The sequence below is a fragment of the Streptomyces sp. NPDC030893 genome, assembly GCF_055571535.1.
The window spans coordinates 1-57,671 of the sequence record NZ_JBVIFC010000005.1 but is presented as its reverse complement, the minus strand read 5'-3'; the positions used below and the strand labels follow the sequence as shown (position 1 = coordinate 57,671).

The window sequence follows — 57,671 nt, the reverse complement described above, 5'->3', positions numbered from 1 at the left end:
TTACGCGTGAGTAAGGTCCCGGAGATGACCGGACAGACGATCCTGCGGCGGCAGGTGATCTCCGAGCTGCTGGACACCCTCCGCACCGGCGGCGGTGTCCGGGTCGTGACCGGTGAACCCGGGTGCGGCCGCACGGCGTTCCTGGAGCACACCGCGCGCTCCTTCCGTACCGGGCCGGTGTGGCACGTACGGCCTCCGGACGGCGCGCGGGCCCTGCTGCGGGCCGCCGGCCGCTGTGGCCCCGTGCCCGCGGCCGGGGCCGGAGCGATGGGGGAGGCGCTGTTCGACGCCCTCCGCGCGGCTGCCCGCACGGGGCCGTTCCTGGTGTGCGTGGACGACGCGCACCTGTGGGACTCGGCCTCGCGCGCGGCACTCGGCCGGGCCGCCGCGCGGGCGCACTCCGCGGGGCTCCGGGCGGGGCTGCTCCTCACCGTTCCCGGGCACCGGCCCGTCGACCGGGAGCTGGCGGCGCTGCCCCTGCTGCGGCTCGGCCCGCTCGCGGCCGGGGACGCGGCACGACTGGTCGACGACGTGACGGACGGCGCCGTCCACCCCGCCGTGCGCGAGGAGCTGGTGACGGCGGCGGAGGGCAGCCCCGCGCTGCTGCTGGCGCTGGTCCGCCGGCTGTCGCCCGCCCAGCTCACCGGAGACCGGGCGCTGCCCCGGCCGCCGGCCGACGCGGAGGCCCTGGCCGGTGCCGTCGGCGGCTGCCTCACCGGCGTACCGCCGGACCGGGCCGTGCTGCTGCTGACGGCGGCGGCCGCCCTGCGGGCGACGGGGGAGCCGGACGCCGACGCGGGTCTCGTCCTGCGCGCCGCCGGGGCGTGCGCCGGGGGGCCGCTGCCCGAGGTGCTGGTCAGGGCCGGGGACCGGCTCCGGTTCCACAGCCCGCTGCTGGGGCGGGCCGTGTACGCCGGTGCCTCCGCCGGGCGACGCCGTGCCGCACACCGCGCGCTGGCCGGGGCGCTGCCGGACCCCGACGGCATCCTCGCGCTGCTGCACCGCTCATGGACCGTCACGGGCCGCGCCCCCGCCCTCGCCGACCGGCTGGCGCGAGCGGCGGCGGACCCCGCGCTCGCACCCGCCCTGCGCCGCCGGGCGCTCACCCGCGCGGCCGATCTCACCCCGGACGACACCGAGCGCGCGCGCCGCCGCACCGCCGCCGCGGAACAGGCCCTCCTCGCCGGCCACCCGTCCGAGGCCCTGCGCCTGCTCGACGCGGTCCGCGGCCGTCCGGCGCCGCCGTCGGCACGCGGCGGTGCGGAACTCCTGCGCGGCGCGGTCCTCCTGGCCGACGGACCGGTGGACGACGCCCGTGAGTCCTTCCTGCTCGCCGCCGCGCTGCTGACCGCCACCGACGGGGAGGCCGCCGCCACGGCAACCCTCGGCGCGGCCGACGCGGCCTGGTCGGCGGGCGACCCCGCGACCTGCCTGGAGGTCCTCGCCCCGGAACCGCCATCCGGTTCCGCCCGCGGGGCGGCGTCCGGGGCCGGGCGGGAGGGGAGCGGTGCCGGCTCACCTCACGAGGACGTGCTGGGTGACCACCGGGACGGCATGCGGGCCGTGCTGCTGGGGCGGTTCGACCGGGCCGCCGCACCCCTGGGGCGGGTGGTCGCGCGAGGGCTGTGCGGCGACGAGCCCGAGCGGCTGCTGCGGTCCGCCTCCGCCGCGCTGATGCTCGGGGAGGTGACCGCGGCCCGCCGCGCCGGCGCACGGGCCCTGGCGGCGGCCCGGACCCGTGGCCGTACCGCCCTCGAACCCAGGGCGCTGGAGTACCTCGCCTACGCCGAACTCCGGGCCGGCCGCCACCAGCTCGCCCGTACCCACGCCGAGGAGGGCCTGCGCACGGCCTCGCGGACCGGGCAGCGGAACACGGCCGCCCACCACCACGCCGTGCTGGCGCTCGCCGCGTCGATCGAGGGCGAGAAGGAGGTCGTCGCCGAGCACGCGGCGGCCGCCCTGCGCACCGCCCGCCGGCACGGCCTCGCGCAGGCCGCCACGCTCGCCCAGTGGGCCGCGGCCCGCGCCGACCTCGGCGCCGGCCGCCCCCGCGAGGCCGCGGAGCGGCTCGGCCCGCTGGTGCTCCCCGGTGCGCGGCGCGGCCACTTCGCCCTGTGGATGCTGGCCGTCCCCTGCTTCGTGGAGGCCGCCGCGCTCGCCGGCCGGCCCGAGCACGCCCCGGCGGTCGTCGAGGACTTCGCCCTGTGGACCGCCTGCGGAGCCGACCCGCAGGCCCCCGCGCTGCTCCTGCGGTGCCGCGCGCTGCTGGCCGCCCCCGAGGCGGCCGACACCCTGTACCTGAGCGCCCTGCACCGCCACGAGGACACGCCCGGCGACTTCGAGCGGGCACGCACCGAACTCCTCTACGGCAAATGGCTGCGACGCAGACGCCGGCTGCGCGAGGCACGGGCCCGCCTCGCAGCGGCCCTCGTGGGCTTCGAGCGGTGCGGCGCGCATCCGTGGGCGCAGCAGACCGCCGCCGAACTGCGTGCGGGAGGCGCGGCCCCGGCCCGGACCGGGGCCGGGGAGCTGTCCCGGCTGACCCCGCAGCAACTGCGTATCGCGCGGTGTGTCGCCGAGGGCGCCACCAACCGGGAGGTGGCCCTGAGACTGTCCGTGAGCACCCGCACCGTCGACTACCACCTGCGGAACGTGTTCGCCACGCTGGGCGTCCGTTCCCGGGTCGAGCTTGTCCGACTGGTCGAACACGCGGAAAAGACCGGTGCACGGCTCTAGGGACCGACCGGACGGTATGCCATCCTTCGGGGCAGGACGAGTCCGGTGGCGGCCGGCCCATGGGCTCCCCGGCCGGCCCGGCGCCGGCGGGGGGACCGCCGCACGGGCACCGCCGGGAAGCCGACCCTGGGGGAGATGCGCGATGCAACACGCCGTACGGCCACGTACCCTGCTTCGCCCCGGACCCATGCCCGCTCCGAGCCCGCGGACCCGGCGCGTGCGGTCGCTGATCGACGCCGACGCGCTGCGGGTGCTGCACCGGGCGGCCCGTGTCCTGCTGGAGGACCTGCCGCAGCTCACCGACCGGCTGATCGCCGTGCTCCAGGAGCAGGAGCCCGCCTACCGCACCGCGGTGGAGGGCGACGCCGCCGCGACCTGGCAGGAGGTGCACCGCTCGCTGCGGCACAGCATCTCCTCCCTGCTCGATCCGCGGGGCGCCCGGGACGGGGCACGCCGCTGCTCCTGGAAGATCGGCGCCACCCGCGCCGAACAGGGGCTGCCGCTGGACGCGCTGCTGCACGCCTTCCGGCTGGGCGGCTCACTGGTGTGGCAGGGCCTGGTCGACGAGACGTCCCGGACGGCACCGGAGGACGTACGGCTGCTGGTGCACGTGGCGTCCGACGTGTGGAACTTCGTCGACGAGCACTGCACGCTCGTCGCCGACGCCTACCGGCAGACCGAACGCCAGCTGGCCTGGCGGAGGGAGAACAGGGTGCGCCTGCTGGCCGGGGCCCTGCTGGACGGCACGAGCAGGATCGCCGACCTGCCCGAGGCCGCGCGGGCGCTGGCGCTGCCGGAGCAGGGGCGGTACGTGGTCGTCGCGGCCGCCGGCGGCAGGCTCGCCGGTTGTCCGGGTGCCCAGGCGGCGCTCGCCCCGGGTGTGCGCGTGCACTGGCACACCGGTGTGGACGCCGACTACGGCATCGTTCTGGTCGAGGACGGTGAGGAGCCGATCGTGCGGGAGGAACAGCCACCCGGGGCACGGGTGGGCATCGGCAGCGCGGTGGAGGGACTGGCCGCCGTGGGCGAGGCGCGGCGGCTGGCGGACACGGCGCTGGCCCTGTGCCCGGAGTCGGGCGGCACCGTCCGGCTGGCCGAACACCTCCCGGCCGCGCTGGTGGTGTCGAGCCCCGAACTCGGCGCGGCCCTCGCCGAACGGCTGCTGGGCCCGCTGGCCCACCTCGAACCCGCCGACGCGGAGGTCCTGCTGGACACCCTCGCCACCTGGCTGGCCTGCGACGGCTCGGCCCAGCGGGCGAGCCGGCGCCTGTACTGCCACCGCAACACCGTCCTCAACCGCCTCCGCCGCTACGAACAGCTCACAGGCCGCTCCCTCTCCCGCCCCTCCGACCTCGTAGAGGTAAGCCTCGCCCTGACAGCCCGCACCCTCCTCGCCCTTTAGGGGCGCGGGGCTGATCCCCCGCAGGGGCGCGGGGAACTGCGCGAAGGGGGTCCGGGGGCGAAGCCCCCAGGGACGGGACGGGAAGGGGCGGCGGGGGCGAACTCCCCTACCGCAACGCCGACGCCGCCGATCACGCACCGCGAAACCCCGCCCGGCCGGTCGAACCCGTGCCCCCATCCCCGCCTGCCCCGACCGGCCGGCAGCCCCCCGCCCCCGCCAGGGCCTGGGCACCCGCACAACCCCCGCCCACCCCCGTTGGTACACCGCAGCGAGCCCCCGCCGAACGCTGTACCACCCACCCGCCCCCGTGCTGTCGTGGGCTCCCCTTCCCCCGAACCCGCACCGCCACCGCCGACGACGCCGACGCCGACGTGGCCGCGGTCCCCGAGGAGCCGTGATGCCCGAAGCACCACCGGACGGCCTGCCCGCCCTGCACGTCGAGAACGTCGACGTGACGTACGGGCGTGCGCTGTCCGCTCTCCGTTCCGTGTCCCTGAGCGTGCCGCCCGGCGCCGTCGTCGCGCTGCTCGGCGCCAACGGGGCCGGCAAGACCACCCTGCTGCGGGCGGTGTCCGGCACGCTGCGCCTGCACCGCGGCGCGGTCACGGCCGGCCGTATCCGCTACGGCGGGACGGTGCTCGACGGCAAGGACCCCGTCGCGGCGGTACGCGCCGGAGTCGTCCAGGTCCCCGAGGGACGGCGGGTGTTCGCCGGACTCTCGGTCGACGAGAACCTCCGCTCCGGCGGCCTCGGCCTCGGCCGGCGCGGACGCGCCCAGGTCCAGGAGGCCCGCGACCGCGTCTTCACGCTCTTCCCCCGCCTGGCCGAACGCACCCACCAGGCCGCCGGCCTGCTCTCCGGCGGCGAGCAGCAGATGCTCGCCATCGGCCGCGCCCTGATGGCCGCCCCCCGCCTGCTGCTCCTCGACGAGCCCTCCCTCGGCCTCGCACCGCAGATGGTGTACCGGATCGCCGAGGTGATCCGCGAGATCAACGCCCAGGGCACCGCCGTGCTCCTCGTCGAGCAGAACGCCGGCATGGCGCTCTCCCTCGCCGACCACGCGCACGTCCTGGAGGTGGGCGAGACCCGCCTGTCCGGCCCCGCCGACGAACTCGCCCGCACCGACGCCGTACGCCGCCTCTACCTGGGCGAGTCGGCCGAGGACCAGGGGGCCGCGTGAACGACCGCACCACCGCACCGCCGGTCACGGCACCGCCGGTCACCGCACCGCCCGTGCTCGACGTACGGGACGTCACCGTGCGCTTCGCCGGACTCACCGCCCTCGACGGCGTCTCCTTCACCGTCGCCCCCGGCTCGGTGCACGCGCTCATCGGGCCCAACGGCGCCGGCAAGTCCACCTGCTTCAACGTGCTGTCCGGCCTGTGCCGCCCGGCCGAAGGCACGGTGACCCTCGGCGACACCGAACTCACCCGGCTCGCCCCGCACCGCATCGCCGCGCTCGGCGTGGCCCGCACCTTCCAGAACATCGTCACCACCCACGGCACGGTCGCCGACAACCTCATGCTCGGCCGCCACGTCCTGTCCCGCGCCGGTTTCGCCGCGAGCGCGCTGCGTCTGCCGAGCGCCCGGCGCGAACAGCGCGAGCACCTCGGCCGGGCCCGCGACATCGCCGAACTCACCGGCCTGGGGCAGCACTTCGACAGTCCCGTCGCGCTGCTGTCGTACGGCGACCGCAAGCGCGTCGAACTCGCCCGCGCCCTCTGCCTGGAGCCACGCGTGCTGCTCCTCGACGAACCGGTGGCCGGCATGAACGCCGCCGAACGCGCCCGCACCGCCGAGGTCGTGGGCGAACTGCGCGCCGAACTCGGCCTGTCCATCGTCCTCGTCGAGCACGACATGGGCCTGGTCATGCGTCTCGCCGACGACGTGACCGTGCTCGACTTCGGCCGGCGCATCGCCCACGGCAGCCCCGACGAGGTCCGCCAGGACCCCGAGGTGCTGCGCGCCTACCTCGGCACCGACGCGACCGGGGAGGACGCGGCATGACGGTATTCCTCGACAACATCCTCGGCGGACTGGCACTCGGCGCGGTCTACGCGCTGGTCGCCCTCGGCTTCGTCGTCATCTTCAAGGCCTCCGGCGTCCTCAACTTCGCCCACGGCTCCCTGCTCCTGTTCGGCGGCTACCTCATCGCCGTGCTCCACGACGACCTCGGCTTCGCCGGAGCGCTCGCCCTGGCCGTCCTCACCACGGCCGCCCTCGCCGGCGCGCTCGACCGCTTCCTGCTGCAACGCGGCGGCCAGGACGCCCACTCCGCGCACGTGCAGACCATCGTCACCATCGGTATCGACATCGTCCTGCTCACCGACCTCGCCCGGCGCATCGGCGGCGACCTGCTGTCGCTCGGCGACCCCTGGGGCGACGCGGTGACCGAACTGGGGCCGCTGACCGTCGCGGACAGCCGGCTCGCCGCCATCGTGGTGTCGGCCGTCGTCATCGGCGCGGTGTTCGCACTGTTCCGGTTCACCCCCTGGGGGCTCTCCCTGCGGGCCGCGGCCGAGGACCTGGAGGCCGCCGCGCTCATGGGCGTACGGCTCGGCCGGATCCGGGCGGGCGCCTGGTGCCTGGCGGGCGCGCTCGCCGCACTGGCGGCGGTCTTCCTCGCCGCGTTCCCCGCGCCGGGCCTGGAGCGCACCACCGGCCAGATCGCCCTCAACGCCTTCCCCGCCGCGATCCTCGGCGGACTGGCCTCCCCGGCCGGCGCCCTCGCGGGCAGCCTGATCATCGGCCTGACCGAGGCGCTTGTCGTCGGCTACCAGTCCGAACTGCACGTCCTCGGCGAGGGGTTCGGCGACGTCGCCCCGTACGCGGTGATGCTGCTGGTGCTTCTGGTACGGCCCACCGGGCTGTTCGGCGCGAAGGGAGCGGCCCGTGTCTGACCGACTCCTCGGGGCACTGACCCGCCGGCGCGGCAGGCTGCTGCTCCTCGCCGTCCTGCTGTGCCTGCCGCCGTTCTACCTGGACGCCTTCTGGCTGCGCATCGGCCTGTTCTCCATGGCCGCCGCCATCGGCGCCGTCGGACTGGCCCTGCTCAGCGGCACCGCCGGCCAGCTCTCCCTCGGCCACGCCTTCTTCCTCGCCGTCGGCGCCTACGGCTACGCATGGTTCGCGGGCGAACCCGGACCGGGACTGCCACCGGCCCTCGCCGCGCTCCTCGCGGTGCTGCTCACCGGAGCGGCCGGCGGGCTGTTCAGCCCCGTCGCCGCCCGGGTCAAGGGCATCTACCTCGGCATCGCGACCCTCGCCCTGGTCTTCCTCGGCCACCACGTCCTGCTCACCGCGGACTCCGTCACCGGTGGCTTCAACGGCCGCTCCGTGCCCCCGCTGACCCTCGGCGGCTTCACCTTCGCCGAGACCGACCCCGAACTGACCGTCCTCGGCGTGCCGTTCGGCGCGGAGGAGCGGCTGTGGTTCCTGGGCCTGGCCCTGTTCGCATTCACCTGGTTCACCGCCCGCGGCCTGCTGCGCTCACGCCCCGGCCGCGCGCTGGCCGCCCTGCGCGACAGCGAGACCGCGGCCGCCGTGATGGGCGTCGACGTCGCCCGGCACCGCTCCGCCGCATTCGTCGTGTCGTCGATGTACGCCGGCCTCGCGGGCGTGCTCCTGGCGCTCGCCTTCCGCCGCGTCGTCCCGGACTACTTCTCCCTCGTCCTCTCCGTCGACTACCTCGCCATGATCGTCATCGGCGGTCTGGGCTCCGTCGCCGGAGCCACCGCCGGGGCCGTCTTCGTCACCGCACTGCCCCTGCTGATGACCCGCTACGCCGACCAGCTCCCGCTGGTCGCCGCCCCCGGCTCGGCCGAGGGCGCCGTGGGCCCCACCGAGGCCGCCCGCTACCTCTACGGCGCGGCCATCGTCCTGGTCCTGCTGTACGCACCCGACGGTCTGCACGGCCTGGCGCGCCGGGCCCGTGACCGCGTACGGCGCCGACGGTCCCGTACCCCCGCCAACGCAACCGACGTCCCTTCGCCACCGCAGCCGGCCGCAGCCGCACGACCCAAGGAGCACACCCCGTGAACACCACGCACCACAGGCGCCGCAACCGGCACCGCACCGCCGGCACCGTCCTCGCCGGCGCCCTCGTCCTGCTGCTCGCGGCCACCGGATGCAGTTCCAAGGCGGAGGACGGCAAGGGCGGCGGCGAGGCCGCCGACGGCGTCCGCACCGGACCCGGCATCGACGCCGGCACCATCCGGCTGGGCGCCCTCACCGACCTGACCGGCCCCTACGCCACCCTCGGCAAGAGCATCGTGCAGGCCCAGCAGATGTGGGCCGACGAGGTCAACGCCGACGGCGGCATCTGCGACCGCGAGGTCGAGATCGTCGTCAAGGACCACGGCTACGACGTGCAGAAGGCGGTCACCGCCTACGCCGACATCGCCCCCGACGTGGTGGCGCTGCCCCAGGTCATCGGCTCCCCGGTGGTCGCGGCCCTGCTCGACGACATCCAGCAGGACAAGATGCTGACCTTCCCGCAGGCGTGGGCGGCCTCCCTGCTCGGCAAGGACGCCATCCAGGTGCTCGGCACCACCTACGACGTCGACATGATCGCAGCGGTGGAGTTCCTCACCCGCACCAAGGGCCTGAAGAAGGGCGACACCATCGGCCACGTCTACTTCGAGGGCGACTACGGCGCCAACGCCCTGGAGGGCTCCACCTGGGCGGCCGAACAGGCCGGCCTGAAGGTGGCCGGGCAGAAGATCAAGGCGACCGACACCGACCTGTCCGCCCAGGTCTCGGCCCTGAGCAAGGAGGGCGTCAAGGCCGTTCTGATCAGCGCCGGACCCGCGCAGACGGCCTCGCTGGTCGGTGTCGCCGCCTCCCGCGGCCTGAAGGTGCCCGTCGTCAGCAGCGCCCCCGGCTTCGCGCCCCAGCTGATGAAGACGCCCGCGGCTCCCGCCCTCGCGGCGATGCTCAGCATCGTCAGCGCCGCCCCCGCGGTCAGCTCCGACCTGCCCGGCGTGCAGCGCATGGTGGCCTCGTACCAGAAGAAGTACCCGGACTCGCCGGTCGACTCCGGCGTGCTGTCCGGGTACAACGCCGCCCAGCTCATGGGCGCCGATCTGAAGAAGGCCTGCGAGGCGGGCGGCCTCACCCGTGAGGACGTCGTCAAGGCGCACCGTTCGCAGACGAACGCCGACACCGGCCTCGGCACCCCGCAGAACTTCTCCGACGTCGACCGCCCGGCCAGTGTCAGGACCTATGTGCTCAAGCCCGACGCCAAGGCGGTCGGCGGCGTCGTGAACGCCGAGGACGCGCACGCGGCCCCGGGAGTGGAGGACTACCTGTCCGCCGGGTGACGGACGGCCATACGCCCCGGCGGACCCCAGGGGAGGGGGACGCCGGGGTCAGCCGCCGCCCGCCTCCGGATCCCGGTCGGACGACGGCCACACGTACGGCAGGTCGTCCGGCTCCCCGGGGAAGACCTCCGCGTAGACGCCGGGTTCCTTGCGCAGCAGCGCCGAACGGTGACTGCGGTGCAGGGCCTCCTCCCCGAGCCACGGCGGCAGCTCACCGGCCTCGGCCAGCTCCCGCTGACCGCGCACCGGCGCACCGGGCCGTACGGCGGCGAGGTCGGCCACGAGGGTGGCGGCGCAGCTGTCCTGGTGGCCCCGGTCGCGCCACACCCGGCAGACGTCCAGGCCGTAGCGCACCAGAGCCTCCTCGTACCCGGTCCACATGCGCACCGCGGGATGGCGGCGCCATCCGTAGCCCGGCACGATCAGACCGCGCAGCACCTGGATCGCCTCGACCCGCTGCTTGCCGAGCCGGCGCCGGTCGAGCACCAGCGCCGACTCGTGGAAGCCGGGGTACGGCAGGAAGGTCTGCACGGGTCCGTCCGAGGGGCCGGGAGCACCGCGTCGTCGGAGCGCGGCTCACCGCACCGCAGTTCCCGTTTCCCGGCGGCCCACACACGGGGGCGGCGGGCGGAGGGCTCAGCCCATCGTGCCCAGCCGTGCCTCGCGCCACAGGTCGACGCCGCCGTCGGTGGCGTACGTGTCGATCTCGGCCAGTTCCCCGGCGGAGAAGTCGAGGTTCTCCAGCGCGGCCACGTTCTGCTCCAGCTGCTCGGCGCGGGAGGCGCCCATCACCAGCGAGGTGACCCGGGGGTCGCGCAGCGCCCAGGCCAGCGCCATCTGGGCGAGGGTCTGCCCGCGCCGGGCCGCGATGCCGTTCAGGGCACGCAGCCGGTGCAGCATGTCGTCCGTCAGCCACCCGGAGTCGAACGACTTGCCCGCCGCCGCCCGGGAGTCGTCGGGTACGCCGTTCAGGTAGCGCCCGGTCAGCAGTCCCTGGGCGAGCGCCGTGAACCCGATGACCCCGAAGCCCTCCTCCCGGGCCACGTCCAGCAGACCGTCCGTCTCGATCCAGCGGTTCAGCATGCTGTACGACGGCTGGTGGATCAACAGCGGGGTGCCGAGGTCACGGAGGATGGCCGCGGCCCGGCGGGTGCGCTCGGCGTCGTAGGAGGAGATGCCGACGTAGAGCGCCTTGCCCTGGCGGACCGCCGTGTCCAGCGCGCCCATGGTCTCCTCCAGGGGCGTGGTGGGGTCGAGGCGGTGAGAGTAGAAGATGTCGACGTACTCCAGGCCCATGCGCTTCAGGGACTGGTCCAGCGACGCCAGCAGGTACTTGCGGGAGCCGCCGCCCCGGCCGTAGGGGCCGGGCCACATGTCCCAGCCGGCCTTGGTGGAGACCACCAGCTCGTCCCGGTACGGAGCGAGGTCCCGCTTCATCAGCCGGCCGAAGTTGATCTCGGCGGAGCCGTACGGCGGGCCGTAGTTGTTCGCCAGATCGTGGTGGGTGATGCCGAGGTCGAAGGCGCGCAGGGCGATCTCGCGCTGTGTCTCGAAGGACCGGTCGTCGCCGAAGTTGTGCCAGTAGCCCAGGGACAGCAGGGGGAGGTCGAGCCCCGAGCGGCCGGTGCGCCGGTAGCGCATGGTGCCGTCGTAGCGCTCGGGACGGGCGGTGTGGTTCATCGGGTGGTCTCCGGTGATGCGGGCGGGGGTGTCCCGTGGGATGGTGTTGATCCTTGCCCACAGTGCCCCCGTGCGATCCGGAAGTCCAACCGATCCGTTCCATGGAATTCAGCGGTACCGCTTCTGAATCCCCAGGAGGTCTTCCATGCGCGTCCGTACGCTGACCGGCGGCCTGGCCGCGGTACTCGCGCTGTCCGCCCCCGCACTGACCGGACCGGCCGGGGCCGTCCCCTCCGGCGCCGCCGCCCGGCCGCCGGCGGCCGACCGGGTGCTCACCTACGACGCGAGGGCCGCCGCGGAGTTCCGGGCCGCGGTCGACCGCGGCGCGGCCATCTGGAACGAGAGCGTCGACGGCGTCGAGCTGCGCCCCGCCGCGGCCGGGCAGCGCGCCGACATCCGGGTCGTGGCGGACGACGGCTGGCCGCGCTCCCTCCCCGGCTCCCTGGGCACGGGCACCGTCTACATCGGCCGCCAGGCGATCGAGCAGGGCCACTCCACGGTCCGCGTCACGGCCCACGAAATCGGCCACATGCTGGGCCTGCCCGACCGCAAGCCCGGTCCCTGCTCCAGCCTGATGTCGGGCGCGAGCGCCGGCACCTCGTGCGCGAACGCGTACCCGGACGCGGCGGAGAAGGCGCAGGTCGAGAAGAACTTCGAGGGAGCCGGCGCCGGGGCGCTCATGTGACGATGTGACAACCGGGGCGATCACCGCTACGGTTGTCTCAGGTCAGGGCGAGGGAAACCTCCGCACCGGACCGCGCGTTGGTGGTCCAAGGAAAGACGCCCCGCTTCCTGCGGGGAGATGCAGGTGCAAGGCCTGCCCGGCGCTCCCTCACGAGCCCCGTCCCGGAACTCCGGGACGGGGCTCGTCGCGTGGGGTCGGCGGCTCAGGGCTGGACCGGCATGGTCCAGCAGTTGGAGCGCGTCGCCTTGCCTTCGAGCCGGTCGGCCAGCCACTCCACCGCGTCGCCCTGGTCGGTGAGGAGCGGTGCCAGGTGGTTGGTGAGGAGCTTGTCGCCGAGGTTGGGCAGCGCCACGGCCTTGTACGTGACGTCACCGCCCTTCTTGCACCAGTCCACGGCCAGTTGGCGTGCCTGCGCGTGCGGGACGATGTCGTCCTGGACGCCGGTGGCCAGACGGACCGGCCCGGTGGGCCTCATCGTGCCGAGGCGCTGCTTGTCGAGGACCGCCCGGGCGCCGGGCTCGGCGGCCAGGACGTCGGAGAGGGGCCGTCCGTCGGCGGTCCACTTGGTGCTCCTGGTGAAGCCGTACTCGAGGATCGCGTCCCCGGTGCACGCGGTGGAGAGGTCCTCGAGCGCCTCGCGTCCGGCGGCGTTGACGTGCTCGTCGACGACCGCGCGCAGCTCGGGTTCGGCCTGGGCGAAGCCGCTGATGGACCAGGCCAGCGCGCCGGCCAGGGCGCTGCCGTCGATGCCCTTGGTCACCGCCGCCAGATCGGCGGGCGGCGCGCCGCTGTAGGTGCCGACGAGCGGCACGTCGGGTGCGTAAGTGCTCTGCAGTTCGGCCGCGGAGGCGCTGGCACCGCCGCCCTGGCTGTATCCGTACATGGCCACGCGGGAGGCGGCCGTGACCGAGGCGCCCGGCACGGCGCGGGCGACGCGGGCGGCGTCCAGCATGGCGTGGCCCTCGTCGACGCGGTTGACGTAGGTGTGCAGCCGGTCGGTCGTGCCGAGGCCCGCGTAGTCGGTGACGACGACGGCCGCCCCGGTGGCGAGCAGCCGGTAGACCGCCAGCGTCTCGTACCCGAACGACACCGTCTGCCCGTTGAGGGTCAGCGGGTTCTGGAGCGCCAGCGAGGGGGCGCACTGGTCGCCCTGGCCCATGGTTCCGGAGCCGACGACCACCAGGGGCCGGGGCCCGTCGCCCTTCCAGCCGGCGGACGGCTCGATGTAGGCCCCGGTGACGGCCACCGGCTGCCCGTTCGAGTCGGTGGAGGTGTACATCAGCCGGGTCGCCGTGCCGGGCAGGGAGCGGCCGTCCAGACCGGGCAGGCTCAGCCCGAGGCGCAGTGGCTCGTGGCGGACCAGTACGCCGTTGCCCGCGGGGAGTTCGGCGGGCGGGGTGTAGAAGGCGGGGATGGTGACGCCCCGGGAGACCACGGGCTCGCTCGCGGTGGCGGGCGCCGCCGACACGCAGACACAGGCCGTCGTGGCGACGACAGTGGTCAGCACGCTGCTGATACGGCTCACGGCTCACTCCTCGCTCTGCTCCAGAAGGTGAAACGTGAAACTAACAGCGCTCACTTACCTCCGGTAACCCGTCAGTAAGTTACGGCACGGTAACTTTTGGCGGCGCGCTGCCGCGTGGCTCGTCCCGGCACGCGGGAGCGGGCCCCGCCGGTGGTCCGGCGGGGCCCGCTGGTGAACTGTCGGAGGGTCAGGCCGTGTGCAGTGTCAGCCCGTAGCGGTTGAGGATCTCGTTGACCGGCTGGAACCAGGTCTCGCCCCCGCTGGAGCAGTTGCCCCAGCCGCCGGAGGTGACGCCCTGCGCCTGGTCGCCGCTGATGAACGAGCCGCCCGAGTCGCCGCCCTGGGCGCACACGCTGGTCTTGGTCATCTGATGCACCGCGCCCTGGCTGTAGTTGACCGTCTCGTTCTTGGCCAGCACCCTGCCGCAGTGCCAGTGGGTCGTGGAGCCGGAGCGGCAGATCGAGGCCCCGACCGGCGCCTCCGCCGAGCCGCGCACCAGCTGGTCCGACACCGTGCCCCAGCCGAGCACCACCGGCACCGTCCACCAGCCGCTGCCCACGTTCACCCAGGCGTAGTCGTTGCCCGGGAACGAGGAGCCCTGGAAGTTGCCGATGTACGAACCGTCCCAGCCCCTGACCTGCTGGCCCACCCCGCCGCAGTGCCCGGCGGTGACGAAGCCGCCGTGCACCGAGAAGCCTATGGAGCAGCGGACGTTGCCGGTGTAGTAGGGGTCGCCGCCCACCGTTCCGGCGGCGAAGGTCTCGGCCCGGGCCGGCACGGTCCGCACGGTGACCGGCCCGGCCGCGCGGGCCCTGGCGACGAAGGCGCGGACATCGTTGTCGGCCCGCTCGCCGTCGACGACGTTCACCACGACCGAGTTGGCGGCCGGATCGACGGACCAGCTGCTGACGCCCGGCGGCGCGTCCAGGCGGTCGATACGGGACTTGGCGGCGTCGAGCTGCCGCGCGCTGTGCTCGACCGTGCGCACGGCGGCGCCGGACGCGCGCAGGTCCTCGACGGTGGAGGCGCCGGCGTCCTCGGTGACGGCGACGGTCAGCTTCTCGCTCCCGGCGTCGAACCAGGCGCCACCGTAGGCAGGCCCGGCGGTCTTCCGTGCCTCGGGTGCGAGGTCGGCGGCCCGGCGCTCGGCGGCCAGCCGGTCCTCCGCCTCGGCGCGGCTCAGCCCGAAGTCCCGCTGCATGGCGTCCAGCAGGGCGGTGGAGGCGGGCGCGGAGCCGGCGGTACGGGCGGCGGGGGAGTCGGGGGCGTCCTGTGCCGCGGCGGGCACGGTGCCGGCCGCGGTCCAGCTGCCGATCACGAGCAGTGCGGCCACGCAGGCACGCGTGAGTCCGATGCGTCTCATGGAAGGTTGCCCTTCGTCGTTCCAGCAAGGTGGGGGTGGAACAACCGCAGTGTGAGAGCGCTCTCACTGTGAGGTGAGCCGAGCTTAGCGAGCGGTTCGTGTCAGGTCTATGCCAAAGCGCGGCCCATTTCGGCCGACGTACCGTCAGGGGCGCGTGTCAACCGGTCGGCCCCGCCGCCCCGTTCAGCGCGAGCCCCGCTCCGCCCGCTCGGCCTCCCCGGCGGCGGCGTCCGCCTCCCGCCGGGCCCGGGCCAGGGCGTCCGCGGCGGTCCGCTCCTGCTGCTCCGCCTCCCGCTGCTCCCGCTCCGCCCGTTCCAGCTCCGCGCGGGCGTCCCGGAGCTGCTCCTCCAGCGCGGACACCCGTTCCCCGGCCTCCCGGTGGTGCTCGCGTGCCCGCCGCAGCGAGGCCCCGGCGTCCTCCTGTTCCGTACGCGCCTGACGCAGCCGCTCCCCGGCCGCGCGGGCCGCCTCGCGGGCGCGGGCGAGCCGTTTCGCGCGCTGTTCCGCGAGCTGGTCCTTCCTCCCCGCCGGGGCGGACGGCGCGCGGGACGTCTTCCGCGCGGGGCCCCGCACGGCGGCCGTCTCCGTGGTGAACCCGGAGGGCGGGGTGAGCGCGCTCTCCACCCGGCCGGTGGCCCACAGGCCGGCCGCCTCCGGATCGGCGAGCACGGCGCGCAGGGTCGTCTCGACATCCCGCTGGACCGACTCCGACAACGGATGCCCGGCCTCCCGCGCCAGGTTCGCCGCCTGCCGGGACAACTCGGAGACGATCCGCCGCCGCTGGGCCGACAGCTCCCTCAGCCCGCTCGGATCCAGGGAGGCGTGGGCTTCGCGCAGGGCCCGTCCGAGGTCCAGGAACCGCTCCGCCTCGTCGGGCCGGGAGCGCCGGAGCAGGTTTGCAGCCCAGGCCGCGAGGGTGGGGCGGCGGGCGGCATGGATACGGCGGGCGTCGCCGGCCCGCCCGGCCGACCTGGCGGCCGCGGCCCGCTCCTCGCGCCGGGCGACGAAGTCGGACGGCGGCAGCGCGTAGAGCTCGTCGAGGACCGCCTCCACCGCGTCGTCCCCGCCGTCCCCTACGTCCTTGCGCCGCATGACGCCCACACTCCACCGAGCCGGACGACACCGCACATCGGGACGACGCACGGCTCCGACCGGGCCGCTGGGCCGCCGGGGTCCCGGGGCGCTGAGTCGCCGGGGCGGTACCGGGCCGGGTGAGGGTGCGGGTGGCCGCGGTGGCGTGGGGGCGGTCGTCTTCCCGGGACGTGTGCCGGTGGGCAGGGGAGAAGGAGCTCCGATCCGGTCGGAGAGGCCCCGGTTGCGGGAGGTACCGGCCGGCGCGGCCGGCACCGGACCGCGCGGTCCGCCGGGGGAGGGGCCGGGCCACGACGCCCGCCGGGACCGGCCGCGGAGTCGGTGCGGCGGGGGGCGTGCGGCGTGCCGGGCGCGCCTGCCGGGGACGGGCCGGGCGGACGTCCCCGGCAGGCGCACCGGGCACCGGCACGGCGCCGCCGGTGCCCTCACCCGCCTCACCCGTACTGCCGCAGGACCGCACCCGCCGGCGGCGTTCGGCGCGGCCACGCACCCGTCTGCCGCACCCGTCAGGATTGAATGCCACGGCATCGGGCACCCAGGGCCGGCGGCCGGGGTACACCCCCACGACCGAGCGGAGCGTGCCGGCCGCCGACGACGGCCGGGTTCCACTAAGGAGTTGGTGCGGTGCTGTTCCTGCTTGCCGCCCACGCGGGGGTCGCGGCGGCGATCCCCTGGTGGCAGCGGCGGCTCGGCCGTGCCGTGTGGACCGTGGCGGCCCTGGTGCCGCTGGCTGCGGTGGTGTGGGCCGGTACGCGGGCGGCGGGGATCCTGGACGGCGGCGAGTACCGGGAGTCCCTCTCCTGGGCCCCGTCGCTGGGACTGACGATCGACCTGCGGCTGGACGCCCTGTCCCTGCTGATGCTGTGGATCGTCGCCGGTGTCGGAGCCCTGGTGCTGCTCTACTGCCGGTACTACATCGAGCGGGACGCCGGGCGCACGGCCTCCCTGCTGCTGGCCTTCGCCGGGGCGATGGCGGGACTCGTGCTCGCCGACAACCTCTTCGTCCTCTACGTCTTCTGGGAGCTGACCACGGTCGCCTCCTTCCTGCTCATCGAGGGCCGCGGCGAACCGGAGGAGCGCCGCGCCGCCCGGCAGGCGCTGCTGGTCACCACGGCCGGCGGCCTGGTCATGCTGCTCGGATTCGTCATGCTCGGCGAGGCGGCGGGCACCTACCGCGTCTCGGAGATCCTGGCCGATCCGCCGCGCGGCGGCACGGTCTCCGCGGCGGCGGTGCTCGTCCTGGTCGGAGCGTTCGCCAAGTCCGCGCAGATGCCGCTGCACGGCTGGCTGCCCGCGGCGATGGTGGCCCCCACCCCGATCAGCGCCTACCTGCACGCCGCCGCGATGGTCAAAGCCGGGGTCTACCTGGTGGCCCGGCTGGCACCCGCCCTGGCGGAGGTGGACCCGTGGCGGCCGATGGTGCTCGCGGTGGGCCTGACCACGATGGTGCTCGCCGCCTGGCGTGCCCTGCGCGCGACCGACCTGAAGCTGCTCCTGGCCTACGGCACGATCAGCGAACTGGGGCTGCTCACCGCCCTGCTGGGCGCCGGAACACGCACCGCCGCGCTCGCCGGCGTGGTGATGCTGCTCGCCCATGCGGCGTTCAAGGCGACGCTGTTCCTGTCGGTCGGGATCCTGGACCACCAGACCGGGACGCGGGACATGCGGGAGCTGTCGGGTGTGGGGCGCCGCATGCCGGTGCTGTGCGCGGTCGCCGGGCTCGCCGCAGCCTCGATGGCCGGCCTGCCGCCGCTCCTGGGGTTCGTCGGCAAGGAAGCCGCCCTGGAGGCGTTCTGGGACGGCACCGGCCTCGGGGGACACCGGTTGCTGACCGCCGCCCTCGTGACCGGGTCCGTGCTGACCGTGGCGTATGCCGCGCGCTTCGTGTCGGGCGCCTTCGGCGGACGTCCCAACGCCGTGGTGGCACAAGCGGAGCGCCCCGCGCCCGGGTTCGTCGCGCCGGCGGCCGTCCTGTCGGCAGCCGGGCTGCTGCTCGGCGTGGGCTACGCGGCCACCGCGGCCGTCGCCACCGCCTACGCGGACGTGTACCCGACGGGACCGCACGCCCCGTACGAGCTCTCCCTGTGGCACGGGTTCACTCCCGTGCTCGGCCTGTCGGCGCTGACCCTGGTCCTCGGCGGCCTCCTCCACCTGGCCCGACGCGACACCTGGCCGGTGCCCCGGATGCCGGACGTGCAGCGCGCCTTCGACCGTGCGACCGCGGCCCTGAACCGGCTCGCCACGGTCGTCACCGCGCATACACAGGTCGGCTCGCTGCCCGTCTACCTCACCGTGCTGCTGGCGACCCTGGTACTGGTCCCGGGCGTCGCGCTGGCGGCGGCGGCGCCCTCGCCGGGCTCACCGCAGCCGTGGTGGTCGCCCATCGAGCCGTTCCTCGCGGTGGTGATGCTGACGGCGGCCGGGGCCGTGGTCGCCACCCGGCACCGGCTCACCGGTGTCCTGCTGGCCGGTGCCGTGGGCTACGCGGTGGCGGCGGTGTTCGTGGTGCGGGGCGCGCCGGACCTCGCGCTCACCCAGTTCCTCGTGGAGACGATGACGCTGGTCATGGTGGTGCTCGTGCTGCGCCGGATGCCGCCCCGATTCAGTCCGGGCCGGACCACGTCACGGGCGCGTCACCTGCGGGCCGTGACGGCCGGCGCGGTGGGGGTCTTCGTGACCTGCTTCGCCCTGGTCGCCTCGGCCGCCCGTACGAGCCCGGCGATCTCACAGGAGTACGCGCGGCGGGCGCCGGAGGCGGGGGCCAAGAACATCGTCAACGCGATCATCGTCGACTTCCGCGCCCTGGACACGCTGGGGGAGATCTCGGTGCTGCTGGTCGCGGCGGTCGGTGTCGTGAGCCTGGTGCGGGTGGGCGGCGGGGGAGCGCGGACGCCCGGCGGCGGCGGACAGGACGGCACGTTCCCGACCGCCCACTGGGACGAACCGGTGGGGACGTGGCTGCCGGGCGCCGGCGAGCGGCCCGGCGGAGAGCGGTCGGTGCTGCTGGAGGTGGCCACCCGCCTGCTGTTCCCCTCGATCCTGCTGCTGTCGCTGTTCCTGCTGTTCTCCGGCCACTACCGCCCCGGTGGGGGCTTCTCCGGCGGCCTGGTGGCGGGCCTGGCGTTCGTCCTGCGGTACCTGGTGGGCGGACGGGCGGATCTCGGGGCAGCCGTACGGGTACCCGCGAGCGTGGTCGCCGGCTCCGGAGTGCTGCTCGCGTCCGCCGCCGGCCTCGCGCCACTCGCCTTCGGCGGTGTGCCGCTGGAGAGCGCCGTGGTGACGGTCCGTCCGCCGGTGCTGGGCACGGTCGAGATCGCGACCAGCCTGTTCTTCGACATCGGGGTCTATCTGCTCGTGGTGGGGGTCGTGCTCCAACTGCTGTCGGCGGTGGGCGTCTCGCTCGGCGAGGACGAGAGGGAGGCGAACGCGCGGTGAACACGATCGACGTGACGATGGCACTCGTGGTCGGAGGCCTGTTCACCGCCGGATTCCATCTCATGCTGCAGCGGTCGCTGATGCGGATCGTCCTCGGTTTCATCCTCCTGGGCCACGGCACCAACCTGTTGCTGCTGGTCGCCGGGGGCAGCCCCGGACGGCCCCCGGTACTGCGGGGCGAGGAGGCGGACCCCGCGGGGATGGCCGACCCGCTGCCGCAGGCCATGGCACTCACGGCGATCGTGATCACCTTCGGACTCACCGTCTTCCTCGTCGCCCTGGCCTACCGGTCCTGGCGCCTGTCCGGACACGACGAGGTGCGCGACGACGTGGAGGACCGGCGGATCGGCACCGCCCGGGAACGCGCCGACGACGACCCCGCGCCGGGGCACACGGCGGGCGGCACCACGAGGGAGGAGAACCGATGACGGCGGCCCTGCCGGCCCTTCCCGTCCTGCTGCCGGCCCTCGCCGCCGGCCTCTGCCTGCTCCGCCTGCCCCACGGTGTGGTGCGCCTCCTCAGCACGGGCGTCCTCGCCGCCGTCCTCGTCTGCGAGACCGCGCTCCTCGTCCTGGCCGACACCCGCGGACCGCAGGCACTGCACGTCGGCGGCTGGCCCGCCCCCCTGGGCGTCACCCTCGTGGCCGACCGGCTGTCGTCCCTGCTGCTCATCGTGGCGACCCTGGTCGAGCTGGCCGTGCTGGTCTTCGCCATCGGCCAGGGCACCGCCGAGGAACGCACCCGCTCGGCGGCGGTCTTCCACCCCGCCTACCTGCTGCTCGTCACGGGCGTGAGCCTGGCGTTCCTCTCCGGCGACCTGTTCAACCTCTTCGTCGCCTTCGAGGTGATGCTCGCCGCCTCCTACGTCCTGATCACCCTGGACGCCGACGACGACCGCACCAGCGCGGGGATGACGTACACGATCGTCAGCCTCACGTCGTCCCTGCTCTTCCTCACCCTGATCGGCCTGATCTACGCGGCCACCGGCACGGTCACGCTGGCGCAGCTCGGCCCGCGGCTCGCCGAACTCCCGGACGGGCTGCGCGGGGCGTTCGCCCTGCTGCTCCTGGCGGTCCTCGGCATCAAGACGGCCATCGTGCCGATGCACTTCTGGCTGCCCGACAGCTACCCCACCGCCCCCGCGCCGATCACCGCCGTGTTCGCCGCCCTGCTGACCAAGGCCGGCGTGTACGTGCTCCTGCGCACCCAGACCCTGCTCTTCCCCCGCCACGACGCGTGGACGCTGCTGGCCTGCGCGGCGATCGTCACCATGCTGGTGGGGATCCTCGGCGCCATCGCCCAGGACGACCTCAACCGGCTGCTGTCCTTCACCCTCGTCAGCCACATCGGTTTCATGCTGTTCGGGCTGGCGCTCTTCGACACCCGGGGCCTGACCGGCTCCATCCTCTACGTCGTCCACCACATCGTCGTCCAGGCGTCCCTGTTCCTCGCCGCCGGCCTCGCCGTGCGCCGCACCGGCACCGCGGCCCTGCACCGCATGAAGCGCCGGCCGGCCCCCGGCCTCCTGATCGTCGTGCTGTTCGCGGTCCCGGCCATGAGCCTGTCCGGGATCCCGCCCTTCTCCGGCTTCATCGCCAAACTGGCCCTGCTGCAGGCCGGAGTCGCACAGGGCGGCCCGGCCGGGTACACCCTCGCCGCGGCGGCCACGCTCACCAGCCTGCTGACGCTGTACGCCATGACCCGGGTGTGGACGACGGCCTTCGCCGGACGGCCGCAGGACCGGGGCGGGGCACCACCGCCGGAGGAACCGCGAGCGCCGACGGCCCGTCCGGGCGGGCCCCGCCTGATGCTCGCCGCCGCGGCCGGCATGACGGCGGCCGGTCTCATGATCGCCGTCTGCGCGGGCCCGCTCGCCGGCCTCGGCGAACGGGCGGCCGAGGACCTGCTGCACCCGCAGTCGTACCGGTCCGCCGTCCTGGGGGAGGAGAACCCGTGACCCGTCCGCCGAGCCGTCCCCGGCGCGCCCGCCGGGCACTGCACCATCTGCCGCTGATCGTCTGGCTGTGGGTCCTGTGGGTCCTGCTGTGGGGCTCCACCGGGGCGGTGGCCCTCGTCGGCGGCCTGCTCGTCGCCGTCGCCGTGGTCCTCACCTTCCCGCTGCCGCCCGTGATGCCGGGCGCCGTGCCCCGGCCGCTCGGCATCGGGCGGCTGGTGGGCCGGCTGCTCACGGACATCGTCGGGGCGGGAGTCACCGTCGCGTGGCAGGCCGTCCGCCACGGCAGGAGAACCTCCTCCGCGATCATCGAGGCCCCGCTGCGGGTCGACAGCGACCTGCTGATCACCGCCGTGGCCGAAGTCACCACCATCAACCCGGGAACCGTGGTGACGGAGATCGACCGGCGCCGCAGGCTGCTGTTCGTCCACGTGCTGCCGGCCCGCGACGAGCGGGACATCCGCCACCGCCGTGACGAGTTGCGCGCCGTGGAGCGCCGGGTCACGCGCGCGGCCGGCCACCGCAGGGGTGCCGACACCGACGGACCGGAACCCCGTGACCCGGACGGCACACCGGGACAGTCCCGGAAGGAGGAACGATGACCGTCCTGTACGGCGTGACGCTGACCGTGATGGCGGTGGCCGGGCTGCTGACACTCGTGCGTCTGGTCCGCGGCCCGGGCGCACTCGACCGCATCGTGGCACTCGACGTCCTCGTGACCATGGTCCTCGCCGGAACCGCCGTGGGCATGGTCGCGCGCGACGACACGACGTCCGTCCCCGTGCTCGTCGTCGTCGCCCTCCTCGCCTTCATCGGGTCGGTGACGGCGGCCCACCTGCTGGAGAAACGGAAGGGAATGCGATGACCGTCGTGCGGGACGCCGTCACGGCGGTGCTCCTCCCGGCCGGCGCGGTCTTCTGCCTGCTGGGCGCGGTGGGGCTGCTCCGCTTTCCCGACACGGTGACCCGGCTGCACGCCGCCGCCAAGGCCCAGACACTCGGAGTGCTGCTCGTCCTGCTCGGCACAGCCGCCCAGATGCCTCTGCGGCACGCTCCGGTGCTGCTGCTCGTGGCGCTCTTCCAGCTGCTCACCGTGCCGATCACGAGCCAGATCATCGCCCGCACCGCGTACCGCACCCACGGGCTCGACCGCGGCCGGCTGCTCCGCGACGAACTCGCCGACCGCCTCGCCCGGGACGGCACACCGGTGGACGCGGAGGGCTCCGCCGAACAGGGCGACGACAGCGAGCGCTGACGGTTCGCCGGCGCGCGCCCGCACGGCGGGACTCCGCAAGAGCCCTGCGGCCGGTACGGGGCGAGTGCGCCGCGGTGCGGCACGGAGGGCTTGACGGGGGAGGACGCGCTCGGCGCTACTTCAAGACGCCCGAACTGCGGGTCCCCGAGGGGGCGGTGGTGCGGCCGGGACCGGGCGGGGCCGCCCACCGGCTGGGCCGGGAGCCCGCGCGGGCCGCCCGCCGCTTCGTGCGCGACCGCCCCCGGCCGGCCGACGCGCCCCGACCCGGGTCGGCCGGCTGCGCGACGGCTGAGCTCGTACTCGACGCCACCGCGGACACCACCGGGCCGCCTGCCGTGGTGGAGGCGTCCGTCCGGGCGACGGCGGTGAACTCCGCCCCGCCCCGGGGTCCCGTCCGCCGCGGCCGGCACCGGCGGGCCGCCGCCCGCGGGACGGAAACCGCCGGGCCCCGCCCGCGTCCGGCCGCGGACGGGCCCGGCGTCACCTCACAAGGTGCGCTGCAGCCGGTCCGCCATCTGCTGCACGAAGCGCGCCGGGTCCTTCGGCCGGCCGCCCTCCGCCAACACGGCCAGCGAGTACAGTAGTTCGGCGGTCTCCGTGAGCTCCGAGCGGTCCTCGCGCTCCCCGTACGCCTCGTTCAGGCCCTTGACCAGGGCGTGATCCGGGTTGAGTTCGAGAATGCGCCGGGTGCGCGGCACCTCCTGGCCCATGGCCCGGTACATGTTCTCCAGCGCCGGCGTCAGATCGTTCGCGTCGGCGACGAGACAGGCCGGGGACACCGTCAGCCGCGTCGACAGACGCACCTCCTTGACGTCCTCCTCCAGCCGCTCCCGCATCCAGCCGAGCAGACCCGCGTACGCCTCGGCCTGCTGCTCCCGCTCGCTCCCGCCGCGCTCGTCCTCCCGGGCGGCCAGGTCGATCTCGCCCTTGGCGACCGACCGCAGCCGCTTGCCCTCGAACTCGCCCACCGCGTCGGCCCACACCTCGTCGACCGGATCGGTCAGCAGCAGCACCTCGATGCCGCGCTCCCGGAACGCCTCCATGTGCGGGGAGCCGTCGATGCTCTCCCGGGACTCACCGGTGATGTAGTAGATGTCGTCCTGACCGTCCGCCATCCGCTCCACGTACTGCTTCAGCGTGACCGTCCCGGCGTCCTCGCGCGTGGTCGCGAACGACGCCACCGCCAGCAGCGCCTCACGGTTGTCGGTGTCGGTGACCAGCCCCTCCTTCAGCACCGCGCCGAACTCCCGCCAGAAGGTGGCGTACCGCTCGGCGTCGCCGGTCATCATGCTCCTGACCGACGCCAGCACCTTCTTCGTCAGCCGGCGCCGCATCATCCGGATGTGCCGGTCCTGCTGGAGGATCTCCCGCGACACGTTCAGCGAGAGGTCCTGCGCGTCGACCACACCCCTGACGAAGCGCAGGTACGGCGGCAGCAGCGCCTCGCAGTCGTCCATGATGAAGACGCGCTTCACATACAGCTGCAGCCCGTGCCGGAAGTTCTGGTGGAACAGGTCGTGCGGGGCGTGCGAGGGCAGGAACAGCAGGGCCTGGTACTCGAAGGTGCCCTCGGCCTGGAGCTGGATGGTCTCCAGGGGCTCGCGCCAGTCGTGGCCGATGTGCTTGTACAGCTCGTGGTACTCCTCCTCGGACACCTCCTCGCGCGAGCGCGCCCACAGCGCCTTCATCGAGTTCAGCGTCTCCGGCTCGGCGGCCTCGCCGTCGTCGCCCTTCTCACCGACCAGCCGGACCGGCCAGGTGATGAAGTCCGAGTAGCGCTTGACGATCTCCCTGATCTTCCACACCGAGGTGTAGTCGTGCAGCTGGTTCTCGGGGTCGGCCGGCTTGAGGTGCAGCGTGACCGAGGTGCCCTGCGGCGCGTCGTCGACCCGCTCCAGGGTGTACGTGCCCTCGCCGCGGGACGTCCAGCGGGTGCCCTGCCGCTCCCCGGCCCGGCGGGTGAGCAGGGTGACCTCGTCGGCGACCATGAACCCCGAGTAGAAACCGACGCCGAACTGGCCGATCAGGCCCTCCGCCCCGGCCGTGTCCTGCGCCTCCTTCAGCTCCCGCAGGAACTCGGCCGTGCCCGAGTTGGCGATGGTGCCGATGAGCTGCCCGACCTCCTCGTACGACATGCCGATGCCGTTGTCCCGCACGGTGAGCGTACGGGCGTCCCGGTCGGCCTCCAGCTCGATGTGCGGGTCGGAGACGTCGGCGTCGAGCGTGTCGTCGCGCAGCGCGGCCAGACGCAGCTTGTCGAGCGCGTCGGAGGCGTTGGAGACGAGTTCACGCAGGAAGACGTCCTTGTTCGAGTAGACCGAGTGGATCATCAGCTGGAGCAGCTGACGGGCCTCTACCTGGAACTCAAACGTTTCGGTCGGCATGGTGCGCGATTACCTCACTGGTCCATGAATCGCCGGATACTGGCGCGCCCACTGTAATCAACGCGGTGGTCGTCTTCCGGCGGAATCCACCGGGTCGGCCCCCGTCACCGCCGCGTCCAGGAGCGGGCCGAGCTCCCGGGCCACGGTCGTCAGGGCGCGGGAGCTCCGTTCGGCGCGGGCCAGCAGGATCGCCCCCTCGAGGGAGCTGATCATGAGCGTGGCGAGGGGCCCGGCGCGCCCTGCGGGGACGCCCAGGTCCGTCAGCGCCCGGGCCACCGCCGTCGTCCACTCGGTGAAGGCGGCGGACACGGCCTCACGCGTCGCCTCCGCGGAGGCCGCGAGGTCCACCGTGGCGGCGGCCACGGGGCAGCCGCCGCCGAAACCCCGGGCCTCGTACTCGTCGGTCCACTGCCGGACCATCTCGGCGAACAGCCCGCCGGGCGTCGGCTCGGGCAGCGCGGCGAGGAAGCGGGCCACGCGGGCACCCGCGTACCGGCCCGCCCAGCCCACCGCCTCGTTGACGAGCTGCTCCTTGCCGCCCGGGAAGTAGTGCTGGAGCGATCCGCGCGGCGCACGCGCGTGCGCGGCCACCTCGCGCATCCCCGTGGAGCCGACCCCGTCGCGCCGGATCAGCTGGGCCGCGCTGAAGACCATCCGCTCCCTCGGCCCCCGTTCCGACGCCGCCATCCCCGGCCTCCCGTCCACGCGCCTCCCGGTGCCCTCACCCTATGACCGCCGTCATGACGGCCGCTACTATGACGACGGTCATAGACGACAGGGCCGCCCGCCGGCGCGGCCCGGAAACGGCGGTGCGTCGTGCGCGTGGGTTTCATCGGACTCGGAGTCATGGGCCGGCCCATGGCGCTCAACCTCGCCCGGGCCGCGACGCCCCTCGTCGTGTGGAACCGCACCCCCGGCCGGTGCGCGCCCCTGCGCGAGGCCGGGGCGGAGGTGGCCGGGAGCGCCGCCGAGGTCTTCGAACGGGCCGCCACCGTGATGCTCATGCTGGCCGACGAGGCGGCCGTGGACGCGGTACTGGGCCGCGGCACCCCGGACTTCGCCACCCGCGTCGCCGGGCGCACCGTGGTCCACATGGGCACGACCTCACCGGAGCACTCGGCCGCCCTCGAGGAGGACATCCGCGCCGCGGGCGGCGCGTACGCCGAGGTCCCGGTGTCCGGATCCCGCCTCCCGGCGGAACAGGGCCGGCTGGTCGCCCTGCTCGCGGGCGACGAGCGCGCCGTGGCGGACGTACGGCCCCTGCTCGGCCCGATGTGCGGCGAGACCTTCGACTGCGGTCCGGTGCCGAACGCCCTGCTGATGAAACTCGCGGTGAACCTGTTCCTGATCACCCAGGTCACCGGCCTGACCGAGGCGTTCCACTTCGCCGAGCGGCACGGCCTGGACCGCGCCCGCTTCCTCGACGTGCTGGCCGCGGGTCCGATGGCCAGCGCCGTCTCCGGGATGAAGGCCCCCAAGCTGCTCACCCGCGACTTCACGGTCCAGGCCGCGGCCACCGACGTACTGAAGAACAACCGCCTGATCGCCGAGGCCGCCCGCAGGGCCCGGCTGGCCTCCCCGCTCCTCGACGTCTGCCACACCCTCTTCGGGGAGACGGTGGAGCACGGCCACGGGAGCGAGGACATGGTGGCCGTACTGCGCGCGCTGGAGGCCAGGACGGACGCGCGCCGGCGGGAGTGACCTCGCGGTCCGATTGCCCCTGCCCCATTCGGGGCACCCGGAATGTGCCGAATTCACCGCCGGCGACCTCAGGGACCCGCGGGGACGGCACAGGACTAGGGCAAGGGGACCAGCGGTGACGGTGCGCATCGGAGCAGAGGAAGAGTTTCACGTCCTGGACGTGGAGAGCGGCCGGCTCGTGCCACGGGCCGACACGCTGCTCGGCCGGCTCGGCGGACCCGGCTTCAGCCGCGAGCTGCAGCAGACGGCCGTGGAGAGCAACAGCCGGGTCCACGACACACTGGACGCCCTCTTCACGGATCTGTCCGCCACCCGGCGCAGGCTGGACGCGGTCGCCTCCTCGTCGGGGCTGGCCGTCGTGGCCGCCGGCACCGTCCCGCTGGCCCGCGTCACCTCCCGCGCCGTCACCGCGGACGCCCGCTTCCGGCAGATGGCCGACGACTACCGCCAGGTCGCCGACGAGCAGCTGATCTGCAGCGCCCAGGTGCACGTCGACGTACCCGACCGGGACACCGCGGTACGCGCCATGTGCCTGGTCTCGCCCTGGCTGCCGCCGTTGCTGGCCCTGTCGGCCAGCTCACCGTTCTGGCTCGGGACCGACACCGGATACGCCAGCTGGCGCACCATGCTCTGGCAGCGGTGGCCGACCGCCGGTCCCGCCGGCTGCTACGGCAGCGCCGCCGAGTACGACGCCGCCATGGACGAACTGATCGGCTCGGGCGTCATCAGCGACACCGGGATGCTCTACCACGACGTACGGCCGTCCGCCCACCAGCCCACGCTGGAACTGCGCGTCTGCGACGCCTGCCCGCGCACCGAGACCGTCGCGCTGATCGCCGGACTCTTCCGCGCCCTGGTGCTGGACGCCCGCCACCGGCTGGAGCGCGGGACGGAGCCGGTGTGCGACGGACACCACGAGTGGCTGCGCGCCGCCACCTGGCGTGCCGCGCGCTCCGGGCTCGAGGGCCGGCTGGTCGACCCGGCCACCCGGCGCGGCGCCCCCGCCCCCGTGGTGCTGCGCCGGATGCTGCACCGGCTGCGCCCGGCGCTGGAGGAGTCCGGCGACTTCGCCACCGTACGCACGCTGCTCGAAGAGGCCCTCACCACCGGCAGCGCGGCGCACCGGCTGCGCCGGACGGCCGAGGACGAGGACCTGCTCGCCGGCGTCGACCTGCTGGTCGCCGAGACCCGCGGCGACCCCCTCGCGCCCGGCGCGTCCGGCCGTCGCCGCCGGCGGCGTCCGGCCGCCCGCCGCGACGCGGGCAGGACCCCGGCCCACGTCCACTCCGCCCCGGTCCCGGGCAGCGCGGGCTGATCCGGACCGGCGGCCGGCGCGGGTCACCCCCCGCGCCATCGCAGTCACCCCTGACCGAGGAGAGTGTCACAGCACCATGCCCAGGAGCACGCACGCTTCCCCGCCCCGGGAGGCGCACAAGGACCGGGACCACGACCGGGACCACGTCAAGGGCCATGATCCGGCGGCCCCGACGGACGGGAGGACCCACTGATGTGCGGCCTCAGCGGGGAGATACGGTTCGACGGCGGCAGGCCGGACATCGCGGCGGTGGAACGCATGACCGACCGGCTCGCGGCACGCGGCCCCGACGGCCGCGGCCTGTGGTCCCAGGGACCGGCCGCCCTGGGACACCGCCGGCTGAAGATCATCGACCTGTCGGAGAGCGGCGCCCAGCCCATGGCCGACCCCCGGGCCCACCTGGCCGGCGTCTTCAACGGCTGCGTCTACAACTACCGCGAGCTCCGCGACGAGCTGCACGCCCTCGGCCACCGCTTCTTCTCCCAGTCCGACACCGAGGTGGTCCTCAAGGCCTACCAGCAGTGGGGCACCGCCTGCGTCGAGCACTTCCACGGCATGTTCGCCTTCGTGATCGTCGAACAGGACACCGGCCGCGTGGTCCTGGCCCGCGACCGGCTCGGCGTCAAGCCGCTCTACCTCTCCGCCACGGCCGAACGCCTCAGGTTCGCCTCCTCGCTGCCCGCGCTGCTCGCGGCCGGCGGCGCCGACACCTCCCTGGACCCCGTGGCACTGCACCAGTACCTCAGCTGGCACGCCACCGTCGCCGCGCCCCGCACCCTCCTCAACGGAGTCCGCAAACTCCCCCCGGCCACGGTGCGCGTCGTCCAGCCCGACGGCAGCCACCACGACCACCTCTACTGGAACCCCGGCCACACCCGCCGCGCCGAGTACGCCGGTCTCTCCGCCGACGACTGGACCGACGCCGTCCTGGCCGCCCTGCGCACCGCCGTACGCCGCCGCATGGTCGCCGACGTGCCGGTCGGCGTGCTGCTCTCGGGCGGCCTGGACTCCAGCCTGATCGTGGCGCTGCTGGCCGACGAGGGCCAGGAGGACCTCGCGACCTTCAGCGTCGGCTTCGAGTCCGAGGGCGACGAGGAGGGCGACGAGTTCCGCTACTCGGACCTCGTGGCCCGCCACTTCGACACCCGCCACCATCAGCTGATGGTCCCCTCCGACCGGGTCGCCGGCGCCCTCGACGGGGCGGTCCGCGCCATGAGCGAGCCCATGATGAGCCACGACGTGGTCGCCTTCCACCTGCTGTCGGAGCAGGTGGCCAAGGAGGTCAAGGTCGTGCAGAGCGGCCAGGGCGCCGACGAGGTGTTCGCCGGGTACGACTGGTACCCGCGGATGGCCGGCGTGCCGCGGTCCCGGGCCGCCGAGGCGTACATCGACACCTACTTCGACCGCTCCCACACCGACCTCGCGGCCGTGCTCCACCCGGACCTGCTCCCCGCCCGGGACACCTCCGCCGAGTTCGTCCGCGCGCACATGGCGGCCGAGGGCGCCGAGACGGCACTCGACGCCGACCTCCGCCTCGACACGCGCGTGATGATGGTCGACGACCCGGTCAAGCGGGTCGACAACATGACGATGGACTGGGGCCTGGAGGCCCGGGTGCCCTTCCTCGACCACGAACTGGTCGAGCTGGCCGCCGCCTGCCCGCCCGAGCTGAAGCTCGCGGACGGCGGCAAAGGGGTCCTGAAGGCCGCGGGCCGCCGCGTCCTGCCGCGTCAGGTCGTCGACCGGCCCAAGGGCTACTTCCCGGTCCCCGCGATCAAGCACATGGCCGGCCCCGTCCTCCAGCGGGTCCGCGAGACCCTCACCTCACCCGAGGCGCGGGCCCGCGGAGTCTTCCGCGAGGAGTACGTCACCGGCCTGCTCACCGCACCCAACGCACACCGCACCAGGCGAGGAGCGAACGCCCTGTGGCAGACGGCGCTGCTGGAGACGTGGCTGCAGACGCACGGGATCCGCTGACACCGATGGAGACGCGCACCGACGCCACCACACGGGCGCTGCCCGCGCCCGAACCCGCCCCGCTCGCCGACACCGCGACCCCGTACGACGTGCCGCCCCCGGCCGTCCACGGCTGCTGGTACCCCTCCGCCGACCCCGGTGGCCGGTACGTCGCCTTCATCTGCGACCGGGCCGGGGTGCCGCAGCTGTGGACCGGTCCCGTGGCCGGCGAGGAGGTGCGCCGGCTCGACGCCGACCCCAACCCCGTCACGGAGGTGTCCTGGTCCCCGGACGGACGCTGGATCGCCTACACCGTGGCACCGGACGGCGGTGAGCTCACCAGCGTCCTGTGCGTGCGCCCCGACGGCACCGGACGCCACCTGCTGGCCGGCGGCGAACCGGGCACCTCCGCACGCCTCGGCTGCTGGCAGCACGACGGATCGGCGGTCGCGGTGACCGTCACCGACTCCGCCCCGCCCGGGCGGCCCTTCGCCGCGCACCCCGGGGCGGACGGCGCCTCCCGTCCCGGCCGGGCGGGCCGGGACGTCCGGGCCGTGCTGCTGGAACCCGGCGCCCCGCGGCCCGGGCCCGCGCCGGCGGCCGACGGCGAGCGGACGGCGTCCGCCGGGGAGCCGGAACCGAGGGCCCTGTCCGCGTACCTCGTCGACCCCGAGGGCGTGGCCGCGCCCGTACTGCTGGCGAGCGAACGCGGCGCGGCCAACCAGCGCGTCTGCGACCTCAGCCGCGACGGCCGGCTGGCCCTGGTGTACCGGGGCCCCCGCGGCCGCCGCGAGGCCCTCGTCGTCCGCACCGGCGACCGGGTGGTGACCTGCGCGCTGCCGGTCGCCGACGGCGACCCGTGGGTGGGCGGCTTCTCACCGGACGCCGGCACGGTGTGGCTGCGCAGCGACGGCGGCCGTGAGCACGCCGCCCTCGTCGCCGCGCACCTCGACCCGCGCGGTCACCTGCTCGGCACCACGGTGGCCGCCCAGCGCCCCGACTGCGGCCTGGAACTGCTCGCCCTGGGCCGGGACGGGCGGCGCGCGGTACTGGCGTGGAACGTGCGCGGAGTCAGCGAGCTGGAGGTGACCGGGCTGACCGCCGCCGTGACGCCGGGCCTCCCGGCCGGCGTCCCGGCGTCACGGTCCGCCTCCGCCGACGACGCACGGACCGTGGACCTGCCCCACGAGGTGGTCACCCGCATCGAGCCCACCGCCGACCCCGACACCCCCCTCGTCGCACTGTCCGGCTCCCGGCGCCACCCCGGAGTGTGGTGGCTGCCGCACGGACTGCCCCTGCGCACCCCGTGGTCCTCCCGCGACGAGGACGCCCTCCCGCCGGGCCGTACGCCCGTACGGCCGATGCCCATGAGCCCCAGGGCACGCGACGGACTCACCCTCGGCGGCTGGTACTACCGGGCGCCGGGCCGCTCGCCCGGCGAACCGGCACCGTGCGTCCTGCACCTGCACGGCGGGCCGGAGGAACAGGAACGCCCGGTGCTGGAGCCGCTCTACGTCGAACTGCTCGGCCGGGGACTGGACGTGTTCGCCCCCGACGTCCGCGGCTCGTCCGGTCACGGCCGCTCCTTCGTCGACGCCGACCTCGGCGCGGGACGCTTCGACGCCATCAACGACGTCGCGGACTGCGCGGCGCACGTGATGGTGCGGGGCCTCGCCGATCCCCGGCGGATGGCCGTGATGGGCCGCTCGTACGGCGGCTACCTGGTGATGGCGTCCCTGGTGTGGCACCCGGACCTGTTCCGCACCGGCGTGGCGGTCTGCGGCATGTCCGACTTCGCCACCTTCTTCGCCGGGACCGAGCCCTGGATCGCGCAGTCCGCCGCCCACAAGTACGGGCATCCGGAACACGACCGGGAACTGCTGCGCTCGCTGTCGCCGATGAGCCGCATCGACGCCCTGCGCGCGCCGGTCCTCGCCGTGCACGGCGAGCACGACAGCAACGTGCCGCCGGGCGAGTCCGAGCAGTTCGTCCGGGCCGCGAGGGAACGCGGTCTGGAGGCCGAACTCCTCCTGCTGCGCCACGAGGGCCACGACTTCCGGCGCGCCGACAGCCGCCGCCGGTTCCGCCGGACCGCCGCCGACTGGATGGAACGGCACCTGGCCGACTGAGATGTCGGAGGTACCTGTCACACTTCAGTGGCGTGCGGGGGAGCGATGCGGGTAGTCGCGCGGTGTGATCGGTGAGTAAAGGCGGACCGGATGGAACCAGTTCCTGTCGACGAGGGGGAAACGGTGCCAGGCGCACCCAGGCTGCGGGCTTCCTACGCCCTGGACGAGGACGGCGCCTGGATAGCCCAGGCCCGCCACCTCGCAGCCGCGTTCCTGACCCGGGCGCGGGCGGAGGACGGCCTGCCGGTGTCGACGCGCGCGGTCGAGGTCACCCAGCTCGTGGTGAGCGAGCTCGTCACCAACGCCCGCAAGTACGCGCCGGGCCCCGTCGGACTGGACCTGCGGCTCGCCGACGACGCCGTCGAGGTGGTCGTCCACGACGGCAACCCCGAGGCGCCCGTCGCGCGCACCGCCGATCCCGGCCGGGTGGGCCAGCACGGACTGGAGATCGTGATGGCCGTCGCCCAGGCCCTGGACGTACGCCAGGAAGCGGCCGGCAAGAGCATCACGGCCCGTATCTCCCTGCTCGCCTGAGCCCCTCCTTCCCCCGGCCTCCCGTCGGCCGACCCGCGTGACGGCGGTGGCCGGGCGGCCGGAACAATGGGGTTCCCGACGGGGTTCTCACTGGGGAACGTCGCAGGACACCTGGGAGAAGGGCGGGACGAGATGACGAGGACCGAGGAGAGGGCGCTGCTCGCGGGCGGCTGCTTCTGGGGCATGCAGGAGCTGATCCGCACCTTCCCGGGCGTGCTGACCACACGGGTCGGATACAGCGGCGGCGACGTGCCCGACGCCACCTACCGCAACCACGGCACCCACGCCGAGTCGATCGAGATCACCTACGACCCGGCCGTCACCGACTACCGCACGATCCTGGAGTACTTCTTCCAGATCCACGACCCGAGCACGAAGAACCGGCAGGGCAACGACATCGGCACGAGCTACCGCTCCGCCATCTTCTACGTCGACGACGAGCAGAAGCGCGTGGCCGAGGACACGATCGCCGACGTCAACGCCTCCGGGCTGTGGCCGGGCGAGGTGGTGACCGAGGTAGCGCCGGCCGGTCCCTTCTGGGAGGCCGAGCCGGAGCACCAGGACTACCTGCAGCGCTATCCGGACGGCTACACCTGCCACTTCGTACGCCCCGGCTGGCGGCTGCCGAAGCGCGCCGGGTCCTGACCCGGTACGAGGACGACAGGGGGCGCGCTCGCCGATGCGAGCGCGCCCCCGCGTCATGGGCGGACGCCGGTTCAGCCGAACTGGCCGGGCCGGTAGTCGCCGGCGGGCTGCCGGTTGATGACGTTGATGCGGTTGTAGGCGTTGATGACGGCGATGAGGGAGATCAGGGCGGCGAGCTGGTCCTCGTCGTAGTGCTTGGCCGCGTTCGCCCAGGCCTCGTCGTCCACGCCGCCGGCCGCGTCGGCGATCCGGGTGCCCTGCTCGGTCAGCTCCAGTGCGGCGCGCTCGGCGTCGGTGAAGACCCGGGCCTCGCGCCAGGCCGCGATCAGGTTCAGGCGCAGCGGGGTCTCCCCGGCCGCGGCGGCGTCCTTGGTGTGCATGTCGGTGCAGAAACCGCAGCCGTTGATCTGGCTGGCGCGGATCTTCACCAGTTCCTGGGTGGAGTGCGGCAGCCCGGAGTCCGTCACCGCCTTGCCCGCGGAGTTGATGTGCCGCAGCACCTTGGCGGCCAGGGGGTTGGCGAAGAAGTCGAGACGGGGGTTCATGAGGATCTCCTCGGGTCGCTGCGTGGTTCCACATCACTGACGGGCGGGGGCCCCGCGACGTGACGGCAACGCGGGTGTGACCTACGTCTCTTGACCGGCCGTCACCGTGCGGCCTGCCGTCCGCGGGGCACCGTACGGCCGATAGCCTGGCCGGGTGGACGGGGAGCGGAGCGCAGGTGAGTGAGCGTGGGGAACGCGACTGGGCGGACATGACGCCCGGGGACTTCGACCGGGACGCCCCCCTGTGCCTCAACGTGGGAACGGGCCCGGTCCTGGTACCGGCCGAGCCCGACGAGTACGGCACCGAGCCGCTCTTCGGCGAGCCCGCCCCGGCGCGGCGCCCCGGTCCGCCGCGCGCTCCGCGCCGCACCGCCCCCGCCGAGCAGGGGCAGCTCTTCTGACTCCACCGCGGGCGCCGTCCCGAATTCCCCTGTCTCGACGTCCGGCCCCGGGGTACGCGGACCGGGCGGCCGGATCCGGCGGGGAAAGGGACGGGGTGCGGCGTGGCGGCTACGGAGCGGAGTCACCCCTTCGCACCACGCCCGCTGCGGGGGAGACCCCACCGTGAGACGTTGACGGTACCCGATGCCCTTTTCGAGTGCTTCGTGCCACCGGATCGCCCGCAGTCGGCAACTGAACGCACGGCCACCGTCGTCCGTGGCCGGTCCCGAGCGGAGGAGTGTCACCCCATGAGCGAGGCCAACCCGGTCAAGCGGGCGGCGAAGAAGATCGCCGACAGCCTGCAGGACGCCGTTTCCGCCCCGGCCGACGGCATTCCCGGCCGGCCGGCACCCGAGCCGCCCACCGTGGCCGAGCCGACCGAGCCCCGCGAGCCGCTGCCGCCGAAGCCGGACCAGAGCGGCCCGGACACGGTGTCCCCCACCGGCAGCCCCACCGGGGCCGACCAGGCCAGGGTGGCCCAGTCCGGGAGCTATCTGACGAACGCGCAGGGGACGCGGCTGTACGACACCGACCACTCGCTCAAGGCGGGCCCGCGCGGGCCCGTACTGCTCCAGGACCACCATCTGCGCGAGAAGGTCATGCACTTCGACCACGAGCGCATCCCGGAGCGCGTGGTCCACGCCCGCGGTGCGGGCGCGCACGGGGTCTTCCAGAGCTACGGCACGGCGTCCGCCGTGACCAAGGCCGGATTCCTCGCGCCGGACGTGGAGACCCCGGTGTTCGTGCGGTTCTCCACGGTGGTCGGCTCGCGCGGGTCCGCCGACACCGTGCGCGACACCCGCGGGTTCGCGACCAAGTTCTACACCAGCGAGGGCGTCTTCGACCTGGTCGGCAACAACATCCCGGTCTTCTTCATCCAGGACGCCATCAAGTTCCCCGACGTGGTGCACGCCGCCAAGCCGCACCCCGACAGGGAGATCCCGCAGGCCCAGAGCGCGCACGACACCTTCTGGGACTTCGTCTCGCTGCACACCGAGGCGACCCACCACACGATCTTCTTCATGGGGGACCGCGGCATCCCGCGCTCCTACCGGATGATGGAGGGCTTCGGCGTCCACACCTTCCGCCTGGTGAACGCCGAGGGCGGCACGACGCTGGTGAAGTTCCACTGGAAGCCCAAGCTGGGCGTGCACTCCCTGGTGTGGGACGAGGCGCAGCTCATCAACGGCAACGACCCCGACTTCCACCGCAGGGACCTCGCCGACGCCATCGAGGCGGGCGCCCACCCGCAGTGGGAACTGGGCATCCAGACCTTCCCCGACACCCCGGAGCAGACCTTCGAGGGCATCGACCTGCTGGACCCGACGAACATCGTGCCCGAGGAGCTCGCGCCGGTGCAGCCGATCGGGCTGATGACCCTCAACCGCAACCCGTCCAACTTCTTCGCCGAGACCGAACAGGTGGCCTTCCACGTCGGGCACCTCGTGCCGGGCATCGACATCACCGACGACCCGCTGCTCGCCGGCCGGCTGTTCTCCTACCTGGACACGCAGATCACCCGTCTCGGCGGCCCCAACTTCCCCCAGCTGCCCATCAACCGCCCCCACGCGCCGGTCAACGACATGCTGCGCGACGGCATGCACCAGACCGCCGTGCACCGCGGGGTGGCCCCCTACCGGCCCAACTCCCTCGACGGCGGCTGCCCGTTCTCCGCGGGCGCGGACACGGGCGCGTACGTCGAGACGCCGGTGCGCGTGCCGGAGGGACGGAAGGTGCGCGAGGCGCCGGAGTCGTTCGCGGACCACTTCAGCCAGCCCCGCCGGTTCTGGCTGAGCATGAGCCCGGTGGAGCGCGAACACATCATCGGCGCCTACACCTTCGAGCTGGGCAGGTGCTACGAGGAGGCCATCAGGGAACGGACCCTGCAGGTCCTGGCCAACATCGACCCCGAGCTGTGCGCGGGCGTCGCCGAGGGCCTCGGCCTGCCCGCGCCGGAGCCCACCGTGCCGCTCGCCGACGTCGAGCCGAGCCCGGCGCTCTCCCAGGTCGGGCGGACCTGGCCGGTGGACGGCAGGGTCATCGGCATCCTCACCACCCCGGACGGCGACCTCGACGGGGTGCACGCGGTACGCGACGCCGTGCTCGAAGCCGGCATGGTCCCGCTGGTCGTCGCGCCGACCGGCGGCACGCTCGGCACGGGCGCGAACGCGCTGACGGCCCAGCGCAGTTATGTCACCGCGCGCTCCATCGAGCTCGACGCCGTACTGGTGGCGGGCCCGCCCACCGTGAGCGGTGACGTGCCCGGCGTACGCGACGGCAAGGGCGCGCCGTCGGCGACGCGGCCCTCGGCGGACCCCCGGGTGGACCAGCTGCTGGCGGAGGCGTTCCGGCACGGCAAGGCGATCGGCGCCTGGGCGGGCGGCGAAACGGCCCTCGAATCGGCCGGCGTTCCCGTCGGCGCCCCCGGCGTGGTCGTCGCCGACTCCGGCGCCACCGCCCTGGCCCAGGTCCGCGAGCTGCTGGGCGCGCACCGGGTCTGGGAACGCTTCACCTCCGGGGCCTGACACCCCGGCAGGCACGCGGCCGACCGCCGCCCGCACACCCGCCGGTGACCCCCGGCGGGTGTGCGGCTCCCACGGTGCCGGACGCCCGCCCCAGGGACGGGAAGGGGCGGCCGGGGCGAACAACCGGCCCCCCGGCCCCGCAGGCCCGAACACCCTGCGATCACGTCAGTTAAGGGTAGGCTAACCTTGCCTCGTGATTCCTGGTGAAGAGGCGCCCCCGAGGCCCCGTGGCCACGAACTGTCGGCCACCGATGTGACCGTGGCGTACGACGGTACGGACGTCGTGCACGACGCGGCGCTGACCCTGCGGCCCGGCGAAGTGACCGCCCTGGTCGGCCCGAACGGCAGCGGCAAGTCGACCCTGCTGCGCACGGTCGCCCGCCTCCAGCGGCCCCGCACCGCCGCGCTCACGCTCGACGCCGGCACCGACGCGCTGGCCCTCGGCCCCCGGGAGTTCTCCCGCAGCGTCGCCCTGCTGCTCCAGGGACGCCCCACCCCCAGCGGGCTGAGCGTGCGCGACGTCGTGGAGTTCGGCCGCTACCCGCACCGCGGCCGCTGGGGCGGCACGGACCCCGGCGGACGCGCCGCGGTGGACCGCGCACTCGCCCTCACCGGCGTCACCGAACTCGCCGAACGCGGAGCCGAACACCTCTCCGGCGGACAGCTCCAGCGCGTCTGGCTGGCCGGCTGCCTCGCCCAGGAGACCGGCGTCCTCCTCCTCGACGAACCCACCACCTACCTCGACCTGCGCTACCAGGTCGAACTCCTCGACCTCGTACGCGACCTGGCCGAGGACCACGGCATCGCGGTCGGGGTCGTCCTGCACGACCTCGACCAGGCGGCGGCCGTCGCCGACCGGATCGTGCTCCTCGCCTCCGGCCGCGTCGTCGCCGAGGGCACGCCCGAGGACGTCCTCACCCCGGAGCGCCTGACCGAGGTCTACGGCATCCGGATCGAGGTCGACACCGACCCCCTGACCGGCCGGCTGCGCACCCGCGCCATCGGCCGCCACCACACCCGAAGCGAAAGGCTCCGTACCACCTCATGAGACGCCTCCTGCGCACCGCGCCCCTGGCCGCCGCCGCCCTCCTGCTCGCCGCCTGCGGCACCACCGAACCCGCCGCCGACGACGCCAAGGAGTCCACCGAGGCGATCACCCTCACCGACGCCACCGGCGAGAAGGTCGAACTCGACGGCCCCGCCAAGAAGGTCGTCGGCACCGAGTGGAACGTGGTCGAGCACCTCATATCGCTCGGCGTCGACCCGGTCGGCGTGGCCGACGTCAAGGGCTACAAGACCTGGAACACCGCCGTTCCGCTCAAGAACGAGCCCAAGGACATCGGCACCCGCGGCGAACCCAGCATGGACACCATCGCCTCCCTCGGGCCCGACCTCATCGTCGCCACCAGCGACCTCCAGCCGGCCGCCGTCGAGCAGCTGCGCAAGGTCGCCCCGGTCGTCACGGTCAAGTCCGCCGACGCCGCCGACCCGGTCGGCCGGATGCTGGAGAACCTCGACCTCGTCGCCGAGGCCACCGGCACCACCGAGCGCGCCGCGACCCTCAAGAAGGACTTCGACGCGAAGCTCGCCGAGGGCAGGAAGACCCTGGCCGACGCCGGCCTGGACGGCGCGCAGATCGCCTTCGCCGACGGCTACGTCACCTCCAACCAGGTCTCCGTCCGCCCCTACACCTCCGGATCCCTCATCGGCGGGGTCAACGAGCGGCTCGGACTGAAGAACGCCTGGAAGCAGAAGGGCGACGAGGCCTACGGCCTGGCCGCCACCGACGTCGAGGGCCTGACCGGCCTGGGCGCGGCGCAGTTCGTCTACATCGGCAACGACAACGACCCCAGCAGCGACCCCTTCGGCAAGGAGCTCGCCGGCAACTCCGTATGGAAGTCGCTGCCGTTCGTGAAGTCCGGTGACGTCCACCGCCTGGACGACGGCATCTGGATGTTCGGCGGCACCGGCTCGATGGAGGCGTACACCGACGCCCTCGTCGCCTCGCTGACGAAGTAGCGCGATGGCCGTCACCGCCACCACTCCCACCGCCCGTCCGGCGACGGCGTCGTCCCGGACGGGCGCGGCCGCGGTGACGACCGCGCTCGTGCTCCTGGTCGCCGCCCTCGCCGTCGTCGACATCACCCAGGGCACGGCCGCGGTCGGCCCGGCCGAGGTCCTCAAGGCCCTCACCGGACAGGCCGATCCGGACGACGCGTCCGTCGTCATCGCCTCACGGCTGCCCAGGATGGCCGCCGGGCTCCTCGTCGGCGCCGCCCTCGGCATGGCCGGCGTCGCCCTGCAGGCCGTCAGCCGCAACGTCCTGGCCTCCCCGGACACCCTGGCCGTCAACGCCGGCTCCTACCTCGCCCTCGGCATCGCCGCCGTCAGTGGTGTCTCGCTGCCGCTCCTCGCCTCCTCGGGCATCGCCTTCGCCGGCGGACTCGCGGCGGCGGCCGTCGTCCTCGGACTGTCGGGGCTCGGCGCCGGCACCGTACGCCTCGTGCTCGCCGGTACCGCGCTCGCCCTCGGACTGACCGCCGTCACGGAGGGGCTGCTCCTGCTGTTCCCGCAGGAGACCGAGGGGCTCTACCAGTGGAACCAGGGCAGCATCGCCCAGAACGGCTTCGACGGCGTGCTCCGGATGCTTCCCGTCGCCGTCGTCGCCCTCGCCGGCCTGCTGCTCATCGGCCGCAGGGTCGACGCCCTCGCCCTCGGCGACGACACGGCCCGCGGACTCGGCGTCCCGGTGCGGGCCACCCGGGTCACGACCGTCGTCCTGGCGACACTGCTCTCCGCGGCGGCCGTCACCCTCGCCGGCCCGATCGGTTTCGTCGGCCTGTGCGCCCCGGCCCTCGTCCGCCCGCTCGCCCGGTGGTTCCGGGGAATCACGAGGCTGCGGGCGGGTGTGCCGCTCGCGGGACTGGTCGGCGCCGCGCTGGTCCTCGGGGCGGACGTGCTGCTGCGCGCGTTCATCGACTCCGACACCGCGGTCGCCGTTCCCACCGGCGTGGTCACCAGCCTTGTCGGCGCGGTGTTCCTGGTCGTGATGGCGGCCCGGCTCCGCGACACCGCCGGAGCCGCCGCACCGGACAGACTGCGCATCCGCAGCCGCGCCGTCTTCGTCACCACCCTCACCGTGCTCGTGCTCGCCCTGGCCGGCATCACCGTCGCCGCCGTCCTCGTGGGCGACAGCAAGCTGCTCCTCGGCGACGTGGCCAACTGGCTGCAGGGCAGGGCGGGCCGCACCGTCTCCTTCGTCCTGGAGACCCGTACCCCCCGGGTGCTCGCCGCCCTGCTCGCCGGCGCGGCGCTCGCCCTGGCCGGCACCCTGGTGCAGGCCGTCACCCGCAACCCGCTGGCCGAACCCGCCGTCCTCGGCGTCTCCGGCGGCGGTGCGCTCGGCGCCGTCATCCTCGTGACCAGCGTCCCCGTCGCCGGGACGTGGGGCGTGGCCGGAGCCGCCTTCGCGGGCTCCGCGGTCGCCGCGGCCGTGGTGTTCGGCCTCTCCGCACGCGGGGGTTTCCAGCAGAACCGGCTGGTCCTCGTCGGCGTCGGCGTCGCGGCCGGCACGACGGCCCTGATCAGCCTGCTGATCGTGCTCACCGACCCGTTCAACGCCACCAAGGCCCTCACCTGGCTCTCCGGCTCCACCTACGGCCGGACCCTGCCCGACGTCCTGCCCCTCGCCGCGGTGCTCGTCGCCGGCGTCGTGGTGGCCGGCGTACGGCACAGGGAACTCGACCTGGTCTCCCTCGACGAGGACACCCCCCGGCTCCTCGGACTGGACCTGGCGCGGGGCAGACTGGGCTTCCTCGTGGTCGGCGTGCTGCTCACCGCCACCGCCGTCTCCGCCGCCGGCACCATCGGCTTCGTCGGCCTGGTCGCCCCGCACGCGGCACGCGCCCTCGTCGGACGGCGGCACACCCGCGTCCTCCCGGTCGCGCTGCTCCTGGGCGCCGTGCTGGTCTGCACGGCGGACCTGCTGGGCCGCACCGTCATCGCACCGGCCCAGCTCGGCGCCGGCCTCATGACGGCCGTGATCGGCACCCCGTACTTCCTGTACGTGCTCGTCCGCAACCGCCGCTAGCGGCGGCCGAACACCACGGGCCCCGTGGCGGGGAGACGGACGTCCCCGCCACGGGGCCCGCGGTGTCCTCCGCCGTGATCCGCGGATGCGGCCCTCGGCCCCGGACGCAGACTGGTCCGATGAACGATCCGTCCGCGGGGCGCGGGACAGCACCCTCCGCTCCCGCGGAGTGCCGCAGGACGAGGCGCGGGACGTCGCCCGCCAGGTCACCGAGGCGGTCACGGCCGGCGGCGACACCCGCGTCCCCGAAGGGAGCGGCGCCGCCAACGCCGTGATGCGGGACACCATGGCGGCGGTACGCAGGACTACGCCGAGGCGGACCAGTGGGTGTCCTACGGCATGGCCATCGCCCTCGGCATCGCCTTCCTCTGCGCCCTGCGCCACCCTGGAGGGCGGCCGGCCCCGGCTGCGGCGCAGAAACCCTCCGTGCTACTGTCCGAGGTCAGTTGTAGTCGTGGTGATCGTCGCTGTCGTGGTGATCGAAAAGCCGCAGGCCGGAAACACACCACTTCGATCCGGCTCGTTCTTGCAATTCCCTGCGTTGCTCCACTGCGGCGGACATTCCTTGATACGTGCCACATCAGGGAAGGTTCCACTTGACCCAGGCTCGTGCGAACAATCGAACGGCCCGTGCCCGCTCCGGCGGTCAGGGTTTCGCCAAGGGAGGTCGCCGGACGACAGCCGCAGCCGACCGCGTGGGCGCGCAGCGGCGCTCCAAGGGCTCCGGCGGCCGGCGCGCCCCGGCGACAGGGGAGTTCGCCCTCCCGGTGACGACCACCCCCGCGCTTCCCGCGGTGGACGCCTTCGCCGAACTCGCCCTGCCCGCGGAGATCCAGGCCACCCTCGGCCAGGAGGGCGTGACGGCGCCGTTCCCCATCCAGGCGGCCACGCTGCCGAACTCCCTGGCCGGCCGTGACGTGCTCGGCCGGGGCCGTACGGGCTCGGGAAAGACCCTCGCCTTCGGGCTGGCGCTGCTGGCCCGCACGGCCGGCCACCGCGCCGAGCCCCGCAGGCCGCTCGCCCTGGTCCTCGTCCCCACCCGTGAACTGGCCGGGCAGGTCACCGACGCGCTGACGCCGTACGCCCGCTCGGTGCGGCTCCGGCTGGCGACCGTGGTCGGCGGCCTGTCGATCGGCAAGCAGGCCGCGGCGCTGCGGGCCGGCGCGGAGGTCGTCGTCGCCACGCCCGGGCGGCTCAAGGACCTGATCGACCGCGGGGACTGCGCACTCGACGAGGTCGGCGTCACCGTCCTCGACGAGGCGGACCAGATGGCCGACATGGGCTTCCTGCCGCAGGTCACCAGGCTGCTCGACCAGGTGCGGGCGGACGGCCAGCGGATGCTCTTCTCCGCGACCCTCGACCGCAACGTCGACCAGCTGGTACGGCGATACCTGAGCGACCCGGTGGTCCACTCCGTCGACCCCTCCGCGGGCGCGGTCACCACGATGGAACACCACGTCCTCCACGTCGACGACACGGACAAGCGCCGGACGACGACCGAGATCGCGGCACGGGACGGCCGGGTGATCATGTTCCTGGACACCAAGCACGCCGTGGACCGGCTCACCAAGCACCTGCTCAGCAGTGGCGTGCGCGCGGCCGCCCTGCACGGCGGCAAGTCCCAGCCCCAGCGCACCCGCACCCTCACCCAGTTCAAGGGCGGACAGGTGACGGTGCTGGTGGCGACGAACGTCGCGGCACGCGGCATCCACGTCGACAACCTCGACCTGGTCGTCAACGTCGACCCGCCCACCGACCCCAAGGACTATCTGCACCGCGGCGGACGCACCGCCCGCGCCGGTGAGTCCGGCAGCGTCGTCACCCTGGTGACCCGCGACCAGCGGCGCGAGTTCAGCCGGCTGATGACCCAGGCCGGCATCACCCCGCGCGTCACCGAGGTGCGCTCGGGCGACGCGGAACTGATCCGCCTCACGGGCGCCCGGACCCCCTCCGGCGTTCCGGTCGTCATCGCGGCGCCGGCCGTGGAGCGCCCCCGCCGTGCCGCCTCCTCCTCATCGCGCGGCCGCCGGGGCGGCCGGGGCGCCCAGGACCGTACGCGGCAGGGCGGCGGCGCCCAGGCCGGCAGGACCGAGGGCCGCGGTAGCGGGGAACGGTCCGCACAGGGCCGCGGGACACCAAGCCGTACCGCACCGGACCTCCCGGAACAGGGCCGCGCCTCCCAGGGGCGGCGGGCCGGCGAGGCACCGCGCCGCAGGCCGCGGACGAAGCGGTCCGGCGACCGCGCGGCCTAGTACGGCACCGCCGGCCCACGACGACATGACGAGAGGGCGACATGACGACATGACGGTACGGCCGTGCGACGGCTTCCTGTCGACATGTCGCCCCGCAGTTCCGCTCCGGCTCCAGCCCGCCGCGGGCCGCCCCGCCCTCCGGGGCCGGCCCGCTCCCTTCTCCCCTTGTGAGGCACCATGCGCTGTGTCATCGCCCGCTACCCGTTCGACCTGACCAAGGCCGGTGTCCTGGAATCGATGAAAGGCGTCACCCCCGAGCCGGTCACGGGTGAGTCCGTCACCATCGGGCGCCGCCGCTACCCCGCCAAGCAGGTGGGGCAGGTCATCACCCGGCAGGACCGGCGCGACTTCACCAGCGGCGAGGTCGTCCGGGCCATGACCCGCCTCGGGTTCACCTGCCACCCCCACCCCGATGCCGCGCCGCCCGCGCCCGCCCTCTCCCCGCTCGAGGCCGCGTCGGAACTGCTGGGCAGCCCGGTGAACCCGGTCGACCCGCAGTCCTGAGCCGCCCGCCCTCCGCCGGCGACCCTTCGGCGACCGCCGAAGGGTCGCCGGGCTAGCGTCCTCCCATGAACGCTTCCCCGTACCCCCGCAGGCCCCACGCGTCACCGGACGCCGACGGTGCGACCGGAGGCCCGGCATGACGCCGCTGGAGATGGCCGGCGTCTTCGCGGCGGGCGTCGGTGCCGGCGCCATGAACGCGGTCGTCGGCTCGGGAACCCTGGTGACCTTCCCGGTGCTCCTCGCCACCGGACTGTCACCCCTCACGGCCACCGTCTCCAACGCCCTCGGCCTGATCCCCGGCTCCATCAGCGGGGCCATCGGCTATCGGCGGGAGCTCGCCGGCCAGGCCCGCCGGGTCCGCAGGCTCGGCATCGGTTCGGCGCTGGGCGGGATCGCGGGGGCCACGCTGCTGCTGGCCCTGCCCGCCGAGGCGTTCGAGACCATCGTCCCGACCCTGGTCGGCCTCGCGCTCGTCCTCGTCGCCCTCCAGCCGCTCATCGGCAGGAAGGTGCGCGACCGGCGCCGGCCGTCGCGCGAGGCCGCCCCGCGCGACGGCGGATGGCCGCTGTTCACCGGCCTGACCCTGGCCAGCGTCTACGGCGGCTACTTCGCCGCGGCGCAGGGCATCATCTACATGTCCCTGATGGGCCTGCTCCTCGACGAGCCCCTGCAGCGGCTCAACGCCGTCAAGAACGTGCTCGTCGCCATCGTCAACACCGTCGCCGCGACCTTCTTCCTCTTCGTCGCCGACTTCGACTGGACGGCCGTCGCGCTCATCGCCGCCGGCTCCGCCCTGGGCGGCCAACTCGGGGCGGCCACGGGCCGCAGGTTCAGCCCCGCCGTGCTGCGGACCCTGATCGTCGTCATCGGCACCGTCGCCCTCGTGCAGCTGCTGCTCCGCTGAGCAGGACGTTCACCCGGGACGGGCGAAAGAGCTTGTCGTGCACCTTGCAATCCAAGGCAGGCTCTGGTTCCTTCTGGTTAGGAAACTTTCCTAACCATCCAGTCCCGGACGGAGCCCCCCATGACACCGGCACGTCTCCCGCTACGCCCCGCCGCGGCCGCCGCGGCGCTCGCCAGTGCCCTCCTCCTCACCCTGACCACCGCCCCGGAAACACCCGCCGCCCCGGCCCCCACGGGCGCGGACGCCACCGCTGCCCGGGCGGACGCCGGGGTCACCGCGCAGATCACGCGCACGACCGCCTGGGACACCGGGTACGGCGCCGACGTGACGATCACCAACGACGGCGACACCCCGGCCGACGGCTGGACCGTCGAGTTCGACCTGCCCGCCGGAACGACGGTCAGCAGCCACTGGTCCGCCACCAGGACCCGGCAGGGACAGCACTACCGCTTCACCCACGTGTCGTACAACGCCACCGTCGCCCCCGGCGGCCGGCAGAGCTTCGGCTTCAACACCACCGGCACCGGACTGCCCCTCAACTGCACGGTCAACGGCGTGCCCTGCGAGGGCGGCGGCACCACACCGACCGACCCGCCCACCGACCCGCCCGGGTCCGGCACCCCCGTGGAGGCCAACGGACGACTCGAGGTCTGCGGCACCAAGCTGTGCAACGAGGACGGCCACCCGATCCAGCTGCGCGGCATGAGCACCCACGGCACCCAGTGGTACTCCCAGTGCCTGACCGACGGATCGCTCGACGCCCTGGCCGAGGACTGGAACGCCGACGTCCTGCGCGTCTCCACCTACGTGCAGGAGGGCGGCTACGAGACCGACCCCGCGCACTTCACCGCCCTGGCCGACTCCCTGATCCGGCAGGCGAGCGAGCGCGGCATGTACGTGATCGTCGACTGGCACATGCTCGACCCCGGCGACCCCATGGCCAACCTCGACAACGCGCGGAAGTTCTTCACCGACATCGCCACCCGCAACAAGGGCCGCGACAACATCCTCTACGAGATCGCCAACGAGCCCAGCGGCGTGAGCTGGCAGCGGATCAAGAGCTACGCGGAACGGATCATCCCGGTCATCCGGAACATCGACCCCGACGCCCCGGTCCTCGTCGGCACCCGCGCCTGGTCCTCGCTCGGCGTCTCCGAGGGCGCCGACGAGTCCGAGGTCGTGAACAACCCGGTCGACGCCTCCAACATCATGTACACCTTCCACTTCTACGCCGACTCGCACCGGGACGCGTACCTGGCGGCCCTCTCCCGCGCCGCCGACCGCATCCCGGTGTTCGTCACCGAGTTCGGCACCCAGAACTACGCCGGTGAGGGAGCCGACGACTTCGCGATGTCCCAGCGCTACCTCGACCTGATGGCGAGCAAGAAGATCAGCTGGGTCAACTGGAACTTCTCCGACGACCACCGCACCGGAGCCGTCTTCGACACCGGCACCTGCGACGACAACGGCCCCTGGGCCGGCACGGCGTCGCTGAAGCCCGCCGGCGTCTGGATCCGCGACCGCATCAGGACCCCGGACGCCTTCCCCGCCGGCTGACCGCCGCCAGGCAACCCGCCCCGCCCGGCCCCCGCGCCGGACGGGGCGGCTCCGCTCGCCGTGTCCGCGGCCGGCCCGGGTCCGCCGTCGCTCCCGGCCGCGCCGCCGGATTACCGCACGTGGCAGGGGGACATACGTGTTCCGTAGGGCACCCGAGAGGCGGGAGACGATGGTGACGGCCGAACAGCCGGGCACACCGGAGGGCGGTAGGGAAGCCGGGGGCACGCCCTCCGGGCCGATCGGCGACGATCTGCTCCAGGGGCTGGAGGTGGATGTCCGGCGCCCGGAGCGCCCCGTGCTCCTCGACGCCGACGGCACCCCGATCGAGACCTGGCGCGAGAACCACCCCTACGACCGCAGGATCCGCCGGGCGGAGTACGACCGCACCAAACGCGTCCTGCAGATCGAGCTGCTGAAGATGCAGCGCTGGGTGAAGGACACCGGCCAGCGGATCGTGGTGGTCTGCGAGGGGCGGGACGCGGCCGGCAAGGGCGGCACCATCCAGCGCTTCATGGAGCGCCTGAACCCCCGTGGCGCCCGCGTCGTCGCCCTGGAGAAACCGACCGAGCGGGAGGCGGGCCAGTGGTACTTCCAGCGCTATGTGGCCCATCTTCCGGCCCGGGGCGAGATCGTCTTCTTCGACCGCTCCTGGTACAACCGCGCCGGGGTCGAGCGGGTCATGGGGTTCTGCACGGACGAGGAGTACCACCAGTTCCTCCAGCAGACCCCGCTGTTCGAGCGGCTGCTCACCGACGACGGCATCATGCTGGTGAAGTTCTGGTTCTCCGTGTCCCGGGCCGAGCAGCGCACCCGGTTCGCGATCCGCCAGGTCGATCCGCTGCGGCGGTGGAAACTGTCCCCGATGGACCTCGCCTCACTGGACCTGTGGGACGACTACACCACGGCCAAGGTCACGATGTTCCGGGCCACGGACACCCCGCAGGCGCCGTGGACCGTGGTGAAGAACAACGACAAGCGCCGGGGACGGCTGGAGGCCATGCGCAGTCTCCTCGACCGCTGCGACTACCCGGCGAAGGACCCCGGGGCACTGGGCAAGCCCGACCCGCTGATCGTGGGTGCCGCGGACACCCTGCTGGAGGCCGGTGAGGAACCCGCGGTCCTCTCACCGACCCCCCTCGCGGGCCCCGGCGACGGGCCGGGCAGCCACCCGCGGAGCTGACCCGGTCACCCCAGGGGCACGGTCACCTCGCCCACGCCCCGTGCCTCGGCCCCGCCGGCGACGCGCACGGTGAACGGCCGGTCGGTCCCCGAGGCTGTGACCCTGAGGACGCCGCCGTCCCGCCGCACCCGGAACGTCGCGGCGACAAGCCCCGCCGGGTCCGGCACGGTGACCTCCGTCGCGTAGCCGGGGTCGGCCGGCGGGTGCGCGAGCAGCACCGGTGCGTCCAGCCAGTCGCCGTCCGGCCGGGAGTCGTCGCCCGCCAGGGCCAGTACGGCGCCCTCACGGACGTACAGGGGAAGGCTGTCGTAGTCGTGCCGTTCCGTGCGCCAGCACGGGCCGGTGACCCGGTCGCCGCTCAGCAGATGGGTCCAGGTGCCCTCCGGCAGATACACCTCCACCTCGCCGTCCGCGCTGAACACCGGCGCGACCAGGAGGTCGGGGCCCAGCATGTACTGCCGGTCCAGGGGGCGGCACGCCGGGTCGTGGGGGAACTCCAGCACCATCGGCCGCATCATCGGCACGCCCGTGCGGTGGGTCTCGGCCGCCGCGCCGTACAGGTACGGCATCAGGCGGTGCTTGAGCAGGGTGAACCGGCGGGCGACGTCGACCGCCCCGTCGCCGAACTCCCACGGCACCCGGTACGACGTGGAGCCGTGCAGCCGGCTGTGCGAGGACAGCAGACCGAACGCCAGCCAGCGTTGGAACACCTCCGGACTCGGCGTGCCCTCGAAGCCGCCGATGTCGTGGCTCCAGAAGCCGAAGCCGCTCAGCGACAGGGACAGACCGCCCCGCAGCGACTCGGCCATCGCCTCGAAGGACGCCCAGCAGTCGCCGCCCCAGTGCACCGGGTACTGCTGGCCGCCGGCGGTCGCGGAGCGGGCGAAGAGCACGGCCTCGCCCTGCCCGCGCTCCTTCTCCAGGAGTTCGAACACCGTGCGGTTGTACAGATGCGTGTAGTAGTTGTGCATGCGCTCCGGGTCGGAGCCGTCGTGCCAGACGACGTCCGTCGGGATGCGCTCGCCGAAGTCGGTCTTGAAGCAGTCCACGCCCTGGTCGAGCAGGGGCCTGAGCTTGGACTGGAACCAGGCCCGCGCGTCCGGACCGGTGAAGTCGACCAGGCCCATGCCGGCCTGCCACAGGTCCCACTGCCACACGTCGCCGTTGGCCCGGCGCACCAGGTGCCCGAGGGCGGCGGCCTCGTCGAACAGGGCGGACTTCTGGGCGATGTACGGGTTGATCCAGGCGCTGACGCGCAGCCCCTTCTCCTTGAGCCGGGCCAGCATGCCGTCCGGGTCGGGGAAGACGTCCGGGTCCCACCGGAAGTCGCACCACTGGTACTCGCGCATCCAGAAGCAGTCGAAGTGGAAGACGGACAGCGGGATGCCCCGCTCGGCCATGCCGTCGACGAACGACGTCACCGTCTCCTCGTCGTACGAGGTGGTGAACGAGGTGCTGAGCCACAGACCGAAGGACCAGGCGGGGGGCAGGGCCGGGCGTCCGGTGAGGGCCGTGTAGCGGCCGAGGACCTCCTTGGGGGTCGGTCCGGCGACGACGTAGTACTCCAGTGACTGGTCCTCGACGCTGAACTGGACCTGGCCGACGGACTCGGAGCCGATCTCGAAGGAGACCGCGCCGGGGTGGTTCACGAAGACGCCGTAACCGCGCGAGGAGAGGTAGAACGGGACGTTCTTGTAGGACTGTTCGCTGCTCGTGCCGCCGTCGGCCTGCCAGACGTCGACGGTCTGGCCGTTCTTGACGAACGGGGTGAAGCGCTCGCCCAGGCCGTAGACCTGCTCGCCGACGCCGAGCGACAGCCGGCTCAGCACATGGTGCGCGCCCCCGCCGGTCGTGGCGTAGGCCGTGCTCTTGGCGCCGGAACGGGTCAGTTCCCGTCCGTCCGCGTCGAGGAAGGTCAGCCCGAAGGGCCCGGCCGCGTCGAGCCGGAGGGTCAGGGGGCCGCTGGTCAGCTCCGTCACCGTGCCGTCCCGGCGCACCGTCCCGGCCCCGTCCTCCTCGCCGGTGAGCACGAAGTCGGGGCCCGGCCGGTGTTTGCCCGCGTGATGGGTGACCCGGACGCCGATGACGCCCTCGGCGGGGGAGAAGCACTCGACCGTGATCAGCGGTGCGTTGAGGGTGTCGCCCCTGTGGTTCACCTTCTTCACGGAGGCGTACGCGGTGAAGCGCTTCGATTCGGAGCGCACGTCACGCACTTCTGTGGCATACGAGATCTGGACGCCGTCGCGGATGCGCCAGAAGCCGTCAGTGAATTTCATGGTCTTCCTCGGAGAGTGAGGGCGGCGGAGGGGCGAGTGTCAGCCTCTGACCAGCAACTATGACAGGCACTGTGGAACCTGTCACGCCTTGGTGCGAGCAGACCGCACGGGTGGGGGGCCGGTGCGGCCGGCTTCCGCCCGGCGGATCGGAGATCGGACCGCACCCATCGCACCCGGTGAAGCGTCGAATCCCGCCTCAACGGGAGTCGATTTCGTCGAAGCGCTTCACCAGCCCTCTGGACGTCCCTGCCGGACATCGTGCGGTGCGGTGCCCCCGCGGGTGCCGGCCGGCGCGAGACTGCCGGCGCGCGCGCCGGGGTCCGCAGGCGGGGCGGTGAGCGGCTTGCGCAGCAGGAGCAGCGCGGCGTCGTCGTGCAGCCGGCCGCCGACGTGCTCCAGGAGTTCCTCGTGCAGCGCGGCGAGCGTGCGGGACGGCTCGTCGCACAGGTGCCGGGCGAGGCCCTCGGCCAGCGGGTAGAAGTCACGGCCGGCGTCGCGGGCCTCGGTGACTCCGTCGGTGTAGAGGAGCAGCTGGTCCCCTTCGGTGAACGGCACCACCTGGAGGCAGGGGGAGTCCCCGGACAGGGAGCGCAGCCCCAGCGGCGGCGCGGGGTGCAGCGGGTCCACCGGCACCACCTCGGCGCCGCGGATCAGCAGCGGGGCCGCGTGTCCGCAGTTGACCATCTCCAGCCGCCCGGGCTCGGGGTACCCGGCGACCACGGCGGTGACGAAGTCGTCGCTGCCGAGGTTGCGGGCCAGGCTCCGTTCGATCCGGGCGACGACGTTCCGGAGGTCCGGTTCGTCGTAGGCCGCCTCGCGGAACACGCCGAGCACGAGAGCGGCGGTCCCGACGGCCGGCAGCCCCTTGCCGCGCACATCGCCGACGATCGTCCGGACCCCGTACGGAGTGTCGACGAGGGCGTACAGGTCGCCGCCGATCCGGGCCTCCGCCGCCGCGGCGCTGTAGCGGACGGCCGTCTGGAACGGGCCGACGGTCGCGGGAACCGGCGCGAGCAGCGCGTGCTGGGCGGTCTCGGCGACCGAGCGGACGGCTGCGAGCACCCGTTCGCGCCGTTCGCGCAGGGCACTGGCGAGCGTGCCGGCCAGGGTGACGGTCACCAGCGCGGCGAGTACGACGACCAGCTGTGCCGCCGCCACGCCGTGCCGGGCACCGATCCCCGCCCCGAGCAGCGAGGCCAGGACCCCGACCCCCAGCACCCCGACCGGCCGGCTGGTCGCTGCCGCCAGCGCCGGCCCGGCGGCCAGCAGCGGCAGCCAGATCTTGCCCGTCCCGCCGAACAGGTCGACGCACACGACGAGGAGGACGATGAGTAACGGCAGGACCGTGGTGCCGGCGGCCCAGTGCACGACCGTCTGCACCCGGGGCGAGCAGATGCGCCCGGTCCTCCGCGGGTACGGCCGTGTCGGCGAATGGTCGCGTCCGTGCCGAGGGGCGTGACTCATGTGTCGTCCGGTGTCCTCACCTTTGTGCGCCGTACGCGCGGCCTGAAATGTCTGTTTATTCAGGAAAAGTGATCGTTGGGAACGTCACAAGGGTGTGCTTTTCAGATAGTGAGCGACAGGCCTCGGCTCACCCGTCCGGCGGTGGGGAGGAGCCGCTTACGGACCTCGTCGAGCCGGGAGAGCCGGTCCTTCGGCATCGACACACCGAGCGAGCCGAGTGTGCGGCCGCTGTAGACCGGCACCGCGACACAGACGGTCCCCAGGGCGTACTCCTCCAGGTCCGTCACGGCCGGGGCCAGGGCGGTGGTCTCGATCTGGCGGATCAGTGCCGGCGCCGTGGTGATCGTCCGGGGGGTGAGGTCGTTGAGGGGGTGCCGGGAGAGGTACTCCCGGCGTGCCTCGTCGTCGAGCTCCCTCAGCACGGACTTGCCCAGCGCGGTGGCGTGCCCGGCGTCCTCGAAACCGACCCAGAGATCCACCCGCGGGGTGCGCGGACCGTCGACGATCTCGGCGACCCGGATCTCGCCGTCCTCGTAGAACGTGAGATAGGCGGCGCTGGAGAGTTCGTCGCGCAGCGCGGCGAGCGCGGGCCGGACCCGGCTGAGCAGCGCCTGCCCGCCGCCCGCCGTGTGCAGGCTCCGCAACCGCTCGCCCAGCACGAACCCGCCGTCGTCCAGCTTGCGCAGGTACCCGTCGTGCACGAGCGTGCGCAGCAGGTGGTACGCCGTGGCCGGCGGCAGCCCCGTCTCCCGTGCCAGCTGCTTCGCCGGCGCGCCGTTCCGGTGCGCGCTCACCGCCTCCAGCAGCCGGAAGGCCCGCTGCACGGAGGAGATGAGCGTCGGCTCCGCACCCATGGGACCAGCCTGCGTCAGCCGCTCGCCGCAGGCAAGGCGCGACGGCCGCGGGCGACGGAGGCGAGCCGTGGGCCCGGCCCGGAGCCGTCCCGGCCGGGCCCACGGCGGGGTACTCAGTCCGGAACGGGCACCCCGTCCTCGGTCACGTACTTCGTGCCGTCGTCGCGCTTGGTGATGGTGAACGAGTCGAGGACCTCACCGACCTCCTTGTCGGTGGTGGACCGGTCGTCCCCCTTGGCGGCGACGACCGCCTCGTAGCGGATCGTGTCCTTCGTGACCTCGATCCCCTGGAACGTGGAGGTGTGTCCCGCGCGGACCACCTGCGTCGCCCCGTTGCGGGTCCACACGTTGTCGTCCTCGGGGGCGAGCTCGTAGTACTTCGGCCCCGAGACGGCGACCGTGTAGACGGGGCCGGTGGTCACACCGGGGGTGGAGCCGGCGTCGGAGTCGACGTGGCCGCGGGCGTACACATGGTCGTGTCCCATCAGCACCAGGTCGATGTCGCCGCGCTGGAACACCGGCAGCCAGGCGTCGCGCACCGGCTTCTCGTCGCGGCCCTCCGCGGCGGAGAACACCGGCTGGTGGAACACCGCCACCGCCCACTTGCCGGGGTTGTCCTCGAGGACGTGGTCCAGCCAGCGGCCCTGCATACCGAGCCAGAGCCGCTGCGGATCGGGGCAGTTCTCGCTGCACGCCGGGAGGTCGTCCGGCGTCATCAGCGAACGGGCGTCGTGCGTACTGGCGTTGAGGGAGATGAACCGCACCCCCTGGTAGTCGGTGTAGTACGCGGTCTCGGTGAGCGCCTTCGCCATGTGCGCCTCGTAGGCGGCACGTTGCCGCTCGGCGGGGGTACCGTCGGCGGCCGGCGCGGCCCTCGGCCCGTTGGCCGGGTACTCGAAGGTCGACTTCCACTTCTTGAGGAAGGTGTCTCCCGCGTACTCGTGGTTGCCGGGCGCGGCGATGACGTTGGTCGTCTGGCTGTAGCCGTCCATCGCCCCGAACCAGTCCCGCCATTCGGCGTCGTTGCCCGAGGTGTTGACGAGATCCCCGGCGTTGACGCTGCCGACGGCGTCGGGATAGCGGTCGTAGGCCTGCTTCACGACCGGCGCCCACTTCGCCGCCAGGTCGTTCTGGGCGTCGCCGAAGTAGAGGAACGTGAAGTCCTCGCCCGCGGGCCGGGCGGTGGTGAACCGGTACACGGGGCTGAACCGGTCGCCCGTGCCGACCCGGTACTCGTACGCGGTGCCGGGGGAGAGGCGGTCGACGACCGCGGAGTGCGTGCGGGTCAGCTCCCCGCCCGCCTCCAGCTCCTCGCCGGTGCGGGCGGTCACGGTCCGCCAGCGCTCGGTGCCGGCCTCACGGATCCGCACCTGGCCGGAGGCCGGCACGGCCGCCGTGCGCCAGGTGACGGCCTGGGAGGTCTCCGGCTCCGCGGTGGGGGTGAGGACGATGCGCGAGGGCTCCAGACCGGGGAACTCGAGATCGGGGTTGTCGGTGAGCGCGACGTCGAACACATGCATGACACCGCGGTCGGTGCCCTGCGGCAGCACGACGGCGGCGACCCGCTTCTTCGGATCCAGCGGCTGGGGACGGGTGGCGAACACCTTGGTCTCCACGGTGTCGGCGCCGCCCGAGGCCCGGTTGCGTCCCTTCGTGGTCACCAGCGGCTCGTTGCCGAACCGGTGGTTCGTCCCCGGCGTCCAGTCGGTCAGCCGCACCGGCACCGACTGGGTGGAGCCGTCGGTGTACTCGACCACCGCGGTGCCCTGCGCGGGCCCGTTGGTGGCGAGGCCGAGGAAGGAGATCCCGGTGGCCGGGGCGCCGTCCATGCGGATGCGCTGGCCGTGCGGAATCCAGTTGTCGGGCTCCCCGGGCTCGGTGTCCGGCCAGGTGAACTCCACACCGGTGTCACCCAGCGGGAGTTTCGCACCCGGCGCCGCTCCGGCCCGCGCCAGCCGCTCCCTGGACAGGGAGTTGTCGCTGAGGTCGAGCGAACCGAGGTCGCCGTGCCCGTCGGGCGTGACGCCGGTGTTGTTCCGCTCGTCCGTGCCGTCGGTGTGCGACGGCGGGACATCGGCGGCCCGGGTGCCCCAGCTGCCGGGCTTCGCCGACATCCGGAAGTCGAGCCGGCCGCCCTTGCGGGTGAAGTCCGCGGGGAGCCAGGAACGGCCGGTGGCACGGCCGTTCACCTTCAACGAGCGGACGTAGGGCGCCTCGCCGGCCCGGGGGGCGTCGAGGACGATCCTGCGCCGGCTGTCGGCGCTGTCCACCACGACCCGGTCGAACATCGGTCCGCTCACCACCAGATCGGCGGTGCCGGGAATCGCGGGGAACAGTCCCATGTTCGCCCACACGTACCAGCTGCTCAGCGAGCCGAGGTCGTCGTTGCCGGGCAGCCCCGAGGGCGAGGTGTCGTACATCTCGTCCACCGCCCGGCGCAGCACGTCCGCCGTACGGTGCGGCTGCCGCAGCCAGTTGTAGACGAACGGCATGGTGAAGCTGGGCTGGTTGCTCAGATACGCGCCCGAGGTGTCGTACACGCCCGCGTCCAGCTCACGGGTGTGATCGTCGAGGGCCTTCGTGGTGGCCTCGACGCCGCCGCGCTTCTCGATCAGCGCGCCGACGTTGTGCGGCACCATCCAGCCGTACTGGTAGCCGGTGGCCTGCTCGAACTGGTTGCCCCGCTCACCGAGGTCGAAGCCCCGGTCGAAGCCCGTCCGCTCGCGGGGCCGTATGTGGCCGGCGGCGTCGTCGAACACGTTCCGCCAGTTCTGCGCCCGGACCATGAACCGGTCGTACGTCTCCTCGTCGCCCAGCCGCCGGGCGAGCTGGGCGATGCCGAAGTCGTCCACGGCGTACTCGAGCGTCTTCGACGTCGCCGAGTCGCCCTTGCGGTTCTCGATGAATCCCACGGTCGCGTACTGGTAGGCGTGCCGCCGCAGCGTGGCGTCGGCCGGCAGGCTCTGGGTCGTCCGCATCGACTCCAGCGCGGCCCGGCGGTCGTAGTCCGTGCTGCCGAACGCGTCGATCGAGGCGACCACCGACTGCAGCGAGTCACCGCTCATCTTCTGCTGCGCCTGGTTGAGATGCGGCCAGTTGGGCCAGGTGCCGGTCTGGCGGACCATGTCGGTGATCGACTGGTTGATGTCGCTGCCGACCTCGGGGAACAGCAGGGCGACCAGCTGGGCGTGACTGCGGTAGGTGTCCCAGCCCGCGTAGGTGACGTAGTGGTGGCGGCCCTTGGCGACCCGGTGGATCTCTCCGTCGTAGCCCCGGTACTCGCCGCTGACGTCGTCGAAGACGTTCGGGTGGAGCAGCGAGTGGTACAACGCCGTGTAGAACTTCACCCGTTCGGCGCGGGTGCCGCCCTCCGCGTCGACGGTGCCGAGCGCGTCCCGCCACACGCGGGCGGCCTGGTCGCGGACCCGGTCGAAGCTCCGGCCGCGGGTCTCGGTCAGGGCGTTGCGTGCCGCGCCCTCGACGCTCACATAGCTCAGGCCGGTCTTCGCGGTGACCTTCGCGCCCCGGTCGAAGACGAGGTAGGCACCCGCACCGTGCTTGGTCCCGCCACCGGAGGCGGCGTCCGAACCGGGCCGTACCCCGGAACCCTCCCAGGTGCCGTGGGCCTTGACGGGACGGTCGAACGTGGTGGAGAAGTACGCCCGGTAGCGTCCGCCCTCGTCGCACACCGAGGCCGTCTCCACCCAGCCGCTGACGGTGTCGCCGTCGACCTTCACCTCGCTGCCGAAGACCCGGTTGTTGGAACCGGCCACGTCGAACAGCAGGGTCGAGGTGCCGCCGGAGGGGAAGTCGAAGCGGCTCACGGCGGTGCGCGTGGTGGCGGTCAGCTCCGTCTCCACGCCGTTGGCGAGGTCCACGGAGTAGTAGCCGGGGTCGGCCTTCTCGCCGGCGTGGTCGAAGCCGACGTAGTAGTCGGTGATCCTCTCGGCCGGGCTGGAGGGCAGGGCGCCCTCGGTGAGCTCGCCGGTGTAGGGCAGCACCGGGAAGTCGAAGCCGCTGAACCGGCCTTCGCAGCCGGTCCCGGAGAGACGGGTCATGCCGAAGCCGCGGATCCGGTCGGCCGTGTACTCGTACCCGCCCTTCTGGTCCCCGTCCGAGGTGCGGTACGTGGTGGGGGAGGACTGCACCATGCCGAACGGCACCGTGGCGCCCGGCCAGGTGTTGCCGTACGCGCTGTTCCCCTTGTTCTGGGACGTGTCCAGGCGCGTGCCGATGAACGGGTCGACGGCGTCGAACGCCGTGATGTCACGGTGCTTCGGGGCGGCCGCGCCGGCCGCGGGCGTCAGCCCGGCGATCAGCGCGCCCAGCACCAGCGCGGTGGTGAGAAGTCTGCGACGGCCCGGCGAGGGCGTCGGTGGGGGCTCGGTGGCGTTCCACATCGTGTCCGTGTTCCTGCTTTCCCAGGTGACAACGTTGTCCATGCAGCGGCCGTCTCGCGGGCCGCGGCCTATAGTTCAGCGCCTCGGGCCCGCCGGCGGAAGACCTGGGGAACGACCGGATGAACATCGCGGGACGTCGCGTGGGTGCCGGGTGGATCCGGAATCACCGACTCCCCACCCGTTGACAGGTCCATACCAAGGCGGGACGCTCCGAGAGCGCTCTCACAACGGTTCCCGGCCACGGTCGAACGGAGAAGGAGCATGCTGCGCACACTCAAACGCCGGTTCACGGCCCTGGGGTTGAGCATGGCCACCGCGCTCGGCGGACCCTTGCTCGCCACCGGAGTGCCGTCCCCCGCCCATGCCGCGGTCCCCGACACCCTCCCCATGACGATCACCAACAACTCGGGCCGCGGCGACCAGGTGTTCCTCTACAACCTCGGCACCCAGCCGTCGACCGGCCGGCAGGGCTGGGCCGACGCGAACGGCACGTTCCACCCCTGGCCCGCCGGAGGCAACCCGCCCACACCCGCACCCGACGCCTCGATCCCCGGCCCGGCGGCCGGGCAGACCAAGACCATCCGCGTCCCGAAGTTCTCCGGCCGCCTCTACTTCTCCTACGGGCAGAAGATGGTCTTCAGGCTGACCACCGGCGGACTGGTGCAGCCCGCCGTGCAGAACCCCACGGACCCCAACCGGAACATCCTGTTCAACTGGTCGGAGTACACACTCGACAACGACGGCCTGTGGCTCAACAGCACCCAGGTCGACATGTTCTCCGCGCCCTACACGGTGGGAGTGCGGCGCGCCGACGGCACCACGGCGACCGCCGGCCGGCTCCGACCGGGCGGCTACAACGGGGTCCTCAACGCCCTGAGAGGACAGCCCGGGGGCTGGGCCGACCTGATCCAGACCCGGCCCGACGGCACCGTACTGCGCGCCCTGTCCCCGCTGTACGGAGTGGAGACCGGCGCCCTGCCGGCCTCCGTCCTGGACGACTACGTCAACCGGGTCTGGCAGAAGTACGCCGGCTCGACCCTGACGGTCACACCCTTCGCCGACCGCCCCGACATCAGGTACTTCGGCCGGGTCTCCGGCGGCGTCATGAACTTCACCAACACCTCGGGCGCCGTCGTCACCGGCTTCCAGAAGCCCGACGCCTCCTCCGTCTTCGGCTGCCACCGCCATCTCGACGCCCCGAACGACCAGGTGCGCGGCCCCATTTCACGCACCCTGTGCGCGGGATTCCACCGCACCACCCTCCTCACCAACCCCCACCAGCCCGACACGAGCGCGGCCGGCTTCTACCGGGAGCCCGTCACCAACCACTACTCCCGGATCATCCACGCGCACATGGCCGACGGAAAGGCCTACGGCTTCGCCTTCGACGACGTCGGCCACCACGAGTCGCTCGTCCACGACGGCGACCCGCGCCAGGCGTCCCTCACACTCGACCCGTTGGACTGACCCTCCCGTGCGGCGGAGGGGGAGGGGGGAGGGGGGGGGGGGGGGGGGGGGGGGGGGGGGGGGGGGGGGGGGGGGTGGGGGGGGGGGGGGGGGGGGGGGGA

The 57,671-nt window shown here is 73.5% G+C and carries 43 protein-coding genes; 31 read left to right on the top strand and 12 right to left on the bottom strand.

What is annotated here, in order from left to right:
* The first annotated feature begins 24 nt into the window (after positions 1–24).
* The 7 genes from ACZ434_RS12335 to ACZ434_RS12305 all read left to right on the top strand — a co-directional run bounded on the left by ACZ434_RS12335 (position 25) and on the right by ACZ434_RS12305 (position 9,459).
* Positions 25–2,736 (top strand): helix-turn-helix transcriptional regulator, encoded by a 2,712-nt coding sequence (locus ACZ434_RS12335; protein WP_468454633.1) that lies wholly within the window; start codon positions 25–27, stop codon positions 2,734–2,736.
* Positions 2,737–2,878: 142 nt separating this feature from the next.
* Positions 2,879–4,138, top strand: a complete 1,260-nt coding sequence (locus ACZ434_RS12330) for a PucR family transcriptional regulator (protein WP_468454631.1) — start codon at positions 2,879–2,881, stop codon at positions 4,136–4,138.
* Positions 4,139–4,535: 397 nt separating this feature from the next.
* Positions 4,536–5,318: an ABC transporter ATP-binding protein gene (locus ACZ434_RS12325; protein ID WP_468454629.1), complete on the top strand. Its 783-nt coding sequence runs from the start codon at positions 4,536–4,538 to the stop codon at positions 5,316–5,318.
* On the top strand, positions 5,315–6,145 hold the full coding sequence (locus tag ACZ434_RS12320) for an ABC transporter ATP-binding protein (protein WP_468454627.1): 831 nt from the start codon (positions 5,315–5,317) through the stop codon (positions 6,143–6,145). Before ACZ434_RS12325 ends, ACZ434_RS12320 begins: the two co-directional genes overlap by 4 nt.
* Positions 6,142–7,038 (top strand): branched-chain amino acid ABC transporter permease, encoded by an 897-nt coding sequence (locus ACZ434_RS12315; RefSeq protein WP_468454625.1) that lies wholly within the window; start codon positions 6,142–6,144, stop codon positions 7,036–7,038. The genes ACZ434_RS12320 and ACZ434_RS12315 overlap by 4 nt, the downstream gene beginning before the upstream one ends.
* Entirely contained in the window at positions 7,031–8,176 is a 1,146-nt protein-coding gene (locus tag ACZ434_RS12310; RefSeq protein ID WP_468454623.1) for a branched-chain amino acid ABC transporter permease, read from the top strand. The genes ACZ434_RS12315 and ACZ434_RS12310 overlap by 8 nt, the downstream gene beginning before the upstream one ends.
* Positions 8,173–9,459 (top strand): ABC transporter substrate-binding protein, encoded by a 1,287-nt coding sequence (locus ACZ434_RS12305; RefSeq protein WP_468454621.1) that lies wholly within the window; start codon positions 8,173–8,175, stop codon positions 9,457–9,459. Before ACZ434_RS12310 ends, ACZ434_RS12305 begins: the two co-directional genes overlap by 4 nt.
* A 48-nt stretch (positions 9,460–9,507) precedes the next feature.
* On the opposite strand, the gene ACZ434_RS12300 is transcribed toward ACZ434_RS12305, so the two are convergent.
* Together ACZ434_RS12300 and mgrA are read right to left on the bottom strand one after the other, a co-directional pair.
* Positions 9,508–9,990, bottom strand: a complete 483-nt coding sequence (locus tag ACZ434_RS12300; protein WP_468454619.1) for an MSMEG_6728 family protein — start codon at positions 9,988–9,990, stop codon at positions 9,508–9,510.
* A gap of 105 nt (positions 9,991–10,095) precedes the next feature.
* Positions 10,096–11,139 carry an L-glyceraldehyde 3-phosphate reductase gene (gene mgrA / locus ACZ434_RS12295; protein WP_468454617.1) on the bottom strand — a complete coding sequence of 348 codons (1,044 nt, stop codon included), beginning with the start codon at positions 11,137–11,139 and terminating at the stop codon, positions 10,096–10,098.
* A gap of 145 nt (positions 11,140–11,284) precedes the next feature.
* Between mgrA and ACZ434_RS12290 the strand changes: the two genes are divergently transcribed.
* Entirely contained in the window at positions 11,285–11,824 is a 540-nt protein-coding gene (locus tag ACZ434_RS12290; RefSeq protein ID WP_468454615.1) for a snapalysin family zinc-dependent metalloprotease, read from the top strand.
* A 202-nt stretch (positions 11,825–12,026) separates the two neighbouring features.
* On the opposite strand, the gene ACZ434_RS12285 is transcribed toward ACZ434_RS12290, so the two are convergent.
* The 3 genes from ACZ434_RS12285 to ACZ434_RS12275 form a co-directional block, all read right to left on the bottom strand.
* Entirely contained in the window at positions 12,027–13,349 is a 1,323-nt protein-coding gene (locus ACZ434_RS12285; protein WP_468454613.1) for a lipase family protein, read from the bottom strand.
* A gap of 187 nt (positions 13,350–13,536) precedes the next feature.
* On the bottom strand, positions 13,537–14,712 hold the full coding sequence (locus ACZ434_RS12280) for an alpha-lytic protease prodomain-containing protein (protein WP_468454611.1): 1,176 nt from the start codon (positions 14,710–14,712) through the stop codon (positions 13,537–13,539).
* Between the two features lie 183 nt (positions 14,713–14,895).
* Positions 14,896–15,804, bottom strand: a complete 909-nt coding sequence (locus ACZ434_RS12275; protein ID WP_468454609.1) for a hypothetical protein — start codon at positions 15,802–15,804, stop codon at positions 14,896–14,898.
* Between the two features lie 624 nt (positions 15,805–16,428).
* Here ACZ434_RS12275 and ACZ434_RS12270 point away from each other — a divergent pair.
* From ACZ434_RS12270 to mnhG, 6 genes are read left to right on the top strand one after another with little or no spacing between them, the layout of a single operon-like run.
* Complete coding sequence (locus tag ACZ434_RS12270; protein WP_468454607.1) at positions 16,429–19,239, top strand: Na+/H+ antiporter subunit A; 2,811 nt, start codon at positions 16,429–16,431, stop codon at positions 19,237–19,239.
* On the top strand, positions 19,236–19,667 hold the full coding sequence (locus ACZ434_RS12265; RefSeq protein ID WP_468454605.1) for a Na(+)/H(+) antiporter subunit C: 432 nt from the start codon (positions 19,236–19,238) through the stop codon (positions 19,665–19,667). The genes ACZ434_RS12270 and ACZ434_RS12265 overlap by 4 nt, the downstream gene beginning before the upstream one ends.
* The gene (locus ACZ434_RS12260; RefSeq protein WP_468454603.1) at positions 19,664–21,196 is read left to right on the top strand and encodes a Na+/H+ antiporter subunit D; all 1,533 of its coding nucleotides are present in this window, start codon (positions 19,664–19,666) and stop codon (positions 21,194–21,196) included. The genes ACZ434_RS12265 and ACZ434_RS12260 overlap by 4 nt, the downstream gene beginning before the upstream one ends.
* The gene (locus tag ACZ434_RS12255; RefSeq protein WP_468454601.1) at positions 21,193–21,795 is read left to right on the top strand and encodes a Na+/H+ antiporter subunit E; all 603 of its coding nucleotides are present in this window, start codon (positions 21,193–21,195) and stop codon (positions 21,793–21,795) included. Before ACZ434_RS12260 ends, ACZ434_RS12255 begins: the two co-directional genes overlap by 4 nt.
* Positions 21,792–22,058 carry an MrpF/PhaF family protein gene (locus tag ACZ434_RS12250; RefSeq protein ID WP_468454599.1) on the top strand — a complete coding sequence of 89 codons (267 nt, stop codon included), beginning with the start codon at positions 21,792–21,794 and terminating at the stop codon, positions 22,056–22,058. Before ACZ434_RS12255 ends, ACZ434_RS12250 begins: the two co-directional genes overlap by 4 nt.
* Entirely contained in the window at positions 22,055–22,447 is a 393-nt protein-coding gene (mnhG, locus tag ACZ434_RS12245; protein ID WP_468454597.1) for a monovalent cation/H(+) antiporter subunit G, read from the top strand. Before ACZ434_RS12250 ends, mnhG begins: the two co-directional genes overlap by 4 nt.
* A gap of 485 nt (positions 22,448–22,932) precedes the next feature.
* On the opposite strand, the gene htpG is transcribed toward mnhG, so the two are convergent.
* Both htpG and ACZ434_RS12235 read right to left on the bottom strand, forming a co-directional pair.
* Complete coding sequence (gene htpG / locus ACZ434_RS12240; protein WP_468454595.1) at positions 22,933–24,831, bottom strand: molecular chaperone HtpG; 1,899 nt, start codon at positions 24,829–24,831, stop codon at positions 22,933–22,935.
* Between the two features lie 57 nt (positions 24,832–24,888).
* Positions 24,889–25,518, bottom strand: a complete 630-nt coding sequence (locus ACZ434_RS12235) for a TetR/AcrR family transcriptional regulator (RefSeq protein WP_468454593.1) — start codon at positions 25,516–25,518, stop codon at positions 24,889–24,891.
* Between the two features lie 129 nt (positions 25,519–25,647).
* On the opposite strand from ACZ434_RS12235, the gene ACZ434_RS12230 reads away from it, so the two are divergent.
* From ACZ434_RS12230 to msrA, 6 genes are all read left to right on the top strand, one after another.
* Complete coding sequence (locus ACZ434_RS12230) at positions 25,648–26,532, top strand: NAD(P)-dependent oxidoreductase (protein WP_468454591.1); 885 nt, start codon at positions 25,648–25,650, stop codon at positions 26,530–26,532.
* A 115-nt stretch (positions 26,533–26,647) separates the two neighbouring features.
* A complete protein-coding gene (locus tag ACZ434_RS12225; protein WP_468454589.1) occupies positions 26,648–27,847 on the top strand; it encodes a carboxylate-amine ligase in 1,200 nt (399 codons plus the stop codon).
* A 192-nt stretch (positions 27,848–28,039) separates the two neighbouring features.
* On the top strand, positions 28,040–29,824 hold the full coding sequence (locus ACZ434_RS12220) for an N-acetylglutaminylglutamine amidotransferase (protein ID WP_468454587.1): 1,785 nt from the start codon (positions 28,040–28,042) through the stop codon (positions 29,822–29,824).
* 5 nt (positions 29,825–29,829) lie between these two features.
* Positions 29,830–31,932, top strand: coding sequence for a S9 family peptidase (locus ACZ434_RS12215; RefSeq protein WP_468454585.1), 2,103 nt, complete (start codon positions 29,830–29,832; stop codon positions 31,930–31,932).
* A 90-nt stretch (positions 31,933–32,022) separates the two neighbouring features.
* A complete protein-coding gene (locus tag ACZ434_RS12210) occupies positions 32,023–32,466 on the top strand; it encodes an ATP-binding protein (protein WP_468454583.1) in 444 nt (147 codons plus the stop codon).
* Positions 32,467–32,598: 132 nt separating this feature from the next.
* Positions 32,599–33,111, top strand: coding sequence for a peptide-methionine (S)-S-oxide reductase MsrA (gene msrA / locus ACZ434_RS12205; protein ID WP_468454581.1), 513 nt, complete (start codon positions 32,599–32,601; stop codon positions 33,109–33,111).
* Positions 33,112–33,182: 71 nt separating this feature from the next.
* Here msrA and ACZ434_RS12200 read toward each other — a convergent pair whose 3' ends face one another.
* Entirely contained in the window at positions 33,183–33,656 is a 474-nt protein-coding gene (locus ACZ434_RS12200; protein WP_468454579.1) for a carboxymuconolactone decarboxylase family protein, read from the bottom strand.
* A 176-nt stretch (positions 33,657–33,832) separates the two neighbouring features.
* Between ACZ434_RS12200 and ACZ434_RS12195 the strand changes: the two genes are divergently transcribed.
* From ACZ434_RS12195 to ppk2, 10 genes are all read left to right on the top strand, one after another.
* The gene (locus ACZ434_RS12195; protein WP_468454577.1) at positions 33,833–34,057 is read left to right on the top strand and encodes a hypothetical protein; all 225 of its coding nucleotides are present in this window, start codon (positions 33,833–33,835) and stop codon (positions 34,055–34,057) included.
* 288 nt (positions 34,058–34,345) lie between these two features.
* Complete coding sequence (locus tag ACZ434_RS12190) at positions 34,346–36,622, top strand: catalase (RefSeq protein WP_468454575.1); 2,277 nt, start codon at positions 34,346–34,348, stop codon at positions 36,620–36,622.
* A 193-nt stretch (positions 36,623–36,815) separates the two neighbouring features.
* Positions 36,816–37,670 (top strand): ABC transporter ATP-binding protein, encoded by an 855-nt coding sequence (locus ACZ434_RS12185; RefSeq protein ID WP_468454573.1) that lies wholly within the window; start codon positions 36,816–36,818, stop codon positions 37,668–37,670.
* Positions 37,667–38,641 carry an ABC transporter substrate-binding protein gene (locus tag ACZ434_RS12180; protein ID WP_468454571.1) on the top strand — a complete coding sequence of 325 codons (975 nt, stop codon included), beginning with the start codon at positions 37,667–37,669 and terminating at the stop codon, positions 38,639–38,641. The genes ACZ434_RS12185 and ACZ434_RS12180 overlap by 4 nt, the downstream gene beginning before the upstream one ends.
* Positions 38,642–38,645: 4 nt before the next feature.
* Positions 38,646–40,712: an iron ABC transporter permease gene (locus tag ACZ434_RS12175; RefSeq protein ID WP_468454569.1), complete on the top strand. Its 2,067-nt coding sequence runs from the start codon at positions 38,646–38,648 to the stop codon at positions 40,710–40,712.
* A gap of 596 nt (positions 40,713–41,308) precedes the next feature.
* Positions 41,309–42,964 (top strand): DEAD/DEAH box helicase, encoded by a 1,656-nt coding sequence (locus ACZ434_RS12170; protein ID WP_468454567.1) that lies wholly within the window; start codon positions 41,309–41,311, stop codon positions 42,962–42,964.
* A gap of 177 nt (positions 42,965–43,141) precedes the next feature.
* The gene (locus ACZ434_RS12165) at positions 43,142–43,468 is read left to right on the top strand and encodes an SCO5918 family protein (protein WP_468454565.1); all 327 of its coding nucleotides are present in this window, start codon (positions 43,142–43,144) and stop codon (positions 43,466–43,468) included.
* A gap of 136 nt (positions 43,469–43,604) precedes the next feature.
* Positions 43,605–44,372 (top strand): sulfite exporter TauE/SafE family protein, encoded by a 768-nt coding sequence (locus ACZ434_RS12160; RefSeq protein WP_468454563.1) that lies wholly within the window; start codon positions 43,605–43,607, stop codon positions 44,370–44,372.
* A gap of 120 nt (positions 44,373–44,492) precedes the next feature.
* The gene (locus ACZ434_RS12155; RefSeq protein WP_468454561.1) at positions 44,493–45,929 is read left to right on the top strand and encodes a cellulase family glycosylhydrolase; all 1,437 of its coding nucleotides are present in this window, start codon (positions 44,493–44,495) and stop codon (positions 45,927–45,929) included.
* A 169-nt stretch (positions 45,930–46,098) separates the two neighbouring features.
* Positions 46,099–47,109, top strand: coding sequence for a polyphosphate kinase 2 (gene ppk2 / locus ACZ434_RS12150; RefSeq protein ID WP_468455288.1), 1,011 nt, complete (start codon positions 46,099–46,101; stop codon positions 47,107–47,109).
* Positions 47,110–47,114: 5 nt separating this feature from the next.
* Here the strand turns inward: ppk2 and yicI are convergent, their stop codons facing one another.
* The 4 genes from yicI to ACZ434_RS12130 all read right to left on the bottom strand — a co-directional run bounded on the left by yicI (position 47,115) and on the right by ACZ434_RS12130 (position 56,103).
* Positions 47,115–49,385, bottom strand: a complete 2,271-nt coding sequence (gene yicI, locus ACZ434_RS12145) for an alpha-xylosidase (RefSeq protein WP_468454559.1) — start codon at positions 49,383–49,385, stop codon at positions 47,115–47,117.
* A 225-nt stretch (positions 49,386–49,610) separates the two neighbouring features.
* Positions 49,611–50,849 (bottom strand): PP2C family protein-serine/threonine phosphatase, encoded by a 1,239-nt coding sequence (locus tag ACZ434_RS12140; RefSeq protein WP_468454557.1) that lies wholly within the window; start codon positions 50,847–50,849, stop codon positions 49,611–49,613.
* Positions 50,850–50,950: 101 nt separating this feature from the next.
* Positions 50,951–51,703, bottom strand: coding sequence for an IclR family transcriptional regulator (locus ACZ434_RS12135; RefSeq protein ID WP_468454555.1), 753 nt, complete (start codon positions 51,701–51,703; stop codon positions 50,951–50,953).
* A gap of 113 nt (positions 51,704–51,816) precedes the next feature.
* Entirely contained in the window at positions 51,817–56,103 is a 4,287-nt protein-coding gene (locus ACZ434_RS12130) for a GH92 family glycosyl hydrolase (protein ID WP_468455286.1), read from the bottom strand.
* Between the two features lie 261 nt (positions 56,104–56,364).
* On the opposite strand from ACZ434_RS12130, the gene ACZ434_RS12125 reads away from it, so the two are divergent.
* Positions 56,365–57,570, top strand: coding sequence for a glycoside hydrolase family 64 protein (locus tag ACZ434_RS12125; RefSeq protein ID WP_468454554.1), 1,206 nt, complete (start codon positions 56,365–56,367; stop codon positions 57,568–57,570).
* Positions 57,571–57,671 lie beyond the last annotated feature (101 nt).

Excerpts from the sequence above, each read along its gene's own strand:
- ACZ434_RS12165 (WP_468454565.1), top strand. The coding sequence starts at position 43,142 with ATGCGCTGTGTCATCGCCCGCTACCCGTTCGACCTGACCAAGGCCGGT.
- ACZ434_RS12160 (WP_468454563.1), top strand. The coding sequence starts at position 43,605 with ATGACGCCGCTGGAGATGGCCGGCGTCTTCGCGGCGGGCGTCGGTGCC.
- ACZ434_RS12135 (WP_468454555.1), bottom strand. The coding sequence starts at position 51,703 with ATGGGTGCGGAGCCGACGCTCATCTCCTCCGTGCAGCGGGCCTTCCGG.
- htpG (WP_468454595.1), bottom strand. The coding sequence starts at position 24,831 with ATGCCGACCGAAACGTTTGAGTTCCAGGTAGAGGCCCGTCAGCTGCTC.
- ACZ434_RS12220 (WP_468454587.1), top strand. The coding sequence starts at position 28,040 with ATGTGCGGCCTCAGCGGGGAGATACGGTTCGACGGCGGCAGGCCGGAC.
- ppk2 (WP_468455288.1), top strand. The coding sequence starts at position 46,099 with ATGGTGACGGCCGAACAGCCGGGCACACCGGAGGGCGGTAGGGAAGCC.
- ACZ434_RS12175 (WP_468454569.1), top strand. The coding sequence starts at position 38,646 with ATGGCCGTCACCGCCACCACTCCCACCGCCCGTCCGGCGACGGCGTCG.
- ACZ434_RS12200 (WP_468454579.1), bottom strand. The coding sequence starts at position 33,656 with ATGAACCCCCGTCTCGACTTCTTCGCCAACCCCCTGGCCGCCAAGGTG.
- ACZ434_RS12190 (WP_468454575.1), top strand. The coding sequence starts at position 34,346 with ATGAGCGAGGCCAACCCGGTCAAGCGGGCGGCGAAGAAGATCGCCGAC.
- ACZ434_RS12125 (WP_468454554.1), top strand. The coding sequence starts at position 56,365 with ATGCTGCGCACACTCAAACGCCGGTTCACGGCCCTGGGGTTGAGCATG.
- ACZ434_RS12260 (WP_468454603.1), top strand. The coding sequence starts at position 19,664 with ATGACGGCGGCCCTGCCGGCCCTTCCCGTCCTGCTGCCGGCCCTCGCC.
- ACZ434_RS12325 (WP_468454629.1), top strand. The coding sequence starts at position 4,536 with ATGCCCGAAGCACCACCGGACGGCCTGCCCGCCCTGCACGTCGAGAAC.
- ACZ434_RS12335 (WP_468454633.1), top strand. The coding sequence starts at position 25 with ATGACCGGACAGACGATCCTGCGGCGGCAGGTGATCTCCGAGCTGCTG.
- ACZ434_RS12180 (WP_468454571.1), top strand. The coding sequence starts at position 37,667 with ATGAGACGCCTCCTGCGCACCGCGCCCCTGGCCGCCGCCGCCCTCCTG.
- ACZ434_RS12290 (WP_468454615.1), top strand. The coding sequence starts at position 11,285 with ATGCGCGTCCGTACGCTGACCGGCGGCCTGGCCGCGGTACTCGCGCTG.
- ACZ434_RS12275 (WP_468454609.1), bottom strand. The coding sequence starts at position 15,804 with ATGCGGCGCAAGGACGTAGGGGACGGCGGGGACGACGCGGTGGAGGCG.
- ACZ434_RS12235 (WP_468454593.1), bottom strand. The coding sequence starts at position 25,518 with ATGGCGGCGTCGGAACGGGGGCCGAGGGAGCGGATGGTCTTCAGCGCG.
- ACZ434_RS12215 (WP_468454585.1), top strand. The coding sequence starts at position 29,830 with ATGGAGACGCGCACCGACGCCACCACACGGGCGCTGCCCGCGCCCGAA.
- ACZ434_RS12155 (WP_468454561.1), top strand. The coding sequence starts at position 44,493 with ATGACACCGGCACGTCTCCCGCTACGCCCCGCCGCGGCCGCCGCGGCG.
- ACZ434_RS12330 (WP_468454631.1), top strand. The coding sequence starts at position 2,879 with ATGCAACACGCCGTACGGCCACGTACCCTGCTTCGCCCCGGACCCATG.
- yicI (WP_468454559.1), bottom strand. The coding sequence starts at position 49,385 with ATGAAATTCACTGACGGCTTCTGGCGCATCCGCGACGGCGTCCAGATC.
- ACZ434_RS12130 (WP_468455286.1), bottom strand. The coding sequence starts at position 56,103 with ATGTGGAACGCCACCGAGCCCCCACCGACGCCCTCGCCGGGCCGTCGC.
- ACZ434_RS12280 (WP_468454611.1), bottom strand. The coding sequence starts at position 14,712 with ATGAGACGCATCGGACTCACGCGTGCCTGCGTGGCCGCACTGCTCGTG.
- ACZ434_RS12210 (WP_468454583.1), top strand. The coding sequence starts at position 32,023 with ATGGAACCAGTTCCTGTCGACGAGGGGGAAACGGTGCCAGGCGCACCC.
- msrA (WP_468454581.1), top strand. The coding sequence starts at position 32,599 with ATGACGAGGACCGAGGAGAGGGCGCTGCTCGCGGGCGGCTGCTTCTGG.
- ACZ434_RS12140 (WP_468454557.1), bottom strand. The coding sequence starts at position 50,849 with ATGAGTCACGCCCCTCGGCACGGACGCGACCATTCGCCGACACGGCCG.
- mnhG (WP_468454597.1), top strand. The coding sequence starts at position 22,055 with ATGACCGTCGTGCGGGACGCCGTCACGGCGGTGCTCCTCCCGGCCGGC.
- ACZ434_RS12315 (WP_468454625.1), top strand. The coding sequence starts at position 6,142 with ATGACGGTATTCCTCGACAACATCCTCGGCGGACTGGCACTCGGCGCG.
- mgrA (WP_468454617.1), bottom strand. The coding sequence starts at position 11,139 with ATGAACCACACCGCCCGTCCCGAGCGCTACGACGGCACCATGCGCTAC.
- ACZ434_RS12250 (WP_468454599.1), top strand. The coding sequence starts at position 21,792 with ATGACCGTCCTGTACGGCGTGACGCTGACCGTGATGGCGGTGGCCGGG.